Origin of the sequence: Streptomyces soli (assembly GCF_003999195.1) — a bacterium.
GTDB lineage: Bacteria > Actinomycetota > Actinomycetes > Streptomycetales > Streptomycetaceae > Actinacidiphila > Actinacidiphila soli.
Genome location: NZ_RJVR01000324.1, coordinates 1 through 50,133, shown reverse-complemented (window position 1 = coordinate 50,133; position 50,133 = coordinate 1). Strand labels below are relative to the sequence as shown.

The 50,133-nt window shown below is 70.7% G+C and carries 43 protein-coding genes, 1 tRNA gene, 1 other RNA gene and 2 pseudogenes; 34 read left to right on the top strand and 13 right to left on the bottom strand.

Annotation, left to right across the window (positions count from 1 at the left end; translation table 11 throughout):
• From EFK10_RS38125 to EFK10_RS38115, 3 genes are all read left to right on the top strand, one after another.
• Positions 1-1,099, top strand: a 1,099-nt coding sequence (locus EFK10_RS38125) for an FtsK/SpoIIIE domain-containing protein (protein ID WP_265737590.1), incomplete at its 5' end; no start/stop codon positions are given.
• Positions 1,100-1,167: 68 nt separating this feature from the next.
• Positions 1,168-2,286, top strand: a complete 1,119-nt coding sequence (prfB, locus tag EFK10_RS38120) for a peptide chain release factor 2 (protein WP_127360235.1) — start codon at positions 1,168-1,170, stop codon at positions 2,284-2,286.
• A 307-nt stretch (positions 2,287-2,593) separates the two neighbouring features.
• On the top strand, positions 2,594-3,526 hold the full coding sequence (locus EFK10_RS38115) for a hypothetical protein (RefSeq protein WP_127360234.1): 933 nt from the start codon (positions 2,594-2,596) through the stop codon (positions 3,524-3,526).
• Between the two features lie 100 nt (positions 3,527-3,626).
• Here EFK10_RS38115 and EFK10_RS38110 read toward each other — a convergent pair whose 3' ends face one another.
• Positions 3,627-3,821, bottom strand: coding sequence for a hypothetical protein (locus tag EFK10_RS38110; RefSeq protein WP_127360233.1), 195 nt, complete (start codon positions 3,819-3,821; stop codon positions 3,627-3,629).
• Between the two features lie 257 nt (positions 3,822-4,078).
• Here EFK10_RS38110 and ftsE point away from each other — a divergent pair, with 257 nt between their 5' ends.
• The 5 genes from ftsE (at position 4,079) to ssrA (ending at position 7,956) form a co-directional block, all read left to right on the top strand.
• Complete coding sequence (ftsE, locus tag EFK10_RS38105) at positions 4,079-4,768, top strand: cell division ATP-binding protein FtsE (RefSeq protein WP_127360232.1); 690 nt, start codon at positions 4,079-4,081, stop codon at positions 4,766-4,768.
• A gap of 45 nt (positions 4,769-4,813) precedes the next feature.
• Positions 4,814-5,731: a permease-like cell division protein FtsX gene (gene ftsX, locus EFK10_RS38100; protein ID WP_127360231.1), complete on the top strand. Its 918-nt coding sequence runs from the start codon at positions 4,814-4,816 to the stop codon at positions 5,729-5,731.
• A gap of 96 nt (positions 5,732-5,827) precedes the next feature.
• Complete coding sequence (locus EFK10_RS38095; RefSeq protein ID WP_127360238.1) at positions 5,828-6,973, top strand: S41 family peptidase; 1,146 nt, start codon at positions 5,828-5,830, stop codon at positions 6,971-6,973.
• 18 nt (positions 6,974-6,991) lie between these two features.
• A complete protein-coding gene (gene smpB, locus EFK10_RS38090) occupies positions 6,992-7,474 on the top strand; it encodes an SsrA-binding protein SmpB (RefSeq protein WP_127360230.1) in 483 nt (160 codons plus the stop codon).
• Positions 7,475-7,568: 94 nt separating this feature from the next.
• Positions 7,569-7,956: a transfer-messenger RNA gene (gene ssrA / locus EFK10_RS38085) on the top strand.
• Positions 7,957-8,030: 74 nt separating this feature from the next.
• Here the strand turns inward: ssrA and EFK10_RS38075 are convergent.
• Entirely contained in the window at positions 8,031-9,620 is a 1,590-nt protein-coding gene (locus tag EFK10_RS38075; RefSeq protein WP_206305747.1) for an MFS transporter, read from the bottom strand.
• An 83-nt stretch (positions 9,621-9,703) separates the two neighbouring features.
• On the opposite strand from EFK10_RS38075, the gene EFK10_RS38070 reads away from it, so the two are divergent.
• The 7 genes from EFK10_RS38070 to EFK10_RS38040 all read left to right on the top strand — a co-directional run bounded on the left by EFK10_RS38070 (position 9,704) and on the right by EFK10_RS38040 (position 19,601).
• Positions 9,704-10,753, top strand: a complete 1,050-nt coding sequence (locus EFK10_RS38070) for a LysR family transcriptional regulator (RefSeq protein ID WP_127360229.1) — start codon at positions 9,704-9,706, stop codon at positions 10,751-10,753.
• Positions 10,754-10,863: 110 nt separating this feature from the next.
• Entirely contained in the window at positions 10,864-12,246 is a 1,383-nt protein-coding gene (locus EFK10_RS38065) for a nitrate/nitrite transporter (RefSeq protein ID WP_127360228.1), read from the top strand.
• 172 nt (positions 12,247-12,418) lie between these two features.
• Positions 12,419-13,585, top strand: a complete 1,167-nt coding sequence (locus EFK10_RS38060; protein ID WP_127360227.1) for a uroporphyrinogen-III synthase — start codon at positions 12,419-12,421, stop codon at positions 13,583-13,585.
• A 471-nt stretch (positions 13,586-14,056) separates the two neighbouring features.
• A complete protein-coding gene (locus EFK10_RS38055) occupies positions 14,057-14,647 on the top strand; it encodes a CGNR zinc finger domain-containing protein (RefSeq protein WP_127360226.1) in 591 nt (196 codons plus the stop codon).
• 417 nt (positions 14,648-15,064) lie between these two features.
• Positions 15,065-17,365, top strand: coding sequence for a HelD family protein (locus EFK10_RS38050; RefSeq protein WP_127360225.1), 2,301 nt, complete (start codon positions 15,065-15,067; stop codon positions 17,363-17,365).
• A gap of 312 nt (positions 17,366-17,677) precedes the next feature.
• Positions 17,678-19,099: an NAD-dependent malic enzyme gene (locus EFK10_RS38045; protein WP_127360224.1), complete on the top strand. Its 1,422-nt coding sequence runs from the start codon at positions 17,678-17,680 to the stop codon at positions 19,097-19,099.
• A 220-nt stretch (positions 19,100-19,319) separates the two neighbouring features.
• Positions 19,320-19,601 carry an HU family DNA-binding protein gene (locus tag EFK10_RS38040; protein ID WP_127360223.1) on the top strand — a complete coding sequence of 94 codons (282 nt, stop codon included), beginning with the start codon at positions 19,320-19,322 and terminating at the stop codon, positions 19,599-19,601.
• Positions 19,602-19,821: 220 nt separating this feature from the next.
• On the opposite strand, the gene murA is transcribed toward EFK10_RS38040, so the two are convergent.
• The gene (murA, locus tag EFK10_RS38035) at positions 19,822-21,162 is read right to left on the bottom strand and encodes a UDP-N-acetylglucosamine 1-carboxyvinyltransferase (protein WP_127360222.1); all 1,341 of its coding nucleotides are present in this window, start codon (positions 21,160-21,162) and stop codon (positions 19,822-19,824) included.
• Between the two features lie 257 nt (positions 21,163-21,419).
• Here murA and EFK10_RS38030 point away from each other — a divergent pair, with 257 nt between their 5' ends.
• The 12 genes and pseudogenes from EFK10_RS38030 to EFK10_RS37975 all read left to right on the top strand — a co-directional run bounded on the left by EFK10_RS38030 (position 21,420) and on the right by EFK10_RS37975 (position 35,455).
• Positions 21,420-22,004, top strand: a complete 585-nt coding sequence (locus EFK10_RS38030) for a YqgE/AlgH family protein (RefSeq protein WP_127360221.1) — start codon at positions 21,420-21,422, stop codon at positions 22,002-22,004.
• Positions 22,005-22,015: 11 nt separating this feature from the next.
• On the top strand, positions 22,016-22,306 hold the full coding sequence (locus EFK10_RS38025; RefSeq protein WP_127360220.1) for a DUF3039 domain-containing protein: 291 nt from the start codon (positions 22,016-22,018) through the stop codon (positions 22,304-22,306).
• Between the two features lie 9 nt (positions 22,307-22,315).
• On the top strand, positions 22,316-23,386 hold the full coding sequence (locus EFK10_RS38020; protein ID WP_127360219.1) for a hypothetical protein: 1,071 nt from the start codon (positions 22,316-22,318) through the stop codon (positions 23,384-23,386).
• Between the two features lie 48 nt (positions 23,387-23,434).
• On the top strand, positions 23,435-25,042 hold the full coding sequence (locus EFK10_RS38015; protein WP_127360218.1) for a beta-N-acetylhexosaminidase: 1,608 nt from the start codon (positions 23,435-23,437) through the stop codon (positions 25,040-25,042).
• Between the two features lie 282 nt (positions 25,043-25,324).
• Entirely contained in the window at positions 25,325-26,224 is a 900-nt protein-coding gene (locus EFK10_RS38010; RefSeq protein WP_127360217.1) for an FAD binding domain-containing protein, read from the top strand.
• A 425-nt stretch (positions 26,225-26,649) separates the two neighbouring features.
• Positions 26,650-27,198, top strand: a pseudogene (locus EFK10_RS51330) ((2Fe-2S)-binding protein); the annotation flags it as partial.
• 94 nt (positions 27,199-27,292) lie between these two features.
• The gene (locus tag EFK10_RS38000) at positions 27,293-29,620 is read left to right on the top strand and encodes a xanthine dehydrogenase family protein molybdopterin-binding subunit (RefSeq protein WP_127360215.1); all 2,328 of its coding nucleotides are present in this window, start codon (positions 27,293-27,295) and stop codon (positions 29,618-29,620) included.
• A 608-nt stretch (positions 29,621-30,228) separates the two neighbouring features.
• The gene (locus tag EFK10_RS37995) at positions 30,229-30,780 is read left to right on the top strand and encodes a DoxX family protein (RefSeq protein WP_127360214.1); all 552 of its coding nucleotides are present in this window, start codon (positions 30,229-30,231) and stop codon (positions 30,778-30,780) included.
• Between the two features lie 681 nt (positions 30,781-31,461).
• Complete coding sequence (locus EFK10_RS37990) at positions 31,462-32,262, top strand: MOSC domain-containing protein (RefSeq protein ID WP_127360213.1); 801 nt, start codon at positions 31,462-31,464, stop codon at positions 32,260-32,262.
• A gap of 109 nt (positions 32,263-32,371) precedes the next feature.
• Entirely contained in the window at positions 32,372-33,214 is an 843-nt protein-coding gene (locus tag EFK10_RS37985) for an amidohydrolase family protein (protein ID WP_322973455.1), read from the top strand.
• A 675-nt stretch (positions 33,215-33,889) separates the two neighbouring features.
• Positions 33,890-34,678, top strand: coding sequence for a bestrophin-like domain (locus EFK10_RS37980; protein ID WP_206305746.1), 789 nt, complete (start codon positions 33,890-33,892; stop codon positions 34,676-34,678).
• 480 nt (positions 34,679-35,158) lie between these two features.
• On the top strand, positions 35,159-35,455 hold the full coding sequence (locus EFK10_RS37975; RefSeq protein ID WP_127360212.1) for a GYD domain-containing protein: 297 nt from the start codon (positions 35,159-35,161) through the stop codon (positions 35,453-35,455).
• Here EFK10_RS37975 and EFK10_RS53830 read toward each other — a convergent pair.
• The 4 genes from EFK10_RS53830 to EFK10_RS37960 all read right to left on the bottom strand — a co-directional run bounded on the left by EFK10_RS53830 (position 35,433) and on the right by EFK10_RS37960 (position 37,299).
• Positions 35,433-35,696 (bottom strand): DUF7660 family protein, encoded by a 264-nt coding sequence (locus EFK10_RS53830; RefSeq protein WP_456318739.1) that lies wholly within the window; start codon positions 35,694-35,696, stop codon positions 35,433-35,435. The two genes, EFK10_RS37975 and EFK10_RS53830, sit on opposite strands and share 23 nt — an antisense overlap.
• Positions 35,697-36,005: 309 nt before the next feature.
• Positions 36,006-36,080 (bottom strand) — tRNA-Cys (locus tag EFK10_RS37970).
• A 122-nt stretch (positions 36,081-36,202) separates the two neighbouring features.
• The gene (locus EFK10_RS37965; RefSeq protein ID WP_127360211.1) at positions 36,203-36,421 is read right to left on the bottom strand and encodes a DUF6296 family protein; all 219 of its coding nucleotides are present in this window, start codon (positions 36,419-36,421) and stop codon (positions 36,203-36,205) included.
• Positions 36,422-36,438: 17 nt separating this feature from the next.
• Positions 36,439-37,299, bottom strand: coding sequence for an alpha/beta fold hydrolase (locus tag EFK10_RS37960; RefSeq protein WP_127360210.1), 861 nt, complete (start codon positions 37,297-37,299; stop codon positions 36,439-36,441).
• A gap of 101 nt (positions 37,300-37,400) precedes the next feature.
• Here EFK10_RS37960 and EFK10_RS37955 point away from each other — a divergent pair, with 101 nt between their 5' ends.
• From EFK10_RS37955 to EFK10_RS37940, 4 genes are all read left to right on the top strand, one after another.
• On the top strand, positions 37,401-38,819 hold the full coding sequence (locus EFK10_RS37955) for an MFS transporter (protein ID WP_127360209.1): 1,419 nt from the start codon (positions 37,401-37,403) through the stop codon (positions 38,817-38,819).
• 464 nt (positions 38,820-39,283) lie between these two features.
• On the top strand, positions 39,284-41,092 hold the full coding sequence (locus EFK10_RS37950) for a DEAD/DEAH box helicase (protein WP_127360208.1): 1,809 nt from the start codon (positions 39,284-39,286) through the stop codon (positions 41,090-41,092).
• Between the two features lie 229 nt (positions 41,093-41,321).
• Entirely contained in the window at positions 41,322-41,990 is a 669-nt protein-coding gene (locus EFK10_RS37945; RefSeq protein ID WP_127360207.1) for an IclR family transcriptional regulator, read from the top strand.
• A 25-nt stretch (positions 41,991-42,015) separates the two neighbouring features.
• Positions 42,016-42,819 carry a S16 family serine protease gene (locus EFK10_RS37940; protein ID WP_127360206.1) on the top strand — a complete coding sequence of 268 codons (804 nt, stop codon included), beginning with the start codon at positions 42,016-42,018 and terminating at the stop codon, positions 42,817-42,819.
• Between the two features lie 37 nt (positions 42,820-42,856).
• Here the strand turns inward: EFK10_RS37940 and EFK10_RS37935 are convergent, their stop codons facing one another.
• From EFK10_RS37935 to EFK10_RS37915, 5 genes are read right to left on the bottom strand one after another with little or no spacing between them, the layout of a single operon-like run.
• Positions 42,857-43,849, bottom strand: a complete 993-nt coding sequence (locus EFK10_RS37935; protein ID WP_127360205.1) for a glycine betaine ABC transporter substrate-binding protein — start codon at positions 43,847-43,849, stop codon at positions 42,857-42,859.
• Positions 43,849-44,679 carry an ABC transporter permease gene (locus EFK10_RS37930; RefSeq protein ID WP_127360204.1) on the bottom strand — a complete coding sequence of 277 codons (831 nt, stop codon included), beginning with the start codon at positions 44,677-44,679 and terminating at the stop codon, positions 43,849-43,851. The genes EFK10_RS37935 and EFK10_RS37930 overlap by 1 nt, the downstream gene beginning before the upstream one ends.
• Positions 44,676-45,908, bottom strand: a complete 1,233-nt coding sequence (locus EFK10_RS37925; RefSeq protein WP_127360203.1) for a betaine/proline/choline family ABC transporter ATP-binding protein — start codon at positions 45,906-45,908, stop codon at positions 44,676-44,678. The genes EFK10_RS37930 and EFK10_RS37925 overlap by 4 nt, the downstream gene beginning before the upstream one ends.
• Positions 45,901-46,548 carry an ABC transporter permease gene (locus tag EFK10_RS37920; protein WP_127360202.1) on the bottom strand — a complete coding sequence of 216 codons (648 nt, stop codon included), beginning with the start codon at positions 46,546-46,548 and terminating at the stop codon, positions 45,901-45,903. Before EFK10_RS37920 ends, EFK10_RS37925 begins: the two co-directional genes overlap by 8 nt.
• A complete protein-coding gene (locus tag EFK10_RS37915; protein WP_127360201.1) occupies positions 46,545-47,018 on the bottom strand; it encodes an Lrp/AsnC family transcriptional regulator in 474 nt (157 codons plus the stop codon). Before EFK10_RS37915 ends, EFK10_RS37920 begins: the two co-directional genes overlap by 4 nt.
• Before the next feature lie 115 nt (positions 47,019-47,133).
• Here EFK10_RS37915 and EFK10_RS37910 point away from each other — a divergent pair.
• A pseudogene (locus EFK10_RS37910) lies at positions 47,134-47,278 on the top strand (4-hydroxyphenylpyruvate dioxygenase); the annotation flags it as partial.
• Positions 47,279-47,551: 273 nt separating this feature from the next.
• The gene (locus EFK10_RS37905; RefSeq protein WP_127360200.1) at positions 47,552-48,919 is read left to right on the top strand and encodes an FAD-binding oxidoreductase; all 1,368 of its coding nucleotides are present in this window, start codon (positions 47,552-47,554) and stop codon (positions 48,917-48,919) included.
• A gap of 29 nt (positions 48,920-48,948) precedes the next feature.
• On the opposite strand, the gene EFK10_RS37900 is transcribed toward EFK10_RS37905, so the two are convergent.
• Positions 48,949-49,428, bottom strand: coding sequence for an SsgA family sporulation/cell division regulator (locus EFK10_RS37900; protein WP_127360199.1), 480 nt, complete (start codon positions 49,426-49,428; stop codon positions 48,949-48,951).
• A 229-nt stretch (positions 49,429-49,657) separates the two neighbouring features.
• On the opposite strand from EFK10_RS37900, the gene EFK10_RS37895 reads away from it, so the two are divergent.
• Positions 49,658-50,133: DUF2510 domain-containing protein (locus EFK10_RS37895; RefSeq protein WP_407647231.1), on the top strand; the 476-nt coding region annotated here is incomplete at its 3' end.

Genomic DNA, 50,133 nt, shown 5'->3' with positions numbered 1-50,133 from the left:
GCTGCTGGACGAGCTGGACCTCGCCCTCGCCACCCCGGCCAAGGTCGCCGCCCGCTGGGGCGAGGCGGGGCTCGCCGGCGGCGCCGCGACGGCGGTCCTGGGGGCGGGGCCCGAGGGCCGCGTCGTCATCGATCTGGTCTCCGAGGGCCCACACCTCATGGCCGGCGGCGCGCCCGGCTCCGGCAAGACCGAGCTGCTCCGCTCCCTCGCCGCCGCCCTGGCCGCCGGCGAACGGCCGGACCGCCTCGCCCTGGTCCTGGTCGACGGCGCCGGCACCGAGCGCGGCGAAGGTCTGCGGGTCTGTACCGACCTGCCCCATGTCTCGACCTATCTGCCCGCCTCCGACCCGCTGCGCATGCGCGAGTTCGCCCAGGCGCTCGGCGCCGAGCTCAAGCGGCGCGACGTCCTCCTCGACGGCGCCGACTTCGCCCAGTGGCACGCCCAGCGCCGCGCCGTCGTCCCCCGCCAGAGCACCGCCGCCCGGGCGAGCGACGGCCGCAAGCCCTCCTCCCAGGGCGCGCTGAAGGTTCAGACCCGCATCGCCACCCCGCTGCCCCGCCTCGTGGTCCTCGTCGACGATTTCGACGCCCTCGTCGCCCCGGCCCTCGGCAGCACGGGACGGCCCGCCGCCGGCTCCGTGGTCCGCGCGCTGGAAGCCGTCGCCCGGGACGGCGAACGCCTCGGCGTCCACCTCGTCGCCGCCACCGGCCGCCCCGAGCGCACGACCGGTACGGACGCGGACGACGCGGCCCGGCTGCGTATCTCCCTCCGCACGGAGGAGGCGGAATCCGCGTCCCTCCTCGTCCACCTCGACGACCCCGCCGGCCTCGACGACTCCGTCCCCGGCCGCGGCTACCTGCTGCGACCCGGCGGCGCCGTCACCACCTTTCAGACGGGGCGGGTCAGCGCCCGCATCCCGCGTACGGCGACCCTGCGGCCGACGGTCGTCCCCCTGGAGTGGGAGCGCATGGGTGACCCGCCCACCCGCCGCCCCGTACGAGAGCTGGGCAACGGGCCGACCGACCTGGCGCTGCTGGCCAGCGCCCTGCAACGCGCGGCGGAATCCGCCGGCGCGGAGCCGGCGCCGCCCCTGCTGTGACCCCGGCCCCGGGCCCGGTGGGCGGCACGACAGGCTCGGGTCCGGCGGGCAGCCGGTAGGCTGGGGGCGTGGCAGTCGTGGATGTATCCGAAGAGCTGAAGTCCCTCTCATCGACCATGGGGTCGATCGAGGCCGTCCTGGACCTCGACAAGTTGAGGGCCGACATCGCCGTGCTCGAGGAGCAGGCCGCGGCGCCGTCGCTGTGGGACGACCCGGAGGCGGCGCAGAAGATCACCAGCAAGCTCTCGCACCTGCAGGCGGAGCTACGCAAGGTCGAGGTGCTGCGCTCCCGCCTGGACGACCTCGAGGTGATGTTCGAGCTCGCCGAGGACGAGGACGACCCGGAGGCCCAGGCCGAGGCGGAGACCGAGCTGGCCTCGGTCCGCAAGGCGCTGGACGAGATGGAGGTCCGTACCCTCCTGTCCGGCGAGTACGACGCGCGTGAGGCGCTGGTCAACATCCGCGCCGAGGCGGGCGGCGTCGACGCCGCCGACTTCGCCGAGCAGCTGCAGCGCATGTATCTGCGCTGGGCCGAGCGGCACAACTACGGCACCGAGGTCTACGAGACCTCGTTCGCGGAAGAAGCCGGCATCAAGTCGACCACCTTCGTCGTCAAGGCGCCGTACGCCTACGGCACGCTCTCCGTCGAGCAGGGCACGCACCGGCTCGTCCGGATCTCGCCCTTCGACAATCAGGGCCGCCGCCAGACCTCATTCGCGGGTGTCGAGGTGCTGCCGGTCGTCGAGACCAGCGACCACGTCGAGATCGACGAGACGGAGCTGCGCGTCGACGTCTACCGCGCCTCCGGCCCCGGCGGCCAGGGCGTCAACACCACCGACTCGGCGGTCCGGATCACGCACATCCCCACCGGGATCGTCGTCTCCTGCCAGAACGAGCGCTCGCAGATCCAGAACAAGGCCAGCGCCATGAACGTCCTGCAGGCCAAGCTCCTCGAGCGCCGCCGCCAGGAGGAGCAGGCCAAGATGGACGCCCTCAAGGGCGACGGCGGCAACTCGTGGGGTAACCAGATGCGTTCCTACGTCCTGCATCCGTACCAGATGGTCAAGGACCTGCGCACCGATTACGAAGTCGGCAATCCCCAGGGCGTCCTGGACGGCGACATCGACGGCTTCCTCGAAGCGGGCATTCGCTGGCGCAAGCAGCAGGAACAGGCCGCACGCGGCTGAACCGGCGTCTTCCGGCGCATATCGCACTCCGGCAACTGCCGCCCATCGGGCGGCAGTTGCCGCTTTAGGTCACAGCCCCATAAGTAAGTGGGCGGCATAGCACGCCAATTCAGGCATTACGTGTGCAATGGCCTTGACGCAACTGTGAAAAGTGGGAAGGCTGAGGCGCGGCACGCGTATGAACGGGGGCGTGAGCGAACGGGGGCGAGCGGACCGTCACATGGTCCGAATACTCGCGCGCCTCGTATGGAAGCTCCCCTGTGCACGCTGCTCCGTTGACTAATCAGCTACTGGGGGTAGTTGCCAGATGAGCAAGAAGAACACGCGACTGCGGATGGCTCGCATAGCCGCCGCCGTCGTGATCGCGGGAGGCGCCTCGCTGACGGCCGCCGGCGCCGCGCAGGCCGTCGGCATCAATGTCGGGATCGGCAGCGACGGCATCTCCGCCGCGGTCGACCTCGGCGGCGAAACCGACGGTACGACCTCCGGCGTGACCTCGGGCACGACCGACGGAACCACGGGTGACACCAGCACGACCGGTGACACCAGCACGACCGGTGACACCAGCACGACCGGTGACACCAGCACGACCGGTGACACCAGCACGACCGGTGACACCAGCACCACGGGTGACACGTCCTCGACGGGTGGCACGTCGACCACCGGTGACACCTCGAGCACGGGTAGCACCAGCACGACCGGTGACACCAGCACGACGGGCGACGCCTCGATCAGCGGTGGCATCAGCATTGGCGGTGACACCTCCACGACGGGCGACACGTCCTCGACGGGTGGCACGTCGACCACCGGTGACACCTCGAGCACGGGTAGCACCAGCACGACCGGTGATACCTCCACCACGGGTGACACCAGCTCCTCCGGCTCGTCGGGCAGCGGCTCCTCGAGTTCGGGCTCGTCCAGCTCCGGTTCTTCGAGCAGCGGTGGCTCCTCGTCCTCCGGCTCGACGGGCGGTTCGTCCTCCTCCGGTTCCACCACCGGCGGCGACACCAGCACCTGTACCCTCAGCGGTGACAGCGTGAGCTGCGCGAACAACACCGGCACCGACAACGCCAGCTCGTCCCAGGTCGTCACCCAGGGTGACACCAAGTCGCAGCTCGCCGAGACCGGCGCGGGTGAGACCGTCTTCCTACTGGTCGGCGCCGCGACGATGATCGCCGGTGGCATCGGCTTCCGCCTGATGCCGCGCCTGGTCGCCGGCCGTGGCAACATCGCCGCCTGACCGAACGCGTAAAGGCATAAAGTAAAGGCATAAAAGGGACCCGGAGCGCTCAGGCGCTCCGGGTCCTCCCTTTACGTGTGTACGGCTGTGGTCGGCGGGCTCAGACCGCCGCGGCCTCGTGGACGGCCCAGACGACCGCCAGCAGCGCCACCAGCAGTGCTATCAGGGTCGCGGGGGTCAGGGACGCGAAGGGATTGTCCTGGTGGAGGCGGGCGCGCTCGGCACGGCAGACCGCGCAGCGGCCTTCACTGACGGGGCCGGCGCAGTTGGCGCACACCAGATGATCGCAGGTCATGCGGCTCCTCCTTTGTCCGTCCAACGCGCCAGGAGCCCTGGGGGTTCCTCGGGAATCACCATCCACTGTGCCAGGTTCCGGGCCGTTCGGCGCGGCCCACAGGATTCCCCACGACTCCGCACAGTGACATATGAGGCCAATGCCTGATTCGTCCCCATACGCTCGGTGAATAAACCCACCAACCCCGGACGCGGACTGCGCTTGTCAACGCCATTCGCGTAAGGTCGCCTCCGTTCCCCTGTATCCGGAGTGCGAACGTGATCCGATTCGACAATGTCACCAAGACCTACCCCAAGCAGAACCGTCCTGCACTTCGGGACGTCTCGCTGGAGATCGAGAAGGGCGAGTTCGTCTTCCTGGTGGGCTCCTCGGGCTCCGGGAAGTCCACCTTCCTGCGCCTGATCCTGCGCGAGGAGCGTACGGACACCGGCGCGGTGCACGTGCTCGGCAAGGACCTGGCCCGGCTGTCCAACTGGAAGGTGCCGCAGATGCGCCGCCAACTGGGCACCGTCTTCCAGGACTTCCGGCTGCTCCCCAGCAAGACCGTCGCCGAGAACGTGGCCTTCGCGCTCGAAGTCATCGGCAAGCCGCGCGGCACCATCCGCAAGACGGTCCCCGAAGTCCTCGACCTCGTCGGCCTCGGCGGCAAGGAGGACCGGATGCCGGGCGAGCTGTCCGGCGGTGAGCAGCAGCGAGTGGCGATCGCCCGCGCGTTCGTCAACCGCCCGATGCTGCTGATCGCGGACGAGCCGACCGGAAACCTGGACCCGCAGACCTCGGTCGGCATCATGCGGCTCCTGGACCGGATCAACCGGACCGGAACCACCGTGGTGATGGCCACCCACGACGAGAACATCGTCGACCAGATGCGCAAGCGCGTCATCGAACTCGATAAGGGGCGGCTGGTGCGCGACCAGTCGCGCGGCGTCTACGGCTACCAGCACTAGCGGCAGCTGCAGCCGTACGACTCGTCAGCCTTCCGAAAGGACATCATGCGCGTCCAGTTCGTGCTCTCGGAGATCCGCGTCGGTCTCCGGCGCAACCTCACCATGACCTTCGCGGTGATCATCTCCGTGGCTCTCTCGCTCGCCCTGGCCGGCAGTGCGGTGCTCGCCAACAAGCAGGTGAGCTCGATGAAGGGCTACTGGTACGACAAGGTCCAGGTCTCGATCTTCCTCTGCAACAAGAACGACGCGAAGAGCGACCCCAACTGCACCAAGGGCGCCGTCACGGACGTGCAGAAGAAGCAGATCCTGGCGGACCTGAACAAGCTCCCCGTCGTCCAGCACGTCTACTACGAGTCGGCGGAAGAGGCGTACAAGCACTACAAGGAGCAGTTCAAGGACTCCCCGCTGGTCGACTCGCTCACCCCGGACCAGATGCAGGAGTCCTACCGGGTCAAGCTGAAGGACCCCACGAAGTTCGACGTCGTCGCCAGCGCCTTCAACGGCCGGGCCGGCGTCCAGGAGGTCCAGGACCAGCGCAAGCTGCTGAACAACCTCTTCAACCTCCTTAACGGCATGACATATGTCGCCTGGGCGGTCGTGGTGTTCATGCTCGCCATCGCGCTGCTGCTGATCGTCAACACGGTCCGCATCTCGGCCTTCAGCCGTCGCCGTGAGACCGGGATCATGCGGCTGGTCGGTGCGTCCAGCTTCTACATCCAGATGCCGTTCATCATGGAGGCGGCCTTCGCGGGCATCGTCGGCGCCGGTCTGGCCAGCGTCATGCTGCTGATCGGCCGCTACTTCCTGATCGACCACGGCCTCGCCCTCTCCCAGAAGATCACCCTGATCGACTTCCTGGGCTGGAGCGATGTCATCTCGGTGCTGCCGCTGGTCTTCCTGGCGGGCGTGCTGATCCCGGCCTTCGCCGCGTTCATCGCACTGCGCAAGTACCTCAAGGTCTGATTGTCGCCGCAGTCAAGGGTGCTTTACGGTCAACTTTCCAACTTGCCGTATAGCACCCGCTTCTGGCCTAGACTGCCCGTCGTGCTCAGACTGTCGATGTCCGGGAGGCCCCGCCGCATCCGCCGCGGGGCAGCCCTGACATTGGTGTTCGGGGCCGTGCTCGCGACCGGGGCCGCGACCGGCTCCTGGGGCGACGCGGCGCAGGGCGGTCAGCGGAAGCCGGCCCGGAGCACCCCCTTCGCGGCGGGCTCGGTGGCCGACACCGACGAGATCGCTGCCGCCATCGACGACGGCAAGGTCGGCTCGAAGGCCGCCGAAGCCCTGGTCAGCCGCAGCGGCGACCGCTGGTCGGCCTTCTACACGGCCCAGGAGTACGAAGGCTTCCAGCAGTCCCTCGACGGCCGGTACGTCGGCGTCGGCCTCTGGGTACGGCGCGAGGAGAACGGCCGGATAGACGTCGCCCGCGTGCAGAAGAACAGCCCCGCCGCCAAGGGCGGAATCCAGGCCGACGACCAACTGGCCGCCATCGACGGCGTCGACGTCACCGGCCGCCCGGTGACGGAGGTCGTGTCGAGGCTGCGCGGCAGCAATGCGGCGGGCACCCCCGTACGGCTCGGCCTGCTGCGCGGTGACCACGCGTGGGACGCGGACCTGCGCCGGGCCCTGCTGCCGACCGAGACCGTCATCGTGCAGCACCTCCCGCACCGCATCACGTACGTCAAGATCGACGCCTTCACCAAGGGCGTCGGCACGCGTGTCCGCCAGGCCCTCAAGGGCGCCACCGACGGCGTCCTGCTCGACCTGCGCGGCAATTCCGGCGGCCTGGTCGCGGAGGCCGTCTCGGTGGCCTCCGCCTTCCTGGACGGCGGCCTGGTGGCCACGTACGACGTCCACGGCACCCAGCGCGCCCTGTACGCGGACGACGGCGGCGACACCGAGACCCCCCTCGTCGTGCTGGTCGACGGCGGCACCATGAGCGCCGCCGAGCTGCTCAGCGGCGCCCTGCAGGACCGGGGGCGCGCGGTGGTCATCGGCAGCCCCACCTTCGGCAAGGGATCCGTCCAGATGCCCAGCCGGCTGGCCGACGGCTCGGTCGCCGAGCTGACCGTCGGCCACTACAAGCTCCCCGCCGGGCGCAGCGTCGACGGGGTGGGCGTCGAGCCCGATGTCGAGGTCGCGGCGGGCAAGGACGCGGAGGCGGAAGCCCGCGAAGTATTGAGTGGCCTCGGCACCCCTCCGTAGTGCGAGAATGGGCCCGCTATGGCTAAAGAGACGGGTCGCAAGCTGATCGCGCAGAACAAGAAGGCGCGGCATGACTACAACATCCTCGACACCTTCGAGGCCGGTCTGGTGCTGACCGGCACCGAGGTCAAGTCGCTGCGCCAGGGTCGCGCCTCCCTGGTGGACGGCTTCGGGCAGCTCGACGGCGGTGAGGCGTGGCTGCACAACGTCCACATCCCCGAGTACACCCAGGGGACCTGGACCAATCACTCGGCGCGGCGCAAGCGCAAGATGCTGCTGCACCGGGCGGAGATCGAGAAGCTGGTCCAGAAGACCCAGGAGAGCGGCCTCACCATCGTGCCGCTGGCCCTCTACTTCAAGGAGGGCCGGGCGAAGGTCGAGATCGCCCTCGCCCGGGGTAAGAAGGAGTACGACAAGCGGCAGACCCTGCGCGAGAAGCAGGACCGCCGTGAGACCGACCGCGCGATCTCCGCGGTGAAGCGGCGCGAGCGCGCCCGCTGACCCGGGGGAATACGTTGGCACCGGAGTACGTTCCCCACGTATGATGGGAACAGCAGCCGCCCGCGACGGTGGTCGCACCTTGAAAAAACAACATGGGGATGATCGGTTTCGACTGGGGATGTCGAGGCAGGGGAAGCGAGCCGAGGAAGCGGCAATGATCTCGTAAACCATATGTCGCAAAAAATAATCGCCAATTCCAACAGCGATAACTCCGCTTTCGCCCTCGCTGCCTAATTAGCAGCTAAGGCAAAGCTCTAAGGAGCGTCAGCCCGGGAGTGTTCCCGACCCGGTTCCTGGCGTCAACTAGGGAACTAAACCACTGAGCCCGGCCACGGGGCACAGTGGGAAACCAAACAGTGGCTGGGCCCGTCGGCGGCTTGTCCGCGTGACTGCCGGGGCCGAGAAAAGCACAGCGGACTGCGCTCGGAGAAGCCCTGTTTCTGCACCACAGGACGCGGGTTCGATTCCCGCCATCTCCACTCATCCCATGTACGACGAGGGCCCTGCCGATTCCGGCAGGGCCCTCTTCGTTTTTCAGCCCGGTTTTTTCGGCTGGTCAGCGCCAGCCGCCGTCGAAGTGGCGGTGCACGGCGACGTCGGGTGCGTAGTCGGCGCTGTCGACGGCGGTCTTGAGGATGGCCTTGACCTCGGCGACGGTCTCAATCCGCCCGAGGTGCGTGAGCCGCACGACCCCTCCGGTGCGAGGGGAATTGTGCTGTTCGTGCATGGTGGACCCACCACAGCCGTCGTCCGGGGCCGTACCGGCGAATCCGTTGTCCTGCTCTCCGGGGAACTGCCCGAAGTGCTCACCGACGACAGCATCGCCGGCCTTCTCGACCTTGCCGCCGCCGTGCTGGACGGCGAGGAGATGGAGCTCTTCCGGCGATGTCTGGCCGCCCTGTGCCGGTGTGAGTGACCCGCCCCCCGCCGGATCGAGGTGGACGGCGCCGTCCTCACCGTCTACGCCGACTGACCTGCGCGGCGAGGTCGTCAGCGCCGTGGCCAGCGCCAGCGCGCCGGCCACGAAGGGTATGCAGTACCCCCAACCCGCGCCGGGGCCGAGGCGTTGGGCGACCGTGCCACCGAGGGCCGCCCCGGCGGCGATGCCGGCCAGGATGCCGGTGACGGCGAGCGTCATGCCCTCATTGAGTCGCGCGGCCGGCACCCGTTCCTGGACCAGGGCCATGCCGTTGACCATGGTGGGCGCGGTCGCACTGCCCGCCACGAAGAGCGCCGCCGACAGGGCCACCACGCTTCCGGACGCCCCGGCAAGCAGTGGCAGTCCCATCAGTACGGCCATCGCCCCCACCCCGACGACGAAGCGCCCGGCCGCCGTCCCACCCGGCCGGGCCAGCCCGTAGACCAGGCCCGCCACGCAGGACCCGGCGGCCTGCAGGGCCAGGGCGACCCCCGCCGCCGACGCGTGGCCGTGCGTGTCGGTGAAGGCGACCGTGGTGACCTCCATCGAGCCGAAGATCATCCCTGTGCACAGGAAAGTGCCGACCACCCCGGCCAGCCCCGGCATACGGACCGATCGCCCTGGCTGCCGGGGCTGGACCGGCGGCTCGGTCCGGCGCTGCGCCACGAAGAGCAGCACCCCGGCGAGCAGCAGCACCTCCGTGACCAGGGTGCCGGCCTCCGGGAAGACGGCGGTGCCGAGGAAGGCGGCGAGCACCGGCCCGACCATGAAGCAGACCTCGTCGGCGACCTGCTCGAAAGAGTTCGCCACGTGGAGGCATTCAGGCCTGTCGCGGTAGAGGTGCGCCCAGCGGGCCCGTGCCATGCCGCCGGTGTTCGGGGACGCGGAGGAGCCGGCGTAGGCGGCGAAGAGCGTCCACGTCGGCGCGTCCTCACGGACCAGCAGCACCAGCAGCAGCCCGGCCGTCACCGATACGAGCGTGGCGGGCACGGCCACCCGCGCCTGTCCGTACCGGTCGACGAACCGGGCGATCAGCGGCGCCCCGACAGCGCCCGCCGCCAGGCCGGTTGCGGACACGGCGCCCGCGAGCGCGTACGACCCCCGGACCGTGGAGATCATCACGATCAGGCTCACTCCGGCCATCGCCATCGGCAGCCGCGCGAGCACGCTGCCCGCAGTGAAGGCCGCGCTGCCGGGGGCGTCGAAGAGGCGTCGGTACTGGATCATGGCTCTACGGTCGTGGCCCGGGCCGTCGCCGGTCCAACACCTAAGCAGAGGCGATTAACGCACCTGTGTTGTTGGATGGCCGGATGCCGCCGTCGTACGACATCGAACCCCGCCTGCTCCGCGCCTTCCTCGCCGTCGCCGAGGAACTGCACTTCACCCGGGCCGCCGCCCGGCTCTACGTCGCCCAGCAGGCCCTCAGTCGCGATGTCCGCCGCCTGGAGCGGGAGTTGGGCGCCGAACTGCTCCTCCGCAGCACCCGCAGGGTCGAACTCACCGCCGACGGCGAGCGGCTGGTGCCGTACGCCCGCCGCGTACTGGCCGCCCAGGACGAGCTGGCCTCCGCCTTCGCGGCCGCCGCGAGGCCGCTGCTCGTCGACATCGGTGCCCCGGTCGGCACGGCGCACCGCGTGCTGGCCGAGGCCCGCGAGGCGGCGCCCGACATCGAGATGACGGCACGCTTCCACAGCGGCCTCACCGGCGCCGCCGCCGACATCCTCGCCGGCCGCCTCGACGTCTCCTTCGGCCGCGTCGCCGGCCTCGCCCCCGCGGTCCTCGCCGCCCTCGACCACCGCCCAGTACGGTACGAGCGGATGGCCATCCTCCTCCCCGACGACCACCGCCTCGCCGCCCTGCCGCAGGTCCCGGTGGACGCCCTGGCCGGCGAAGCCCTCTACGCCGCCGCCGGCAACCCCGCCACCGCCGAATGGACCGACCTCGCCGAACGGCTCTTCGCCGGCCGCGACATCGCCGTCGCTGCCCCCTTCCCCGAGATCGAAGGCCCCGACGAATTCATCCGCCTCGTCCGCAAACACCGCTGGACCGTCCTCGCCAGCACCGACTTCATCCAAACCCCCGGCTTCACCCTCCGCCCCCTCACCGACCCCGTCCCGCTGTCCCCGGTCTCCATCGTCTGGCGCCGCGGCCTGCGGCATGTGGGTCTGGATGCGCTGCACGCCGCCATAGCGAACCTCTCCACCGCCCACGACTGGCTGGGCCGTCCGCCGAACGCATGGCTTCCCGAGTCCGACGCACGGCTGATGGCTCAGCCTGGCCAGTCGCCCGGCCGACGTGAGCCGGTTGCTCAGGTGCAGGGCCCCCCGCGCCGCCTCACAGCGCCCCCGCCCGTGGGGTGAGAGCAAGGTTGCGTACCGGTCACCTCACGGCATCGGGCGGAAACGCAGCGTGCCTACCGTCGGTGGACGTCACCCCGACATCTGTCTGTAGGGCCTGGAGGCGAGGCGTCATGAGTGCCGCTAGCAGCACCACCGCACGCAAGGGGGGCCGCTGGATCGAGCAGTGGGACCCGGAGGACGAGGGGTTCTGGGAGGAGGGCGGTGGGAAGAGGACCGCGGCGCGGAATCTGGTGTTCTCGATCCTGTCCGAGCACATCGGCTTCTCGATCTGGACGCTCTGGTCCGTCCTCGTCCTGTTCATGGGCCCGGAGTACGGCATCGACCCGGCCGGCAAGTTCTTCCTCGTGGCCACCGCGACCGCGGTCGGCTCGCTCGTACGGGTCCCGTACACCTTCGCGGTGGCGCGCTTCGGCGGCCGCAACTGGACGGTCTTCAGCGCGCTGCTGCTGCTGCCGACGGTCGCGGTCGCCGTGGTGATGAAGCCGGGCACGTCGTACGGGACCTTCATGCTGGTCGCGGCGCTGACCGGGGTCGGCGGCGGCAACTTCGCGTCGTCCATGACGAACATCAACTCCTTCTTCCCGCTGAGGAAGAAGGGCTGGGCGCTCGGCCTGAACGCGGGTGGCGGCAACATCGGCGTGCCGGTCATCCAGCTGGTCGGTCTGCTGATCATCGGGACGGCGGGAGCCACCCACCCCCGGATCCTGCTGACGGTCTACATTCCGCTGATCGTGGTGGCGGCCACCCTCGCCGCGCTGTTCATGGACAACCTCGCACCCGTGAAGAACGACACCGGCGCCGCCAAGGAGGCCGTGAAGGACGCGCACACCTGGATCATGTCCTTCCTCTACATCGGCACCTTCGGGTCGTTCATCGGCTACAGCTTCGCCTTCGGGCTGGTCCTGCAGAACCAGTTCGCCCGCACCCCGCTCCAGGCGGCGTCGATCACCTTCATCGGCCCGCTGCTGGGCTCCCTGATCCGCCCGGTCGGGGGCAGGCTGGCCGACCGCTTCGGCGGCGGCCGGATCACGCTGTGGAATTTCCTGGCCATGGCGGTCGCGACCGGCGTCATCGTCATCGCCTCGACCCAGAAGTCGCTGCCCCTGTTCACGACCGCGTTCATCGCGCTCTTCGTGCTCACCGGGCTCGGCAACGGCTCCACGTACAAGATGATCCCGGCCATCTACGCCGCCAAGGCGCTCGCGAAGGGCCTGACGGGCGAGGAGGCCGCCTCGTACGGGCGGCGGCTGTCCGGCGCGTCGATGGGGCTGATCGGGGCGGTCGGGGCGCTCGGCGGGGTCGGGATCAACTTCGCCTTCCGGCAGTCCTTCCTGACGCAGGGCACCGGCACCCCGGCGTTCGTGTCCTTCCTGGTCTTCTACACGGTGTGCTTCGCGCTGACCTGGGCCGTATACCTGCGGGGCAAGGCCACGGCGCCCGCCACGACCGGCCGGGCCGAGCCGACGGCACAACTGAGCTACGCGGAGGTGTAGGCGCCGTAGCGGCGTAACGCCGGCGAAATCCGGGCGAACCGCGTCCGTCATGCCGCGTTGGCAGCATGCGGCGGAACGTCGGCGGTGCGGCGCCCGGTGACGGGAGGCGGGGAGCCCGGGACGGCTTCCCGCCGCCAATGCACGAGGACCTCCAGCGGAGTGGGGCAGAGCCATGCAGGCGCAAGCGCAGAACCCGGACCAGCCGCAGGCGGTGCTGCCCCTGGCCGGATTCACGGTCGGGGTAACCGCTGCCCGGCGGGCCGACGAGCTCGCGGCGCTGCTGGAGCGCCGGGGCGCGACCGTGCTGCGCGCCCCGGCCCTGCGGATCGTGCCGCTGCCGGACGACGCGGAGCTGCTGGCCGCGACCAAGCGGCTGCTCGACCAGAGCCCGGACGTGGTGATCGCGACCACCGCCATCGGCTTCCGGGGCTGGATCGAGGCCGCCGACGGTTGGGGCCTGGGAGAAGCGCTGCTGGAGCGGCTGCGGGGCGTCGAACTGCTCGCCCGGGGGCCGAAGGTGCGCGGCTCGATCCGCGCGGCCGGGCTCAAGGAGGCCTGGTCACCAGCGTCAGAATCGATGGCCGAGGTCCTGGACCGGCTCCTGGAGGAGGGCGTGGACGGCCGGCGGATCGCGGTCCAGCTGCACGGCGAGCCGCTGCCGGGCTTCATCGAGGCCCTGCGGGAGGCGGGCGCTGAGGTCGTCGGCGTGCCGGTCTACCGCTGGATGCCGCCGGAGGACATCGCGCCTGTCGATCGCATGCTGGACGCAATCGTCGCCCGGGGGCTCGACGCCGTGAGCTTCACCAGTGCTCCGGCCGCGGCCTCGCTGCTCGACCGCGCCCAGCGGCGCGGCATGCTCGGAGAGGTCCTCGACGCCTTCCGGCACCACGTCCTGCCCGCCTGCGTCGGCCCGGTCACCGCGCTTCCGCTGGAGGCCCACGACGTGCCGACCTTCCAGCCCGAACGCTTCCGCCTCGGGCCCCTCGTCCAGCTGCTGTCCTCCGAACTGCCCGGCCGCGTACGCCCGTTGCCCATCGCCGGGCACCGCGTCGAGATCCGCGGCCACGCTGTCCTGGTCGACGGCGACCTCCGCGCCGTCCCGCCCGCCGGCATGGCCCTCCTCCGCGCCCTCGCCCGCCGCCCCGGCTGGGTCGTCCCCCGCGCCGACCTCCTCCGCGTCCTCCCCGGCGCCGGCCGCGACGAACACGCCGTCGAAACCGCCATGACCCGCCTCCGCACCGCCCTCGGCGCCCCCAAGCTCATCCACACCGTCGTCAAGCGCGGCTACCGCCTGGCCCTCGACCCCTCCGCCGACGCCAAGTACGCATCCTCCGCCTGATCGCCTGACGGCGTGCCTGCGCCGCCGCCGACGCAGGCGGAATTAGCGTCAACCACGTGGGGCCCCTCTTTTCTGCGCCTCTCACGCCGCTTCGCGGGCTTCGTGTCGCTGCGTCGGACTCCGTCCGCCGGGCCGGGCCGGGCCGGGTCCGTCTGGGGGTGCCCCCACCTCGCTTCGCTCGCCTTGCGGAACGTTCTCCCACAACCTGGTGGCGGCCCAGTGGGCGTATTCAGCCCGTCAGTCGTTTGAGGACTGGGGGTCCCCCCAGTCCTCGGCCGGGGGGACCCCCACCCAAACGAAGGTTTGGGGGAAAGCCCCAGCGGGTCCGGGCGGAGCCGGCGTCCAGGAATCGGGCAGGGGCAGGGTGGGGGAGGGAACCGGACCGGTGCAGGAGTGTTGAGGCGGAGCGGGGCGCAGGGCAACCTGGTGGGGCGGACCGCTAGGTCCCCGCGGCGGAGAGGTGACAGCGGCATGGCCGACCTCCGATACGACACCGGGCGGATCAGCCTGGACCTCGTGGCGACGGCGTCCGGGCGCCCGCCGGACGGCCCCGTCGACCGGATCACCAGCCCCGCCCGGCTCACGGAGTGGCTGTACGGCACCGGACTCGTACCGCCCGGCACGCACCTCCCGGCGGACGCCGCCTGGCTCACCGGATTCCGCGAGCTGCGCGCCCTCCTGGGCAGGCTGGTGGACGCCGAGCTGGAGTCCCGCCCGGCCGACCCCGCCGACCTCGACCGCCTCAACGCCGCAGCCCTCGCACCCCCGCCCGCGCCCCGCGTCACCCGCACCGCCGACGGCCTCCTCGCCCTCGCCCTCGCCGCCGAACCGCTCTCCGAGAGCCTGCTGGCAGCCGTGGCCCGCGACGCCGTCGACCTCCTCACCGACCTCAACGCCCGCGCCCAGCTGCGCCGTTGCGAGGGCGAAAGCTGCTCCGTGGTCTACCTCGACACTTCCCGCGGGCGCCGCCGCCGTTGGTGCAGCAGCGAAGTCTGCGGCAACCGTGAACGCGTCGCCCGCCACCGCCGCCGATCCGTCGCCGGGACCATGGTGCAGGCCTGAGGTCCGGCCGGGCGGAACGGCGGAGGGGAGCACTCTCCCCCGGACTCCGTCCGGGGGGACCCCCACCCAGCCGCCAGGCTGGGGGAGGACCCCCACCCAGACGGAGTCCGGGGGAGAGCCCGGCGCAGCCGTCCCGAAGCCTGGAGGCCCCCTGGGGCCGAGCAGTGCGAGGGCGGCGTACAGGATCGGGCACGCGTCGCCCGCCACCGCCGCCGATCCGTCGCGGGGTCCGGCATGGTGCAGGCCTGAGGCCGAAGCCTGGGAGGCCCCCTGGGGCCGGGCAGTGCGGGCGCGGCGTTGAGGATGGGGGAGGCCTGAACTTCGGGCTGGGCGGAATAGCCGGGATTCGCGTACGGTTGCAGGCTGCCCCGCGCCGTGCGCGGAGCGTACGAGGCACAGGAAGAAGGGGGTCTCGCGTTGGCAGCGCAGACCGCAGCACCGGGTGGGGTCGGGGTTGGCGTCCGGGACCAGGAGATCGCGGTCGAGCAGACGCATCTGGACCGGGTCTACGACCGGCTGGAGGAGAAGATCCACGAGGCGGAGTTCCTCGTGAACGACGCCTCCAAACGGGGCCAGGTCGGCACGCCCGGCGCGCTCGCCGAGCGGGACGCCCAGGTGTTCCAGGCGGGGATGCATCTGAACCGGCTCAACGCCGAGTTCGAGGACTTCCTCTTCGGCCGGATCGACCTCCTGCGCGGCAAGGACGGCAAGAAGGGCCCGGACGGGGCGTACATCTCCGTCGAGCCCGCCGAGGACGCCGTCGTGGACGGGGAGCGGGCCGAGATCGCGGAGACCCTGCACATCGGGCGGATCGGCGTCCTGGACGCCGACTACTCGCCGCTGGTCATCGACTGGCGCGCGCCGGCCGCCGCACCGTTCTACCGGTCGACGCCGGTCGCGCCGGGGCGGGTCGTACGGCGCCGGGTCATCCGCTCGCGGGGCCGCAAGGTGCTGGGCGTCGAGGACGACCTGCTGCGCCCGGAGCTGGTGACCGACCTGCCGGTGGTGGGGGACGGCGCGCTGATGGCGGCCCTGGGCCAGGCCCGCAGCCACACCATGCGGGACATCGTATCCAGTATCCAGGCGGAGCAGGACGTGGTCATCCGCGCCCCCGCAGCCTCCGTCACCGAGGTCACCGGCGGCCCCGGCACCGGCAAGACCGCCGTGGCCCTGCATCGCGCCGCGTATCTGCTCTACCAGGACCGCCGCCGCTACGCGGGCGGCATCCTCGTCGTCAGCCCCACGCCGCTGCTCGTCGCCTATACGGAGGGCGTGCTGCCCTCCCTCGGCGAGGAGGGCCAGGTCGCCATCCGCGCCGTCGGCTCCCTCGTGGACAGCGCCGAGGCCGATACGTACGACGATCCGGCCGTCGCCCGCATCAAGGGCTCCCTGCGCATGCTCAAGGTGCTGCACAAGGCCGCACGCGGCGTCCTGGACGGCCCCCGCTGCCCCGACCGGCTGCGCGTGGTGGCGTACGGGCGGCGCCTGGAGCTGGACGAGCAGGAGCTGTCGGCCATCCGGCACGCCGTGCTCGGCGGCACCGCGCCGGTGAACCTGCTGCGGCCGCGCGCTCGCCGGCTGCTGCTCGACGCGCTGTGGCGCAAGGCCGGGCGGCAACTGCCCGACGACCCCGAGCTGGCCGCCGAGGAGCGGCAGGGCTTCGACGAGGACGTGGCCACGGAGGAGGTCTTCACGGACTTCCTGGAGGCCTGGTGGCCCGTGCTCACCCCGCGTGGCGTGCTTGCGGCGCTCGCCGAGGAGAAGCGGCTCGGACGGTGGGCCCGGCGGGTTCTCACCCCGCCCGAGGTACGGCGCGTCGCGCGCTCGCTGCGCCGCCTCGACGTGGTGACCGGCACCGGGCCGCTGTCCGTGCACGACGTCGCGCTGCTGGACGAGCTGGAGGCCCTGCTCGGCCCGCCGCCCAAGGTCAAGACGCGGGAGGCGGATCCCCTCGACCAGCTCACCGGCCTGGACGAGGTCACGACCTTCGCCGACCGGATGGCCGGCGGCCGCCGCTCCCGCCAGGAGCGGCTGGACGCGGAGCGCACCGAGTACGCGCACGTCATCGTCGACGAGGCGCAGGACCTCACGCCCATGCAGTGGCGCATGGTCGGCCGCCGTGGCCGTACCGCCACCTGGACCATCGTCGGCGACCCCGCGCAGTCCTCCTGGACCGACCCCGACGAGGCCGCAGCCGCCCGCGACGAGGCCCTGGGCGCCCGCTCCCGCCGCCGCTTCACCCTCACCGTCAACTACCGCAACCCCGCCGAGATCGCCGACCTCGCGGCGAAGGTCCTGGCCCTCGCCATGCCCGGCATGGAGTCGCCGCGCGCGGTCCGCTCGACCGGCGTGGTCCCGCACTTCGCCGTAGCCGAGGGCAGCGACCTGGGCACGGCGGTCCGGGCCGAGGCCGAACGGCTGTTGGGCGAGGTCGACGGCACCGTCGGCGTCGTCGTCGCCATGGGCCGCCGGGCCCAGGCCCGGCAGTGGCTGGCCGGGCTGGGCGAGCGGGTCGTCGCCCTCGGCAGCCTCGAGGCCAAGGGCCTCGAGTACGACGCCACCGTGGTCGTCTCCCCGGCCGAGATCGCCGACGAGTCCCCGGCGGGCCTGCGGGTCCTCTACGTGGCCCTCACCCGGGCGACGCAGCGCCTCACCGTCCTGTCCGGGCCCCGCGACCAGCCCGGTGAGGACGGTGTCCCGGACCTGCTCCAGGACTGATCAGGGCCGGACGAAGGATTGGTTGCCGCGTCCGGAATGACAATCGGGGATCGTTTGTTAGCCTGGGTGAGGCACCGGCTCGATCCAAGCCCCCGGGCCCAACCTTAGGCGCTTCGAGCGCCCACTTGCCGCGAGGCGAGCATGGCGGGTCGGTGTCACAGCGTCCGATGGGGCGCCCTTTCACGAGGGTGCCCCACCGTCGTTTCCGGGTCCGTGCGAACGTTAAGTACGCAAAGAAGCCCGGGTTACGTGTACCCGCCGGTAGGTGGGAGCATCAGGGCGCGACACCAGCTACAGCGGAGGAAGACCGGCATGGCAACGGCGCCCAGCGTCTCGTACTCGATCACGGTGCGGCTGGAGGTGCCCGCGAGCGGATCCGCGGTCAGCCAGCTCACCCACGCCGTGGAATCCTCCGGCGGGGCCGTACACGGCCTCGACGTGACCGCGTCGGGCCACGAGAAGCTCCGAATCGACGTGACGATCGCGGCCAGCTCCACGGAGCACGCCGCCGAGATCGTGCAGAAGCTGCGCGGCATTGACGGGGTCGAGGTCGACAAGGTCTCGGACCGTACGTTCCTGATGCACATCGGCGGCAAGATCGAGATGCAGTCCAAGCATCCGATCCGGAACCGCGACGACCTCTCCATGGTCTACACGCCGGGTGTGGCCCGCGTCTGCATGGCGATCGCCGCGAACCCCGAGGACGCCCGCCGGCTCACCATCAAGCGCAACAGCGTCGCCGTGGTGACCGACGGCTCGGCCGTCCTGGGCCTGGGCAACATCGGCCCGAAGGCCGCCCTCCCGGTCATGGAGGGCAAGGCGGCGCTCTTCAAACGCTTCGCCGGCATCGACGCGTGGCCGCTCTGCCTGGACACCCAGGACATCGACGAGATCGTGGCGATCGTCAAGGCGATCGCCCCCGGCTTCGCGGGCATCAACCTCGAGGACATCTCGGCCCCCCGCTGCTTCGAGATCGAGGCGCGGCTGCGCGAGGCCCTCGACATCCCGGTCTTCCACGACGACCAGCACGGCACCGCCATCGTCGTGCTCGCCGCGCTCACCAACGCGCTGCGCGTCGTGGAGAAGCAGATCAGCGACGTACGGGTCGTCATGTCCGGCGCGGGCGCCGCCGGTACGGCCATCCTGAAGCTGCTGCTCGCCGCGGGCGTCAAGCACGCCGTGGTCGCCGACATCCACGGTGTCGTCGCCGCCGACCGCAAGGACCTGGTCGACGCCGCCCCGGAGTCGCCGCTGCGCTGGATCGCGGACAACACCAACCCCGAGGGCATCACGGGCACCCTCAAGGAGGCCGTGCGCGGCGCCGACGTCTTCATCGGCGTCTCCGCCCCCAACGTCCTGAACGGCGACGACGTCGCCGCGATGGCCGACGGCGCGATCGTCTTCGCGCTCGCCAACCCCGACCCCGAGGTCGAGCCGGTCGTCGCCCGCGAGACCGCCGCCGTGGTCGCCACGGGCCGCTCGGACTTCCCGAACCAGATCAACAACGTGCTGGTCTTCCCCGGCGTCTTCCGTGGCTTGCTGGACGCGCAGAGCCGTACGGTCAACACTGAGATGATGCTGGCCGCCGCGCGGGCTCTCGCGGGTGTCGTGGGCGACGACGAGCTGAATCCGAACTACATCATTCCCAGCGTCTTCAACGACAAGGTCCACGGTGCCGTCGCCGGAGCCGTGCGGGACGCCGCCAAGGCCCAGGGCGCCTCCATTACCGTGTGACTGTCCGTAGAGAAGCGATGACCCCCGGAATGTCGCTGTGCCGGGCGTCACTCGCATTTTCTGTGACTCTCCCGGGTGCCGGATTGGCTTTTCCCCCAGAAATGGGGGCAGGATGCGTACCCGGGCGGTGAGGGCCGCACCGCAAGAAGCGCGAGAGCGTCTTCAATGCGTCTTCCCCGGCGGTGAACGCACCCCGGGGTTTCCATGCAAGGAGATTCAGATGAACCGCAGTGAGCTGGTTGCTGCTCTGTCCGAGCGCGCCGAGGTGACCCGCAAGGACGCCGACGCCGTTCTTGGCGCTTTCGCCGAGATCGTCGGTGAGATCGTCTCCAAGGGCGACGAGAAGGTCACCATCCCCGGCTTCCTGACCTTCGAGCGCACCCACCGTGCCGCTCGCACCGCCCGGAACCCGCAGACCGGTGACCCGATCCAGATCCCGGCCGGCTACAGCGTCAAGGTCTCCGCGGGCTCGAAGCTCAAGGAAGCCGCCAAGGGCAAGTAAGAGGCAGCACGTAAAGGGCGGCCACCCCGGTCCGGGGTGGCCGCCCTTTGGTGCCCCAAGCCGAACTGGAGGGCAGTTCGACCTTCGCGTCGAGATCCGACGGTTTCCGCATGCTGCTGTCTTCCGGGGATAACCCCCGTACCCCCGGCAGGGGGGCGGCCGGGCGGGCCCTGTGCAGCAGAGGACAAGCCCGGCCCCTGTCCCGCGGGGGTCGGCCGGGTCAGCCCTGCGCGGCGGAGGGGAGCTCGACCTTCGCGCCGAGATCCGACAGTTTCCGCAGGAAGTTCTCGTAGCCTCGGTTGATGAGGTCGATGCCGTGGACGCGGGAGGTGCCCTGGGCGGCGAGGGCGGCGATGAGGTAGGAGAAGCCGCCGCGGAGGTCGGGGATGACGAGGTCGGCGCCCTGGAGCTTGGTGGGGCCGGAGACGACCGCCGAATGGAGGAAGTTGCGCTGGCCGAAGCGGCAGGGGGTGCCGCCGAGGCATTCGCGGTAGAGCTGGATGTGGGCGCCCATCTGGTTGAGGGCGGAGGTGAAGCCCAGCCGGGATTCGTAGACCGTCTCGTGGATGATGGAGAGCCCGGAGGCCTGCGTCAGGGCGACGACCAGCGGCTGCTGCCAGTCGGTCTGGAAGCCGGGGTGGACGTCGGTCTCCAGCGCGATGGCGTTGAGCGGGCCGCCGGGGTGCCAGAAGCGGATGCCCTGGTCGTCGACCTCGAAGGCGCCGCCGACCTTGCGGAAGACGTTGAGGAAGGTCATCATCTCGCGCTGGCTGGCGCCGCGTACGTAGACGTTGCCCTCGGTGGCGAGCGCCGCGCAGGCCCAGGAGGCGGCTTCCAGCCGGTCGGGGAGGGCGCGGTGGTTGTAGCCGCCGAGCTTGTCGACGCCGGTGATCAGGATCGTACGGTCCAGGCCCATGGTGATGATCGCTCCCATCTTCTGCAGTACGCAGATGAGGTCCTCGATCTCGGGCTCGACGGCGGCGTTGCGCAGCTCGGTGACGCCTTCGGCCAGTACGGCCGTCAGCAGCACCTGCTCGGTCGCGCCGACCGACGGGTAGGGCAGCTCGATCTTGCAGCCACGCAGCCGCTGCGGGGCCTCGAGGTACTGGCCCTCGGGGCGCTTCTCGATGACGGCGCCGAACTTGCGCAGCACGTCGAAGTGGAAGTCGATCGGCCGGCCGCCGATGTCGCAGCCGCCCAGGCCCGGGATGAAGGCGTGGCCGAGGCGGTGCAGCAGCGGGCCGCAGAACAGGATCGGGATGCGGGACGAGCCCGCGTGCGCGTCGATGTCAGCGACGTTGGCGCTCTCCACCTTGGACGGGTCGAGCACCAGCTCGCCGGACTCCTCGCCCGCCTGCACGGTGACCCCGTGCAGCTGCAGCAGCCCCCGTACGACGCGTACGTCGCGGATGTCGGGGACATTGCGCAGGCGGCTCGGCTCACTGCCGAGCAGGGCGGCCACCATGGCCTTGGGCACGAGGTTCTTCGCACCGCGGACACGGATCTCGCCCTCCAGCGGGGTGCCGCCGTGGACAAGCAGTACGTCGTCTGAGCCGGTCATTGCTCTCGTTCCTGGGAGACGGGCAGATCAAGAAGCGCGGGTAAGGCAGCGCAGATTAAAGCAGCGGGTTCCCCGCAGGCACCAAGCAGCAAGGGTAGTGGGCGCGGAAGGGGCCGAGAGAGGGCTGTGAGGCACCGCTCATGTCGCAGCTTCGCTACAGCACCCTGCGCGCACGCGCGGCGGCGGAGGGTGGCGGCTTGTATCACCCCTGAGCATTGCCCCTCCCTAAAGCCGCCGGATGCGGGATCATGTTGACCATGACCGAGGTGTCCTCGCTCACCGGACGGCTGCTCGTGGCGTCGCCCGCGCTCGCGGACCCGAATTTCGACCGGGCTGTGGTGCTCCTTCTCGACCACGACGAGGAGGGGACGCTCGGTGTTGTCCTCAATCGGCCTACCCCCGTTGGCGTCGGTGATGTCCTGGAGCCATGGGCGACGCTGGCCGGCGCGCCGCCCGTGGTCTTCCAGGGCGGGCCGGTCTCCCTCGACTCCGCGCTCGCCCTGGCCGTCGTACCTGGCGAGGCCCGCTCCCGGGACGGCGAGGACGGCGAACCCCTGGGCTGGCGGCGCGTGCACGGCGCGATCGGCCTGGTCGACCTCGAAGCGCCGCCGGAACTGCTCGCCGCCGAGCTCGGCTCCCTGCGGATTTTCGCCGGTTACGCGGGCTGGGGCCCGGGTCAGCTGGAAGACGAGCTCGTGGAGGGCGCCTGGTACGTCGTCGAGTCCGAACCCGGCGATGTCTCGGCCCCGGACCCGGAGCAGCTGTGGCGCTCCGTATTGCGTCGGCAACGCAGCGAACTGGCGATGGTGGCTACGTATCCCGACGATCCGTCTCTCAATTAGGCTTGTCCGTCATGAGCACTCTTGAGCCCGAGCGCGGGGCGGGCACCGGCACCCTCGTCGAGCCGACCCCGCAGGTGTCGAACGGCGATGGCGACCACGAGCGCTTCGCGCACTATGTCCAGAAGGACAAGATCATGGAGAGCGCGCTCTCCGGATCCCCGGTCGTCGCGCTGTGCGGCAAGGTCTGGGTACCGGGTCGCGACCCGAAGAAGTACCCGGTGTGTCCGATGTGCAAGGAGATCTTCGAGTCGATGCCGCTCGGTGGCGGCGGAGGCGACAAGGACAAGAGCGGCAAGAAGTAACTCCGCGCCTTGCCACAGGACAGCTACGCGTACCTCGTACGGGCGAAGGCCCTGGCCGACGAGCGGCGTGCCGCCGAGGCCCGCGAGGCCGTCGACTGGGCGCTGGCCCATGCCGAGCCCGGCGAGGTCGACGTGCTGGTCCTGGCCGGCGTCATCCTGCTGATGGTCGGCGACGCCCATGCTGCCCTGTCCGTGGCGCTGCGCGCCGCGGACGCGGAGCCGGACAGCTGGGAGGCGCAGGTCCTGCGGGCCGACGCCTGCCGCATCCTCGACCGCATACCCGACGCCGTGGCCGCCGCGCGGCGCGCCGTCGCGCTGGCGCCGGACGAGGCGGAGGCGTACGTCGGGCTGTGGCGGGCGCTCGCCCGGACCCGGAAGGGCCGGGGCGAGCTGGCCGGCACCGCGCGACGGGCGGTGGAACTCGGCGCGGACCCGGCGCAGTTCGGGTCGTCCGGCTGGTGGCTGCACTACATCCCGCTGGTGGTGGCGGCCATCCTGATCAGGTACGTCCACGGCTGGGTCCTTGTCGCCGTGCTGGCCGGGGGAGCCCTGCTCGGGGGCGCGCTGTGGATCGTCCAGGCCCGTAAATCCGGCTCGACCGCCTCCGGGCGTTTGCTGTCCATGCGGGCTCTGGCCCGAGCCGAACTCGCCGCCGACCCGGCGAAGGTCCGTACGGCGGCCTTGCAGGCCACTTCCCCCCTGCCCTTTCTCGCCTTCTCCACCACTGGCCTCGCCTGCGCCGCCGGTGGCGACGGTGACCCCTGGTCCACCTGGGCCGTCGGCTCGGTGGCCGGCGCTGCCCTCGTCGCGCTGCTGGTCGGCGCGCGTGCGCTGCGCTGGTGGTACGGCTCCGCCTTCCTGCGCCACGACATCCCGGCGAGCGGCTTCGCCGCCCTGCAGCTGGGAGCCGCGGGCGCGCTGGTGGGGGGCTCATTGGCTCTGTCGCTGCTGGGGACGACGTCGACGGGGTGGTGGACGGCCATGACCGCCGCGCACTTCCTGTGGGTCATCATCGGGTTCGCTCTCACGGTGGTCGCGCTCCAGCGGGAGCGGCGCCGCCGCGCCGCACCGCAGATGTAGCCGTAGTGGTCTGGACCAATTGCCCTCTGGCGCGGCACGATAGGACCCATGGACCTGATCCCCGCGCCCAGCCGCTCGCATGACGCGTCCCCGGACCTGCCGCCCTACGTCCTGACCGACACGACCGCGCTTCTGGCCGCCCCCGGGACCGAGGGCGTCGCCCGGGTGCTGCGGACGACGGTCGGTGCCGCCACCGGGTTCGAACTGCCGCCGGGGGAGGGCGGCATCGTGCTGGCCCTCGACAGCGCGCTGGCCACGGAGGCGTACCGGCTCACCGTGGACGCCCACGGGATCGGAATCACCGGCGGAAGCGCGGCGGGGGTCTTCTGGGGCGCCCAGACGCTGCGTCAGCTGCTCGGCCCGGCGGCGTATCGGAAGGCGCCCGTGGCGGGGGCGGCTTGGGCCGTAGCGCAGACCACGATCGAGGACGAGCCGCGCTTCGGCTGGCGCGGCGTCATGCTCGACGTGGCCCGTCACTTCATGCCGAAAGACGGGGTGTTGCGCTACCTCGACCTCCTGGCCGCCCACAAGCTCAATGTGCTGCACCTGCACCTGACCGACGATCAGGGCTGGCGGGTGGAGATCAAGCGCTACCCCCGGCTCACCGAGGTCGGCGCCTGGCGCGCCCGCACCAAGGTCGGCCTGCGCGAGTCACCGCTGTGGGACGAGCGGCCGCACGGCGGCTACTACACCCAGGACGACATCCGCGAGATCGTCGCCTACGCCGCCGACCGGCATATCACCGTCGTCCCTGAGATCGACATTCCCGGGCACTCGCAGGCCGCCATCGCCGCATACCCGGAGCTGGGCAACACCGACGTCATCGACACCACCACCCTCCCCGTGCTGTCCAGTTGGGGCGTCAATCCCAACGTACTGGCCCCCACTGACGGCACCCTCCGCTTCTACGAGGACGTCCTCGACGAGCTGCTGGAGCTCTTCCCCTCCCCGTTCTTCCACATCGGAGGCGACGAGTGCCCCAAGGAGCAGTGGAAGGCATCGGCCACTGCTCAGACCCGCATCAAGGAGCTCGACCTGGCCGACGAGGACGAGCTGCAGAGCTCGATCATCCGGCACTTCGACCGCTGGCTGGCCGGGCGCGGCCGTCGCCTCATCGGGTGGGACGAGATCCTGGAGGGCGGGCTCGCGCCGGGCGCCGCTGTCTCCTCCTGGCGCGGCTACGCGGGCGGGATCGCCGCCGCCCAGGCCGGCCACGACGTGGTCATGTGCCCCGAGACGCACGTCTATCTCGACTGGCGGCAGTCGGACCGCGATGACGAACCGATCCCGATCGCCCACGTACGCACCCTGGAGGACGTCTACCGTTTCGAACCGGTGCCGGACGAGCTGACGCCCGATGAGGCCGCTCATGTGATTGGCGCACAGGCCAACATCTGGACGGAGACGGCGGACTCGGCCCGCGCGGTGGACTACCTGGCGTTCCCGCGGCTCGTCGCCTTCGCGGAAGTGGCCTGGTCACAGCTGCCGGCGCCCGCCGACCGGGACTACGACGGCTTCGACGCGCGAATGGCGGCGCACTACGCCCGGCTTGACGCGCTCGGCGTTGAATACCGCCGGCCGGGTGGCCCGCTGCCCTGGCAGCAGCGCCCCGGGGTGATCGGACGCCCGATCGACGGACCGCCCCCGATCGTGTGAGGTACCGCGCAGGCTCTGCCCAGAGCAAGGTCGGGACTGGGAGGGTGGGTTGGCCTAAACATCACAACAGTCGCGAAGAGGGTAAAAAAGCCTAACCGGGCAGGAAGAGATGGAAAGGTAATCCTTCCCATCGGGAACGCCCCGTAAGCCCAAGAAGCCGACCCTTCCTTTGCGACCCTCGCGTTGATCGGCCGCGAAGATGTGCCAGAGTTGCCACGTCCGGGCTGTCAGCACGTACCGTACGGCTACCGCATCGCGGACAGCCGGGGAAGGGGCAGCTGCGTGAGCACGTACGCACGGCAGACGGCGCAGGCGCGCAATGTCGCGCTGCCGTCCTCGCTCGAAGAGGCCGTGGCGGCACTCGCCGCCATGCCCACCGCCGTGCCCGTCGCCGGAGGCACCGACCTCATGGCGTCAGTGAACGCCGGGCTGCTGCGCCCCGCGGGGCTCGTCGGCCTGGGCCGCATCAACGAGACCCGCGGCTGGCAGTACGCCGACGGCGCCGCCCTCCTCGGCGCCGGACTCACCCACGCCCGCATGGGCCGCCCCGACTTCGCCGCGCTGATCCCCGCCCTGGCCGCCGCCGCCCGCGCCGCCGGGCCCCCGCAGATCCGCAACGCGGGCACGCTCGGCGGCAACATCGTCACGGCGGCGCCCACCGGGGACGCCCTCCCCGTGCTGGCCGCCCTGGAGGCGTCCGTGCTGCTGGCCGGGCCGCAGGGCAACCGCGAACTGCCGGTCAGCCACCTGCTCACCGGCATGGACCCGCTGCGCCCCGGCGAGCTGCTGGCGTACGTACGGGTCCCGTTGCTGCACGCCCCGCAGACCTTCCTCAAGGCCACCGGCCGCACCGGCCCGGGCCGCGCCACGGCGTCCGTCGCTCTCGTGCTCGACCCCGCGCGCAGGGGCGTACGCTGCGCGGTTGGCGCGGTCGCGCCGGTGCCGTTGCGGCCGCTGGAGGCCGAGCGGTGGGTCGCCTCCCTGATCGACTGGGACGGCCAGCGCACCCTCGCCCCCGAGGCCTGCACAGCCTTCGGCGAGTACGTCGCCGGGGCCTGCATCCCCGACCCCCTCCCGGGCGAGGACGGTACCCCGGCACCCGAACTGCCCCCCGCCGCGATCCAGCTGCGGCGTACGGTGGCGGCACTGGCCCGCCGCGCACTGGGGAGGGCGCTGGCATGAGCGACGAAGTGACAGGCGAGGGAATGACCGACGGAGTGTGGCAGCCGCTCCCGCAAGGCGCCGAATACGACGCCGACCAGACCATGCACGTCTCCTTCGCCGCCCAGCTCCCGACGTCCGAGCCGGGCGCCGACCCCCTTGACCCGGCCGCGACCTCCTGGACCATCCCGACGGTCGCCGACTCCGCCGACGAGTCCGGCGAGTACTCGGTGGGTTCGTTCGTTCCGGCGCCGCGGACCAGCCCCGCCGAAGCCGTGGCCATGGCGGAGCCCGCCGACATCCCGGCCGCGCGGTCCGCCGAGCAGAGCGGCCAGTGGAAGCTGCCCTTCGCGGCCGAGGACGGCGGCTCCGAGGAGACCGGCGAATACCCCGTCGGGCAGCCCGAGGTCCCCGATGAGCCGGAGCCCGCCCCCGAAGAGGCCCACAGCGACCACCCCCTCGCCTCGTACGTCCTCCGCGTCAACGGCGCCGACCGACCCGTCACCGACGCCTGGCTCGGCGAGTCCCTGCTCTACGTCCTCCGCGAGCGCCTCGGCCTCGCCGGCGCCAAGGACGGCTGCGAAGAGGGCGAATGCGGCGCCTGCTCCGTCCAGGTGGACGGTCGCCTCGTCGCCTCCTGCCTCGTCCCCGCCGCGACCGCCGCCGGCTCCGAGGTCCGTACGGTCGAAGGCCTCGGCGAGGACGGCCGCCCCTCCGACGTCCAGCGCGCCTTGGCCGAATGCGGCGCCGTCCAGTGCGGCTTCTGCATCCCCGGGCTCGCCATGACCGTCCACGACCTCCTCGAGGGCAACCACAACCCCACCGACCTCGAAACCCGCCAAGCCATCTGCGGCAACCTCTGCCGCTGCTCCGGCTACCGTGGCGTCCTCAGCGCCGTCCGCGACATCGTCGCCTCCCGCGAAGCGGACGCCGACGGCGCGGATGGCTCCGCGGGCCGCATCCCCCACCAGGCCGTTCCCGGCGGTGACCAGTGATGCGCACCGCCGGGTTGGGGGTGGGCCGTCCGCCTGAGGCGCAGCGGGCTGGCGCATCCCGAGGTTCGAGAGAGCGCACCGAGAGGCAAACCGCATGACCGGCCCCGACGCGGCAACCGCGACTCCCGCCGTGGGCACCCCGGTCGCCACCGAGAAGACGGACGCGGCGACGCATGGCCTGGGTGTCTCCCTGCCGCCCACCGACGCGCTGGCGAAAGCCCAGGGCACGTACCCGTACGCCGCCGACCTGTGGGCCGAAGGCCTGCTGTGGGCGGCCGTGCTGCGCTCACCGCACCCGCACGCCCGGATCGTGTCCGTCGACACGACCGAGGCCGCCGCCATGCCGGGCGTACGGGCCGTGGTGACCCACGACGACGTGCCCGGGGACGCGACGCACGGCCGAAGGGTCGCCGACCGGCCGGTCTTCGCCGGGGACACCGTCCGGCACCATGGCGAGGCGATCGCCGCCATCGCCGCCGACCACCCGGACACGGCCCGTCTGGCAGCCGCCGCCATCCAGGTCGAGTACGAGGTGCTGGAGCCCGTCACCGACCCGGAGCGGGCCTTCTCGGCGGAGCCGCTGCACCCCGACGGCAACCTGATCCGGCACATCCCGCTGCGCTTCGGTGACCCGGACGCGGTCGGCGAGGTCGTCGTGGAGGGCCTGTACCGGGTGGGCCGCCAGGACCCGGCCCCGATCGGCGCCGAGGCAGGGCTGGCCGTGCCGCGCCCCGACGGCGGGGTGGAGCTGTACGTGGCGTCCACCGACCCGCACACCGACCGCGATCTGGCCGCCGCCTGCTTCGGCCTGGAGCCGGACCGGGTCAAGGTCGTCGTCACGGGCGTGCCGGGGGCCATGGGCGACCGGGAGGACTCGGGCGTACAGATCCCGCTGGGGCTGCTTGCCCTCAAGACGGGCTGCCCGGTGAAGTTCGTCGCGACCCGCGAGGAGTCGTTCCTCAGCCACTCCCACCGGCACCCGACGCTCCTGCGCTACCGCCACCACGCCGACGCCGAGGGCCGCCTGGTCAAGGTCGAGGCCCAGGTGCTGCTGGACGCGGGCGCGTACGCCGACACCTCCTCCGACGCGCTCGCCGCCGCCGTGGCCTTCGCCGCCGGTCCGTACGTCGTGCCGCACGTCTTCGTCGAGGGCTGGGCCGTACGCACCAACAACCCGCCCTCCGGGCACGTCCGCGGCGAGGGCGCGATGCAGGTCTGCGCGGCCTACGAGGGCCAGATGGACAAGCTCGCCGCCAAGCTCGGCCTGGACCCGGCCGAGATCCGCATGCGCAATGTCATGGCGACCGGCGATCTGCTGCCCACCGGCCAGAGCGTCACCTGCCCGGCACCGGTCGGCGAGCTACTCAAGGCCGTACGGGACGCCGACCTGCCGCCTCTCCCCGTGGACGACGACGAGTCGCAGTGGCTGCTCCCGGGCGGCCCCGAGGGCGCGGGCGAGCCCGGCGCGGTCCGCCGGGGCGTTGGCTACGCGCTCGGCATGGTGCACATGCTCGGCGCCGAGGGCACCGACGAGGTCTCCACGGCGACTGTGCGCATCCACGACGGCCAGGCCACCGTCATCTGCGCCGCCGTCGAGACCGGGCAGGGCTTCACCACCCTCGCCCGCCAGATCGTCCAGGAGGTGCTGGGCGTCGAGGAGGTCCGCGTCCTGCCCTCCGACACCGACCAGCCCCCCGCCGGGGCCTCGGCGCGTGGCCGCCACACCTGGGTGTCGGGCGGCGCGGTCGAACGCGCCGCCAAGATGGTCCGTACGCAGCTGCTCCAGCCCCTGGCCGCCAAGTTCGGCATGTCCGTCGAGCTGCTCACCATCGCCGACGGCAAGATCACCTCGTACGACGGCGTGCTTTCCACCACCGTCGAGGAGGAGCTGGCCGGCAAGGAGCTCTGGGCCACTGCCCAGTGCCGCCCGCACCCCACCGACGAGCTCGACGACACCGGTCAGGGCGACGCCTTTGTCGGCCTGGCCTTCTGCGCCGTACGGGCCGTGGTCGACGTCGACATCGAACTCGGCTCCGTCCGCGTCGTCGAGATGGCCGTCGCCCAGGACGTCGGCCGGGTCCTCAACCCCCGCCAGCTCGCCGTCCGCATCGAGGCCGGCGTCACCCAGGGCGTCGGCATGGCCCTCATGGAGGACCTCCGCGCCCCCCGCGGCATCGTCAAGCGGCCCACCCTGACCGGCTATTCACTTCCCACCGCCCTCGACGCCCCCGACGTCCGCATCGTCAAGCTCGTCGAAGAGCGCGACGTCGTCGCCCCCTTCGGCGCCAAGGCCGTCAGCGCCGTCCCCGTCGTCGTCTCCCCGGCCGCCGTCGCCGCCGCCGTCCGCGCCGCCACCGGCCGCCCCGTCAGCCGCCTGCCGATCCGGCCCCAGCACGCCGTGGCCAAGCCCCAGCAGGTGTAAGCAGGCACACGTGTAAGCACCCGGCACCAAGTGCCGGGTCCTTACGCAATTCCCTGGAGGCGGTGACCGGAATCGAACCTGCGTAACTCGCTGTGCAGGTTTGTTCGTGCAGGTCACGGCTCTGTTCGCGGTCGTTCACCTCAGTTCGCCACGGGGCGCCTGATCACCGCACGGAGTGTCTGCGGGCTCCCCTGAACGCCGCCGGACTGAGACCAACGAGACGGAAACCGAGACGGCCACAGCCGAGCTCCCCAAACTCCGGGATCCGGCGGCAGCCGACCGCTGGACCTGGCTTAAAGCGGACACCGCAAAACCACCGGGAAAAGGCAGGCAGCATAAACGGCAAGCTGAGTAACGATGGAAAGAGACAAGTCGACGTCCCGAACCCCAAGACGTGAACGGGGGCCCGGCCGGGCTGGGGCGAGAGCGGTGGCGGCAGGCAGGCAGGCAGGCAGGCCATCGCCTCGGACTCCGGCTGTGCGTCGCCGCTCCGCGGTCCGCAGCTGGGCTGCGCTTGAACGCCGTGGTGACAGTTACAACCCGCTCTGCCCCTTCCCTGAGCGCTGGTCGGCATCGCCCAGGGCTCTCGGTGCGGAAGAGAGGTCCCTATGAAGATCATCGCTGAACAACTGCGTGCGTCACCCGAACCCCCGGCCGACGCGCGGACACGGCCGGCGGCGTCCGCCGGCGACTGGGGTCTGCTCCTGGTCAGGCTCGTCTTCGGCCTGGTGATGGCGGGACACGGCGGGCAGATACTTTTCGGGCTGTTCGGCGCCCCCGGCCTGACCGCCACAGGCCAAGGGTTCACCGCGTTGGGATACCAGCCCGGAAAGCTGTACGCCCTCATCGCGGGCCTGTCTGAGCTCCTCGGAGGTCTCGGCCTGGCGCTGGGGCTGCTCACGCCGCTGGCGGCGGCCGCCGTGATCGGCGTGATGATCAACGCCATGGTCACGGTCCACGCGCAGCACGGGCTGTGGGCCACCCAGGGCGGCCTGGAATACCCCATGGGCATCGCGGCCGTCGCCCTGGCCATCGCCGCCCTCGGCCCTGGAAAACTCGCCCTCGACCGGCCCTTCCGCTGGGGGAAGGGCGGCTGGGCCGAAGCCGCCGTCGCACTGGGCCTCGGCGGTGTCGCTGCCGCGATCGTGCTGACCCTGTAGGCGCCCCTACGACACGAAGGCCGCGGGGCCCTTCCCGCCACGGCGGGAAGGGCCCCGCGGCCTTCGTGTCGTCAATCGTGCGGCGATCTCACCACCTGTGACTGACTCAGTGGCCGAAGAGCGACATGCCGGGTCTAGCCGGTCGCCTTGGTCTGGAAGCCCAAGGCGACCGGCCGGATGACGATGACGGTCCCGCCGGCGCGCTCGTACCGGCCAACTGAGACGGAAACTGAGGCATCTGGTGCGGGTCTCGCGCGACGGCGCCGGAAGGCGCTGGGCCCACCGGCCGTTGGTTGCCCATGAGTGACCTCGGGGGCCCAGAGACGGCCCAACATGCCCTGCGAGCGGACCGGATCTCGCTGTGGACCATCATGTCCGGCAGCTGGTCCCTGCGCTCCGATCACGACATCCCCTTGAGGTGGTCGCCCGCGACGTTGGGCGCAGCAGCACGGCAACGACCGAATCGGTCTAAGCAAGCAACTCCGGCCCGTCATCACCGAGGGCGCCGGAGCCATGAATGACATCTTTGCTGCGGATGACTGGGAGGAGGAGCCAGAGAACGCAGCTTGATCGTCCCCCCGGTGGCTCCCCATGCGGGACTGGAACCTTCGAGATATCCCGACATATGGTGAAGTAAGCGCCGGGTGGTGGCCCGGCTGGTTTGTGAACTCGGAGGTGTGGATGCGGGTCGAGACGTTGCATCGCTACCCGGTGAAGTCGATGCTCGGCGAGAGCGTGGAGAGCATGGTCGTGGATGAGCGTGGCGCCGAGGGGGACCGGTGGCTGGCGCTGGTCGACGCGGTGACTGGGAAGGTGGCCACCGCCAAGCACCCGCGGCTGTGGCGGGCGCTGCTGCGGTTCGCCGCCGGCGGGGACCCGGGGCGGGTGTGCATAGAGCTGCCTGACGGGGGCAGAGTGGCGGCCGAAGACCAGGGGGTCGACGAACTGCTCTCCGGGCTGCTGGGGCGGCCGGTCCGGCTGGTCAGTGAGCGGGCGCTGGGCGCCGAGGTGGAGCGCCCGGCGCCGGAGGATGTGCTGGACCGGGGTGTGGAGGCCGAGGTCGACTACGCCACTCTGGAAATCGGGCAGGCCACCCCGGGCAGTTCCTTTCACGACTACGGCCCGCTGCATCTGATCACCACGGCCACCCTGGAGCGGATCGGTGCGGAGGCGGTGCGCTACCGGCCGAACCTGGTGGTCCGCACGCCGCCCGGGTACCCCGCCTACGCGGAGAACGAGTGGGTGGGCACGGAGCTGATCGTGGGCGGGGCGCGGCTGCGCGGCCTGATTCCCACGCCGCGCTGCGCGGTGCCCACGCTGGAGCACGGCCCGCTGCCGCGGGCCCCACATGCGGTCCGCACCCCGATGGCGGAGAACCGGGTGGAGGCGCCCGGGTTCGGCGTGCAGCCCTGCGCCGGGCTGTACCTAGAGGTGCTGGCCGAGGGCACCATCCGCACCGGCGACCTGGTCACCCTGCAATAACCGCCGGTCCCCCTCCGGACCACGCACTCGGGTTCGCCCGTACCCCAAGCACGGGGCCGATCCCGGGTACGTCCTCCCGGACGGCATGCCGGGCTAGCCGGAGTGGGACGTGCAGAGCCATCTGCAGCTCATGGGCCAGGGAGGTATCGCCACCGCGATGCTGTCGGTGTCTTCCCCCGGTGCCCACTTCGGCGATGACCAGGCGGGACGAGCCCTGGCCCGCGAGGTCAACGAATTCGGCGCCGGCCTCAAGCGCGATCAGCCAGACCGCTTCGGGCACTTCGCCTCATTGCCACTTCCCGATGTCGAAGGCTCCCTCGCCGAACTCGCCTACGCACTCGACACCCTGGGCAGCGACGGCGTGGCCCTGGAATCCAACTGCGAGGGGCTCTACCTCGGCAACGACCGGTACGAGCCGCTGTGGGCCGCGATGAACCGACGCCGCGCCGTCGTGTTCGTGCACCCCACCTCCCCGCCCTGCTACGAAGCCGTCTCTCTGGACCGGCCGCGACCGATGCTGGAGTTCATCTTCGATTCCACTCGGACCGTCAGCGACCTGGTGTTCACCGGCGTCCTGACCCGCTGCCCCGACATCCAGTGGATCTTCACGCACGGCGGTGGGACGCTGCCGCTGCTCGCCGACCGTATGGAGCTGTTCCGCACCGTCTTCCTCGGTGGCAGCCCCGATGACCCGACCGTCCAGGAGCAAGTCCGCACCCTGTGGTTCGACATGGCTGGCTCTCCCTTCCCCAACCAGGTCCCCGCCCTGGCCAAAGCCTTCGGCAGCGAGATCGTCCTGTACGGCAGCGACTACTGCTGGACCCCCGCAGCAGGCACCGCTGCTCAGATCGCCACCGTCGACAACGCAACGCAGCCCGACGGCGATACCTGGGGGGCTCTGACCACCCGCAACGCACACCGCCTGTTCCCGCACCTGGCCGACCGCGCCTAAAGGTTCAGATCCATGTCTTATGCGGGTTCGAACTCGCGCACACGGCTCCGGAGAGCATGCTCACGACAGCGGCCATTGAGCTGCTGACCTGCGTAAACATCGATTCAAGATCGAGTAAGGGTCACACTCACTCGCCACTCACTCGCCGGGGTCCTGAACCGCGGCATGTCGGCGCCCGTGTATGCGTGATCAGGAGCCAGAAGGAAGCCGCCTGCGGCGGCTGCGACCATGGTCCGGCTACGCCGGAGATGCCCAACCCGCTCGCGGGCTAACGACGATAGGCGTCCACAGCAGACCGGATCGGCTTCGCCGATGGGCTGCAACACCCCGGGGTGTTGCAGCCCATCTGTACCGAGTCGGACAGGTGGGACAGCCCCAATTCCTGCTGTCCCACCCCTTTACGCAGGTCAGGCAGGGTGGTGGGACAGTCGGACAGGTGGGACATTCGTTGACGTGCCGGTTCAGTGACCACGAGAAGCCCGTCGGCTTCCCGACGGCTGTTTGGCCAACGAAACGAGATGCCGTGCCGGGCGTCGCGAGCGTCAAAGGTCTTCGACCTGTGATCATGGAGCGTTCATTAAAAGTGATCGACGAGGAGCTCCAGGTCGCGGGGGCCGATGTGCCGCCGCCGTGTGGCGCTCGCGGTAACGCGCTGTAGGTGATGTGGTGAACTGGTTGACCTCGCTGCCGGCGGTGGTGCTGGTTGTGGGCGGGCTCTTACTTGCCTTACTGGTCGCGGCCGTGGCGCGGGTCGGCGTCCGGGCGCTCGTACCGGGCGAGGAACGGGATCGGGTGCCACAGATCGCCACGCCCCTGATGCCGACACTCGGCGCTGCCTTCGCGATCTTTGCGGCACTCACACTGGCCAGCGAGGCCGGCTACCTGCGCGCAGCCGAGGGGTTGGTGAGCGACGAGGCGGCCGCGGCCTCCCGCCTGGCATGGGCGGCGACAAGTCCGCGAGTCCAGTCGGAGCCGATTCATGCGGCACTGCTGGACTACTTGCAGACCACGCGTGCCAGGGAGTGGGAGGCTGCAGCAGCGGCGTCCGGTGACGACCCGGCCACCGCTCGCGCGATCGCACGGCTGGAGCGGAGTGTGCGCGCCGAGGCGGCCCGGCCCGAGGTGGGAACCCCGACAGGCACGGAGCTGGTGGTTTCCATGGACGGTGTCACCAGTAGTCGTCGCGCCCGCGTTGCGGCCGCCTCGCGCGACGTTCCCGCGCTCTACGTCGTCACGCTTGTGGTCAGCGGACTGGCCTTGATCGTGAACTCCGGCGCACTGGTCTTCCGCAGCAGCCTGCGAACGTCACTGCTGATCGTAGGTGTTGCGAGTGTGGTCGGGCTGAGCCTGGCGTTGCTCTTCGCACTCAGCGCGCCCTGGAGCGGACCGTTCATCGTCAGTGGGCATCCACTCGACGCCGTCATCGGGGACCTGAAGTCCGGCTTCTTCGACGGCGGGCCGTAGGCGACGGGCGCGATCAGTACGCCGACAACTGCTCACCGGCGGCCGTGACCTGCGGCCGCCTAATCGATCAACGCCCTGACCTGCTGTCGACGTTGGTCGCCATTGAGCGCCCTTTCACGGCCCCAGAACGGCCCGGGAGGGCGCACATGCGTGAGCACCGCATTGGGAGTTCGAGCGCGGCTCTGCTCCGCCTGCCGGAGCGTGCAGTCGTAGGCGGCATCGGATCCTTCGACATCTGCCCGGATCCGCGGTCGTCTGGCAGCGTTGATGTCAGGTGGTGATGTCAGCCGCCGCGGGAGGGGTGGCTTCGCCATATGGGGCGAGTGAGATCCCGTCGCATCACAGCCCAGGGTCTATGAGTCGGCGTACTCGCCGTAGCGGATTGGCCGACCACGCCGCGTATTCTGGCGCCGAATGCGGTCTGCCATATCTGAAATTAAGCTGGGTTGGGGACGCCGCTCTTCATGGAGGTGAGAGGCCGTGCCGACCTACGTCACGCTGCTGAGCTGGACCGACCAGGGGATTCGCGCCTACAAGGACACCGCGGAGCGGGCTGACGCTCTCGCCGCAGCGCTACAGAAGCTCGGGGCGAAGCTCGTGAACATTTATTGGACTGTCGGTCCGTATGACATCGTGGGCATTGTCGAGGCGCCCGACGACGAAACCGCCGCCGCAGCGCTCCTGCAGCTCAGTGGGATGGGCAACGTCCGCACCACGACCCTGCGGGCCTTCGGTCGAGAAGAGGTTGAAGGCATCATCGCCAAGGCCACCGCATGAGGACCTGCGCGCACGTGCCACCAGAGGCGACGCCGCCCCAATCGGCAGGTTCCGGCGTAGCTCCCTTGCGAGCCTGCGGTCCGCCGTTGTGATCCTTGATGCAGGCAGCCAAGGCTCTGAGGAAGTCTTCGAGCGTACGGTTCTCCCACTTCGAACCCCGGCTGTAGAACTCACCCTGCAGCGCTCGAACATACGCAGCCAGGTCTTCCCGGCTATTCACTTGCTCACGGGGCAACGTCATGGCGTGCACCCTAATGGCTTTGGTCGTGCGGGATCAGTCGCGCGTGATCGTTGATGTCGGCTGTGGCTAGCCTGCCCAGGTACACGCGGGCGGTGTGGAGAGAGTTTGAGGTCTGGCCCTTGGGGTGAGAGACCGGGGTCCGTACGCTGGTTGCGGATCGGGCTGGCTCCTCGCCTCGACCGGCCGGACGACGGTGACGGCGCGGCCGGCGCGCTCGTACCGGACAACTGAGACGGAAACTGAGACGAACGGCAGTAGGGCGGCCTTCCTGGGGAAGACCGCCCTACTCGTATCCCCTGGTGAGGGGCATGGAGGCGGTGACCGGAATCGAACCGGCGTAACTCGCTTTGCAGGCGAGTCCCTCAACCACTCGGGCACACCGCCATGGTGACCACGTACGAAGACCATAGGCGGGGTGGCCCGGGGGCGGTCAATGACCGGGGCTGGGCTGCAACGTGAAGTTCACGAACGGCCCGGATGGTGGCCGGAAGCGCTTCGGGAGCGGCTCAGGAGCGCGCGACGGCGCGGGAGGGGAAGTCGTGGCTCTGGTGGCCGCCGCTGGCGAGCATGCGGACTTCGCCGCGGTCGCTTATTTCGGCCTGGACGATGCCGGTGTCGTCGGCGTAGACGGGGTAGCCACCGGCACCCTTGCGCTCGGTCTCGATGACGACGACCGTGTCACCCGACGCCGGGAACGTCAGTTCAAAGCTCTTCGCATGCCCCATATCAGACTTTATGCCCACTAATCGGCAGACGACTCATCCAAAAATTCCTCGGCTACCGGACGGAACAGCTCCGGCTCGTCGACCCACGGGTAGTGCCCCACCCCGTGCAGCGGCTGCCAGCGCCCGTGGGGAAAGGACTCGGCCACCACCTTTCCCGCGTGCATCCCGCTCACCGCGTCCCGGTCGCCCGTGATTACCAGCACCGGGCAGGTCACCGCCCGCAGCCGCCGCAGGAGGCCCAGTCGGGTCTGCTCATCCATCCCTTGCCAGAAGCCCGCTCGCGGCACCGGGTTCAGCTGGTCCGCCTCGGCGGCGGCGTGCGCCTGCTGGGGCTCGTCCCAGCGGCCGTACGCCATGGGCGCGATCTTCAGCAGCAGCGCCTTGACCTCGTCGAAGTCGGTGGCCTCCTCCAGGTCGTGCAGGGCCACCATCGCCTCCGGCCACCACGGCTCAGCGGCCCGCTCCTGGAAGATCTCCCGGGCGTCCTCCGGCAGTTCGCCCTGCAGCCGCGAGCCGGGCGTGACCAGGACGAGGTGGGTGAGCCGGTCGCCGTGCGCCGCCGCGTACGCCTGGGCGGTCGCGGCCGCCGCGTCGTGCGCCAGCAGGGCGATGCGTTCCCGGCCGAGGTGCTGGCGCAGGGCCTCCACGTCCTCCGCGAGCCGCGTGAAGGCGTACGACCCGGGGTCCTCCGCCGGGGGCGTGTCGCCGGTGCCCCTGCTGTCGGGGATCACCAGGGTGCGGGTCGCGTCCAGGCTGCCCAGGTTCCCCAGGTAGGCGGCGTCCCTGGCCGGGCCTCCGGCCAGGCAGACGAGGGCGGGGCCCTCGCCGGTGGTGCGGTACGCGATCTCGGCTCCGTCGTACGAGGTGAAGGTCGGCATGCGGTAGGTCTTCCCTGCCGGGCGACCCTAAGTCCAAGGACCGACAGGGCATCAGCCGAACGGCAGGGGTGAAACGGGGATACGCCCCTTACTCTGTCGGGGTGACAACCGCAGAGCCGCAGTCGAACACCGAGCAGACCCGCACGCCCATACCTGCGCCGGACGACGCGACCGTGTGGGGGCGCCCCTATCGGGCCCTCACCCTCGGCATCGTGACCGTCGTCCTGCTGATCGCCTTCGAGGCGACCGCGATCGGGACGGCCATGCCGATCGCGGCCCGGGAGCTGGACGGGCTGGCGCTGTACGCCTTCGCGTTCTCGGCGTTCTTCACGACCTCGCTGTTCGCCATGGTCGTCAGCGGCCAGTGGTGCGACCGCAACGGCCCGCTGCCCCCGCTGGCGGCCGGCATCGGCGGCTTCGCGGCGGGCCTGGTCATCTCCGGCACCGCGCAGTCCATGTGGCCCTTCGTGCTGGGCCGGGCCGTGCAAGGGATCGGCGGCGGCCTCCTCATCGTCGCCCTGTACGTGGTCGTGGGCCGCGCCTACCCCGAGCGGCTGCGGCCGACGATCATGGCGGCCTTCTCCGGGGCGTGGGTCGTCCCGTCGATCGTGGGCCCGCTGGTGTCGGGGACGGTCACCGAACAGCTCGGCTGGCGCTGGGTGTTCCTGGCGATCCCGGCGCTCGTCGTCGTACCGCTGCTCACCGCGCTGCCGGCGCTGCGGCGCCTTGACGCGGCGGGCACGGACGGGGGCGTGGCGGGGGCCGGGGCTCCGATGGACCGGCGCCGGTTGCGGCTGGCGGGCGGCATCGCGCTGGGCGCGGCGCTGCTTCAGTACGCGGGCCAGGATCTGCGCTGGGTGTCGCTGGTCCCGGCCGCCGCCGGGGCCGCGCTGCTTGTGCCGTCGGCCTTGCGGCTGCTGCCGCGCGGTACGTTCCGGGCGGGGCGGGGGCTGCCGGCGGTGGTGCTGCTGCGCGGGGTCGCGGCCGGTACGTTCATCGGGGCCGAGAGTTTCATCCCGCTGATGCTGGTCACCCAGCGCGGCCTCTCCCCGACCCTCGCCGGGCTTTCGCTGGCCGGGGGCGGCGTCACGTGGGGCCTCGGCTCGTATCTGCAGAGCCGCCCCCGTCTTGAGCCGCACCGCGACCGCCTCGTCCGGGCCGGCATGATCCTCTCCGCCCTCGCCATCGCCGGCGCCGGGCTCACCCTCCTCCCCGGCGCCCCCGTCTGGACCGCCGCCCTCGCCTGGGTCGTCGGCGGCCTCGGCCTCGGCCTCGTCATCGCCTCCCTCAGCGTCCTCCTCCTCCGTCTGTCGCCCCCCGCCGAGGCCGGTGCCAACTCCGCCGCGCTCCAAGTCAGCGACGCCCTCTCCAACGTCATCCTCGTCAGCGCCACGGGCACGGCCTTCGCCGCGCTCGGCGGCGCCGCGCACGCTGCGGCGTTCGCCGCGGTCTTCCTCCCCCTCGCCACGATCGCTCTCACGGGCACCTGGGTCGCTGCCCGCCTCCGCCCCGCGGCCTGACGCTGCGGCGCCGTTGCGCCTGCGGCAGGCCCTTCCCACCCGACCACCCGTGCGGCTGAGTGGGCAGATGCGGGTCCACCTGTGGGTGGTTGCCCGCCGTCGGCGTCTACCTGGTTGTGGCCACCCGTTCCGCAGTGGCGAGCGAAGCGAGATGGGGGCACCTCCCAGACGGAGTCTGGGGGGAGGGTGGGCACAACCGACCACGGACCTGCAGCCGAACACTCCACCCGGGGGTCCAGGGGGCTTGCCCCCGGTTTCGGGACGGGGCGGGGTGGGGGAGAGCAACCGTGCCGGGCACCGCCCGGCGATTGTGACCCGTGTCGCACATGCGACGGACGCGGCGGCGTTCTGCCGGAGTGGCGGCCGGGGCGCCGGTAGGCTGGCCGGGTTTTCGTACGTAAGCCCCGAACGTAAGCCCCGCGCGGAAGCCCTGAACGCGGGCCCCGACCGACATACCGGAGACCGTGACTACCACCGCAGCCACATCCAGCGGCGCCCATTCGCACAGCTTGTCCCCGGCCTTTCCTGGCCGTGCCCCGTGGGGTACGGCGGGGAAGCTGAGAGCGTGGCAGCAGGGCGCGATCGACCGCTATGTCGCGACGCAGCCGCGCGACTTCCTGGCCGTGGCGACGCCGGGGGCCGGGAAGACGACGTTCGCGCTGACGTTGGCGTCGTATCTGCTGCACAACCACCTCGTGCAGCAGATCACGGTGGTCGCGCCGACCGAACACCTGAAGAAGCAGTGGGCGGAGGCGGCGGCGCGGATAGGGATCAAGCTGGATCCGGAGTACAGCGCGGGGCCGGTGAGCCGGGAGTACCACGGGGTGGCGGTGACGTACGCGGGTGTGGGCGTTCGGCCGATGCTGCACCGGAACCGGTGTGAGAGCCGGAAGACGCTCGTGATTCTGGACGAGATCCATCACGCGGGCGACAGCAAGTCGTGGGGCGAGGCGTGCCTGGAGGCGTTCGAGCCGGCGACCCGCCGACTGGCCCTCACGGGTACGCCGTTCCGGTCGGACACGAACCCGATCCCCTTCGTGACGTACGAAGAGGGGAACGACGGCATCCGCCGGTCCTCCGCCGACTACACGTACGGCTACGGCAACGCGCTCGCGGACGGCGTCGTGCGCCCGGTCATCTTCCTCTCCTACAGCGGCAACATGCGCTGGCGCACCAAGGCGGGCGACGAGATCGCCGCCCGCCTCGGCGAGCCGATGACGAAGGACGCGATCGGCCAGGCCTGGCGCACCGCGCTCGCGCCCACCGGCGACTGGATCCCGAACGTGCTGCGGGCCGCCGACCAGCGGCTGACGGAGGTCAGGAAGGGGATCCCGGACGCGGGGGCGCTGGTGATCGCGACGGACCAGGACTCGGCGCGGGCGTACGCGAAGCTGATCAAGGAGATCACCGGGCACAAGGCGACCGTGGTGCTGTCGGACGACCCGGGTTCGTCGAAGCGGATCGAGGACTTCGGGGCGAGCGACGACCGGTGGATGGTCGCGGTCCGGATGGTGTCGGAGGGCGTCGACGTCCCCCGCCTCGCGGTCGGGGTGTACGCGACGACCATCTCCACCCCCCTGTTCTTCGCACAGGCCGTGGGCCGTTTCGTACGGTCGCGTCGCCGGGGCGAGACGGCGTCGGTGTTCGTGCCGACGATCCCGATGCTGCTGGAATTCGCCAACGAGATGGAGGTCGAGCGTGACCACGTGCTCGACAAGCCGAAGAAGGACGGCGGCGACGAGGACATCTACGCCGAGGAGGACAAGCTCCTCGCGGAGGCGGAGCGCGAGCAGGACGAGGACACCGGCGACCAGGAGCAGTTGCCCTTCGAGGCGCTCGAGTCCGACGCGGTTTTCGACCGGGTGCTGTACGACGGCGCCGAGTTCGGCATGCAGGCGCACCCGGGCAGCGAGGAGGAGCAGGACTACCTCGGCATCCCCGGGCTGTTGGAGCCGGACCAGGTGCAGATGCTGCTGCAGAAGCGGCAGGCCCGGCAGATCGCACACAGCCGCAAGAAGCCGGACGCGGAGGCCGACCTGATCGAACTCCCCGCCGAGCGGCGCCCGATCGTCACCCACAAGCAGCTCCTCGAACTGCGCAAGCAGCTCAACACCCTGGTCGCCGCCTACAACCACCAGAGCGGCAAGCCGCACGGTGTGATCCACAACGAGCTACGCCGGGTGTGCGGCGGCCCGCCGAGCGCGGAGGCCACGGCGGGGCAGCTGGGCGAGCGCATCAAAAAGGTCCAGGAGTGGGCGACGAGGATGCGGTGACCGGCGTCACATGCCGGAAGTATGCGTTCATTCGTATAAAACCTGACCGGATTGTGGACGGTGTCTTCCGCTGAGCGGTACCGAGTGGATAGCGTGCCGCTCACGCAACGCGCTCCGTGTCATCGCAGTCTCGGAGCGCAGCCGGTACCCACCGCCAAACCGGCGGCATCTCCGCGCTCTGCCGCGGGACCGGCGGAGGAGACGCCGCCACTCACGAGAAGGGGGCGTCGTGACCGCGGAGACCTCTCAGACGCTCGACCGGGGCCTCAGAGTCCTCAAGCTGCTCGCCGACACCGACCACGGGCTCACCGTCACCGAACTGGCGGCCAAGCTCGGGGTCAACCGGACGGTCGTCTACCGGCTGCTCGCCACGCTGGAGCAGCACGCCCTCGTACGACGTGATCTCGGCGGCCGCGCCCGCGTGGGCCTCGGCGTGCTCCGGCTCGCCCACCAGGTGCACCCGCTGCTGCGCGAGGCGGCCCTCCCGGCGCTGCGCTCGCTCGCCGAGGACATCGGCGCCACTGCCCACCTCACCCTTGTCGACGGCACCGAAGCGCTCGCCGTCGCCGTCGTCGAGCCCAGCTGGACCGATTACCACGTGGCCTACCGCACCGGCTTCCGCCACACCCTGGAGCGCGGCGCCGCGGGCCGAGCGATCCTGGCGGGGCGGGGTGTCCACCCGTACGTACCGGAGCAGCGGTGTGTCGAAGGGCAGCCCGGCTTCGTGCTGAGTCAGGGCGACCTGGAGGCGGGGGCGAGCAGTGCGGCCGCGCCGCTGCTCGGGGTGACCGGTATCGAGGGCAGCGTGGGCGTCGTCATGCTCGCGGACGCGATACCCGAGCGGGTCGGGCCGCGTGTGGTCGAGGCGGCCCTTGAGGTGGCCGATGCACTGCGCTAGTGGCCGCGTGAACTAGATTCTCCCCATGTCTTTCGCCGCCGCCGCTGCCTCACCCCGGAACCGGGTCCTCGCCGTCTGCGCCGCCCTGGTGATCGCCCTGCTCGCGGTGGCGGCCCTGGCGCCGCTGCCGGTGTCGATCGTCGTGCCCGGGCTGACGGCGGACGTCCTGGGCACGAACAAGGGCCAGCAGGTGATCACCATCACCGGCACCACGACCCGTAGGACCACCGGACAGCTGCGGATGACGACGATCGCGGCGACCCAGCCGGACGCGAGCGTGCACTTCAGCGACATCGTCAAGGCGTGGTTCGCCAAGGACGAGGCGGCGATGCCGCGCGACGCCGTCTATCCGACCGGCGGGACCGTCCAGGAGATCGAGAAGCACAACCAGGCCGAGATGACCCAGTCCCAGGACGCCGCGACCGCCGCCGCCCTCGGCCACCTCGGCCTGTCCCCCTCCAAGGTCAAGGTCAGCCTGCACCTCGCCGACGTCGGCGGACCCAGCGCCGGGCTCATGTTCACGCTCGGCATCATCGACAAGATCAACGGAAACGGCTCCGGCGGCGACCTCACCGGCGGCAAGAAGATCGCCGGCACCGGCACCATCACCACGAGCGGCACGGTCGGCGCCGTCGGCGGCGTCCCCCTCAAGACCCAGGCCGCGCGGCGGGACGGCGCCACCGTCTTCATCGTGCCCCAGGGCGAGTGCTCGGACGCCCAGGCCGAACTGCCCTCCGGGCTCCGCCTGGTCCCCGTCACCACCCTGGACAGCGCGATCAGCGCCCTCAAGGCCCTCAACGGCGGCGGGGGCAAGGTCCCCAGCTGCTGAGGAGCCCCGGCCGGGCGCGCGGAGGTCCGCGCGGCAGTCAGCCGCCCTCCTTGATGAAGCCCTCCTTGACCAGCCAGCGCTTGGCGACCTGGTGCGGGTCGTCGCCGTCCACATCCACCTGGCCGTTGAGCTCCTGGGCGACCGAGGTCGTGAGCTTCTTCGTGATCGGGTCCAGCAGCCCCCGGATCGCGGGCCACTTGTTCAGGGCCTTCGTGTTGACCACCGGGGCCGCGTTGTAGTTCGGGAAGAACCTCTTGTCGTCCTCCAGGACGTCCAGGTTCAGTGACTTGATCCGGCCGTCGGTGGTGAAGACCTCACCCAGCAGGCACGAATTGCTCTTGGCGACTTGCGTGTAGATGATCCCGGTGTCCATCTTCTGCGTCTGGGAGGCCGGGATGCTCATGCCGTACGCCTTCTCCATGCCCGGCAGGCCGTCCTCGCGGGCGGCGAACTCGTTCTCGACGCAGAGAGTCACCGCCTTGGGGCCCTTCTTCGCCAGGGCGGCGACATCGGACAGCGTCTTCAGCTTGTACTTCTTGTTGTTGGCCTTGCTGATCGCCAGCGCGTAGGTGTTGTTGAGCGAGGACTGCGGCAGCCAGGTCAGGCCGTTCTTGAGGTCCTCGTCGTGGACGGCCTGCCACTGCTTCTGCGGGTCGGCGATGGGCTTGGTGTGGCCGAGATACGTGATCCAGGCGGTGCCGGTGTACTCGTACATGGCGTCGGCCTGGCCCTTACGGACCGCCTCCCGGGCGCCGATGGAGCCCTGGATGCTGGTGCGGTCCAGGACCTCGGCGCCGGCGGCCTTGAAGGCGAGGCCGATCATCTGGCCTAGGATGATGTTCTCGCTGAAGCTCTTCGAGGTGACGGTGAGGGAGGCGCCCTTGAGGGGCAGGCCCGTGCTGATGGAGCCGGGGGTGACGTTGTCCGTCATGGGGCTGCCGCTCTTGAGGCCGCAGGCGGCCAGGGCGGTGGCCAGCGTCAGGGCGCACGCCGCATACCGTACGGCCGCAGACCGCCCTACGCGGCGCATCAGCCCAACTCCAGGCCGCGCGGGCGCATGACGGCCTCCACGAGGGAGGCGAGCCAGTCCACGAACAGGGCCAGCACCACGGTGAGTACGGAGCCGAGGATGAGCACCGGCATGCGCTGGGTGACGATGCCCGAGGTGATGATGTCGCCGAGGCCTCCGCCGCCGCCGAAGGTGGCGAGCGTGGCGGTGCCGACGTTGAGGACCAGCGCCGTCCGAACGCCCGCGAGGATCAGCGGTACGGCCAGGGGGAGTTCGACCCGTGTCAGGGTCCCCAGCGCCGACATGCCGATGCCGCGAGAGGCGTCCACCAGGGTGGGGTCGATGGCCTTGAGCCCGGCGACGGTGTTGGACAGCACGGGCAGGACCGCGTAGATGACCATGCCGATGATGGCCGTACGGGCGCCGATGCCGAGCCAGATGACCAGGAGCGCCAGCAGGCCGATGGCCGGGGTGGCCTGGCCGATGTTGGCAAGGGCGGTGACGCCGGGGGCGGCGCGGCGCAGGCGTCGCCGGGTGAGGCCGATGCCGAGCGGGATGGCGATGACGAGCACCCAGAAGGTGGAGATGGCGGTGAGCTTGATGTGCTGCCACACCCGCAGCCGGACGGTGTCGCCGACAACGGAGTTCTCGGCGATCGCGTCCAGAGGGATGTTGGTGAACCACAGATATGTCGCCAGCAGTGCCAGCGCCAGCACCACCGGCGTGATCACGGCCTTCCGCCAGGTCAGCCGGCGTGGCGGGCGCTCGGCCACGAAGCCGCGCTCCGCCTCGAGCCCCGGCTCGGGCTCCTCCTGGGTCTTCCGGGGCTGCGGGGTGCCGGGTGAGCTCACGCCCGCTCCCCGGGTTCGCCGCCGGCGTCCTCCTGCTCGGACCTGGTCTGCGGGGCCCGGGTCTCCTCCAGGTCGTGGTGGTGCTCGATCGCGTTGAGGCGGTCGGCCTCCAGCATCTCGTGCACGGAGTTCATCAGTGTCTCCATGTCCACGACGCCGATGAAGTCCCCGCGCCGCCCGGTCACCGCGACCCGCCCGCTGCTGTCGAGGAGCACCGCCTCCAGGGCGTCGCGCAGCGTCGCGTCCATGGTCACCGTGTCCTGCACCATCGTGCCGGCCCGCGCCAGCGAGCCCTTGGCCCGCATCAGGTCGCCGCGCCGCAGCCATTTGTAGGGCCGCCCCCGCCGGTCGAGCAGCAGCAGCTCGTTGGTGTTCGTCCCCCGCAGCCGGTCGAAGACGGACTGCAGCGTGTCGTCCACGCTCGCGGTCGGGAAGTCGGCGATGCCCACGTCCCGCACCCGGGTGAGATTGAGTCGCTTGAGCGCGGCACCCGCCCCCACGAAGCCCGAGACGAAGTCGTCGACCGGGTTGGTGAGGATCGCCTCCGGGGTGTCGAACTGCGCGATGTGCGAACGCTCCCGCAGCACCGCGATCCGGTCGCCGAGCTTGATGGCCTCGTCGAAGTCGTGCGTCACGAAGACGATGGTCTTGTGCAGCTCGTGCTGCAGCCGGATCAGCTCGTCCTGCAGATGATCGCGTGTGATGGGGTCCACCGCGCCGAACGGCTCGTCCATCAGCAGCACCGGCGGGTCCGCCGCGAGCGCCCGCGCCACGCCCACCCGCTGCTGCTGACCACCCGACAGCTGCCGCGGATACCGCCCGTGGAACTCCCTCGGGTCCAGCCCCACCAGGTCCAGCATCTCCTCGACCCGGTCCTTCACCCGCGCCTTCGACCACCCGACCATCTTCGGTACGAGGGCGATGTTCTCGGCCACCGTCATGTGCGGGAACAGCCCCGAGGACTGGATCGCGTAACCGATCTTCCGGCGCAGCTTCACCGGGTCGATGTCGGTGACGTCCTCGTCGTTGATCCGGATCCGCCCGGAGGTCGGCTCGATCAGCCGGTTGATCATCTTCAGGGTGGTGGACTTCCCGCAGCCCGACGGCCCGACGAGGATCACCGTCTCGCCCGCCTTGATCTCCATGCTGACGCTGTCCACCGCCGACTCCGGGTGGCCCGGATAGCGTTTGGTCAGGTTCTCCAGCACGATGGCGGCGCCCTCAGGCACGGATACCCCCGGGGATGGTCAGGCGGCCGACCAGTACGTACGCGGCGTCGAAGAGCAGCGCGAGGATGACGATGCCGAGTGTCCCGGCGAGCACCTGGTTGAGCGCGTTCGCGCTGCCCAGCGAGGCGATCCCCCGGAAGATCTCATTGCCGAGCCCGGGCCCGGAGGCGTACGCCGCGATGGCCGCGATGCCCATCAGCATCTGTGTCGACACCCTGATCCCGGTCAGGATCGGCGGCCACGCCAGCGGCAGCTCCACCCGCAGCAGCCGCGCGAGCCGCGACATGCCGATGCCCCTCGCCGCGTCCACCAGGGTCGGGTCGACCCCGCGCAGCCCCACGATGGCGTTACGGACGATCGGCAGCAGCCCGTACAGCACCAGTGCCGTCACGGTCGGCGGCACGCCCAGCCCCAGCGGCGGTACCAGCAGACCGATCAGGGCGAGGGAGGGGATGGTCAGGATGGTCGCGGTCGAGGTGATGGCCATGTTCCCGGCCCAGTCGCTGCGGTAGGTGAGGACGCCGAGGACCACGCCGACGACGGTGGCGATCACCATGCACTGGAAGACGGCACTGGCATGCTGATACGCATCGATCAGCAACTGCTGATGCCGGTTGCCGAGGTACTCCCAGAAATTCACGTCTCCTCCGCCGCTGCCTGCTCCACCAGCGGGATGATCCGCAACGGAACCGGATTTTCCATAACAATCGCCGTGGACGCCCGTACAATGCCATCAAAGCCCACAACCCGGTCGATCACGCGTTGAAGATCCGCGTTCGACCGCGCCACCAGCCGGCACAGCATGTCCCCGTGCCCGGTCGTCGTGTGCAGCTCCAGCACCTCCGGTACGCCCACCAAATACGCCCGTACGTCCGTGCCTTGCCCCTGCTTGATCTCCAGCGTCGCGAACGCCGTCACCGGATACCCCAGCGCCGCCGGATCCACCTGCGGCCCGAACCCCCGGATCACCCCATTGGCCCGCAGCCGGTCCAGCCGCGCCTGCACTGTCCCGCGCGCGACGCCGAGCCGCCGCGACGCCTCCAGCACGCCGATCCGCGGCTCGTCGGCGAGAAGCTTGATGATCCGGCCGTCCAGCTCATCGATCCCCATGTACATGACTCCGTTGCTCATGTGCCCGGTTGATTTCATATTTCGCTGTACATAGTGTCCAGCGATTGGGTGAACCATTGCGCACCATGAACTTCGTGGCCATGCCCGGCAACCGGAGATCTTCACCAAGCCTGTTCAGGATCGCCCGGAGGTCTTCTTCGAAATGATCCAGCGACACGGTTCGATGGTCGTTGGCAAGGGCTTACCTGACGGCCCTCTTCGAGGTGATCAACGATCGCCTCAACCGCCGCAAAAGCGCCGGGTCGTGCCTCCACGGGGGAGGGGCATGGTCCGGCGCTCTGCGTGTGCGCAGTAGGCGTGCCCGAACCGCAGCCGCCGGTCGGCGACAGCGGCGGTGAGGTAGCGGTCGACCTCGGGGAGCGTGCAGCAGGGGTCAAGTTTGACGTGGTCGTCTGACCTTGCCGGGTGAACAGCCTGACCGCTTCGTCCCCTGCGCCGCCGTGGCGCGTGTGCGGCACGCCTTACCCGTCGAGGATCTTCCGCGCGCAGCACGCGGGTGCGAGGCTGGACGTATGGGCGACCTTATTGATCAGCTGCGCGCGGGACTGCCGGACGACGCGATCCTCACCGACCCCGACGTCACGACGTCGTACGCCAACGACATGGCGAGCTTCTGCCCTTCGGGCGCTCCGGCGGTCGTGGTGCTGCCACGGACCACCGAGCAGGTGCAGCACGTGATGCGTACCGCCACCGTTCTGCGGGTCCCGGTGGTGCCGCAGGGGGCGCGGACGGGGCTGTCCGGGGCGGCGAACGCGTCGGAGGGGTGCATCGTGCTGTCGCTCACCAAGATGGACCGAATCCTGGAGATCAATCCGGTCGACCGGGTGGCGGTCGTGGAGCCCGGGGTGGTCAATGCCGTGCTGTCCCGGGCGGTGGCGGAACAGGGGCTGTACTACCCGCCGGACCCGTCGAGCTGGGAGCAGTGCACGATCGGCGGGAACATCGGCACGGGCTCGGGGGGCCTGTGCTGCGTGAAGTACGGGGTGACCGCCGAATACGTACTGGGCCTGGAGGTGGTCCTGGCCGACGGCCGGCTGCTGAAGACGGGCCGCCGGACGGCGAAGGGGGTCGCCGGGTACGACATGACGCGGCTCTTCGTGGGGTCGGAGGGCAGCCTGGGAATCGTGGTCGAGGCGACCCTCGCCCTGAAGCCCGTGCCACCGTTGCAGCTGGCGCTCGCCGCCGAGTTCCCGTCCGTGGCGGCGGCCTGTGATGCGGTGTGCGCGATCATGGCCGGAGGCCACGTACCGTCGCTGCTGGAGCTGATGGACTCCACGACGATCAGGGCCGTGAACGACCTGGCCAACATGGGGCTGCCGGATAGCACCGAGGCACTGCTGCTCGCCGCTTTCGACACGCATGACCCGGGAGCGGATCTGGCGGCGCTGGGGGAGCTGTGCACAGCAGCCGGAGCGACCCAGGTGGTCCCGGCTGAGGACGCGGCGGAGTCGGAAATGCTGCTCCAGGCGCGCCGGATGTCGTTTCCGGCGCTGGAGCGGATCTCGTCGGCGACGATGATCGACGATGTCTGCGTTCCGCGCAGCGCGCTGGGCGCGATGCTCGACGGGGTGGCCGGGATCGCGGAGAAGTTCGGCCTGACCATCGGGGTGTGCGCGCACGCCGGGGACGGCAACACGCACCCCGTGGTCTGTTTCGACGCCGCCGACCCCGATGAGTCCCGGCGGGCGCGGGAGTCGTTCGACGAGATCATGGCGCTCGGCCTGGAGCTGGGCGGCACGATCACCGGCGAGCATGGCGTCGGCGTACTGAAGAAGGAGTGGCTGGCCCGCGAACTGGGCCCGGTGGGGGTGGAGATGCAGCGCGGGATCAAGGAGGTCTTCGACCCGCTCGGCATTCTCAACCCGGGCAAGCTCTTCTGACGCGCGGTCGGCTGTCACCACGCCGGCTGTCACGCCTCCGGCGTCGTTTCGTCCTCCCTGCGCCAGGGATCGCGCAGCCACAGCTCGTCGCGCGGGGTCGTGGGCATCAGCAGCTCGCTCAGCCAGTCGTCCAGGGCGATCTGGTCCTGCTCCGTGCCCGGCGGAACGAGACGCAGCGTGCGCTCCAGCCAGGCCGCGACGGGCGACGAGGACGCCTCCAGCAGGGCGTTGCCGTCCGGGGAGCTGAGCGCCACGCAGATGACGCTGCGGCCGTCGGCCTTTGTGGGCCAGACGCGTACGTCGCCGTGGCCGCAGGGCCGGAAGACGCCCTCGACCAGCAACTCGCGGGCAAAGGTCCAGTTGACGTGGGAGTCGGAGCCGACGTGGAAGGTGATGTGCACGGCGAAGGGATCGTCCGAGCGGTAGGCCAGCTTGGCCGGTACGGGGATGCTGCGCTCGGGCGACAGCACCAGATGCATTTCGAGTTCGCGTTCCACCACGGTGTGCATGAAGCGTCGTCCTTTCCTCGGCGCGGCGGCCCTTTGCGGTCTTGCCGCGCAGCGGGTGCTGCCATGGGGCCCGCACCGGGAGAGAGCGCATACAGCTCTCACCATTACGCGGCTTCGCGGGATCGGGAGGATTTTTCTTGAAGGAGGCGCGGCGGCGGTATCCATGGGGTAAGCACGTGGGGGTGGTTCCGGCGAAGGGCGGGGCCCGGACGGCCCCCGTGTCTGATAAATGTGGACCTCGCACCCCTCACCCACCCCCACGCCCACCAATACGGCCGAGCAGATACGGGACGTACGGACGATGACCTCCCCCACTCCGGGCTACTATCCGGACCCGTCCATTCCTGGCTACATCCGGTACTGGAACGGCTCTTCCTGGGTTCCCGGTACGAGCCGGCCGGCGCCGCAGCCCGGGGAGGACGTGGTGCCGCCGCGCTCCGCGCGTACGCCCGCCATGGAGGAGTCGGGGCCGATGTTCCTCGACGAGGATCCGGAGGCGCCGGCCGCCGAATTCCCGGCCGCCGGGAGTCCTGCCGCCGAGGCCCCCGCCGCCGAGGCCGGGCCGTCCACCGCATGGCCCGAGGCAGGCGCGCCCGCTTCCGCCCCCGCACGGACCCCGGAATCCTCCCCCGCACGGTCACCCGCTCCGGCCCCGGCCCCAGCCCCCGCCCCGGCCGCCGTGGCGCCCCGCCCCGCCGTGCCGGC

Excerpts from the sequence above, each read along its gene's own strand:
- EFK10_RS38115 (WP_127360234.1), top strand. The coding sequence starts at position 2,594 with ATGAGCAAGAAGAACACGCGACTGCGGATGGCTCGCATAGCCGCCGCC.
- EFK10_RS38110 (WP_127360233.1), bottom strand. The coding sequence starts at position 3,821 with ATGACCTGCGATCATCTGGTGTGCGCCAACTGCGCCGGCCCCGTCAGT.
- ftsX (WP_127360231.1), top strand. The coding sequence starts at position 4,814 with ATGCGCGTCCAGTTCGTGCTCTCGGAGATCCGCGTCGGTCTCCGGCGC.
- EFK10_RS38095 (WP_127360238.1), top strand. The coding sequence starts at position 5,828 with ATGTCCGGGAGGCCCCGCCGCATCCGCCGCGGGGCAGCCCTGACATTG.
- smpB (WP_127360230.1), top strand. The coding sequence starts at position 6,992 with ATGGCTAAAGAGACGGGTCGCAAGCTGATCGCGCAGAACAAGAAGGCG.
- EFK10_RS38075 (WP_206305747.1), bottom strand. The coding sequence starts at position 9,620 with ATGATCCAGTACCGACGCCTCTTCGACGCCCCCGGCAGCGCGGCCTTC.
- EFK10_RS38070 (WP_127360229.1), top strand. The coding sequence starts at position 9,704 with ATGCCGCCGTCGTACGACATCGAACCCCGCCTGCTCCGCGCCTTCCTC.
- EFK10_RS38065 (WP_127360228.1), top strand. The coding sequence starts at position 10,864 with ATGAGTGCCGCTAGCAGCACCACCGCACGCAAGGGGGGCCGCTGGATC.
- EFK10_RS38060 (WP_127360227.1), top strand. The coding sequence starts at position 12,419 with ATGCAGGCGCAAGCGCAGAACCCGGACCAGCCGCAGGCGGTGCTGCCC.
- EFK10_RS38055 (WP_127360226.1), top strand. The coding sequence starts at position 14,057 with ATGGCCGACCTCCGATACGACACCGGGCGGATCAGCCTGGACCTCGTG.
- EFK10_RS38045 (WP_127360224.1), top strand. The coding sequence starts at position 17,678 with ATGGCAACGGCGCCCAGCGTCTCGTACTCGATCACGGTGCGGCTGGAG.
- EFK10_RS38040 (WP_127360223.1), top strand. The coding sequence starts at position 19,320 with ATGAACCGCAGTGAGCTGGTTGCTGCTCTGTCCGAGCGCGCCGAGGTG.
- murA (WP_127360222.1), bottom strand. The coding sequence starts at position 21,162 with ATGACCGGCTCAGACGACGTACTGCTTGTCCACGGCGGCACCCCGCTG.
- EFK10_RS38030 (WP_127360221.1), top strand. The coding sequence starts at position 21,420 with ATGACCGAGGTGTCCTCGCTCACCGGACGGCTGCTCGTGGCGTCGCCC.
- EFK10_RS38025 (WP_127360220.1), top strand. The coding sequence starts at position 22,016 with ATGAGCACTCTTGAGCCCGAGCGCGGGGCGGGCACCGGCACCCTCGTC.
- EFK10_RS38015 (WP_127360218.1), top strand. The coding sequence starts at position 23,435 with ATGGACCTGATCCCCGCGCCCAGCCGCTCGCATGACGCGTCCCCGGAC.
- EFK10_RS38000 (WP_127360215.1), top strand. The coding sequence starts at position 27,293 with ATGACCGGCCCCGACGCGGCAACCGCGACTCCCGCCGTGGGCACCCCG.
- EFK10_RS37995 (WP_127360214.1), top strand. The coding sequence starts at position 30,229 with ATGAAGATCATCGCTGAACAACTGCGTGCGTCACCCGAACCCCCGGCC.
- EFK10_RS37990 (WP_127360213.1), top strand. The coding sequence starts at position 31,462 with ATGCGGGTCGAGACGTTGCATCGCTACCCGGTGAAGTCGATGCTCGGC.
- EFK10_RS53830 (WP_456318739.1), bottom strand. The coding sequence starts at position 35,696 with ATGACGTTGCCCCGTGAGCAAGTGAATAGCCGGGAAGACCTGGCTGCG.
- EFK10_RS37965 (WP_127360211.1), bottom strand. The coding sequence starts at position 36,421 with ATGGGGCATGCGAAGAGCTTTGAACTGACGTTCCCGGCGTCGGGTGAC.
- EFK10_RS37960 (WP_127360210.1), bottom strand. The coding sequence starts at position 37,299 with ATGCCGACCTTCACCTCGTACGACGGAGCCGAGATCGCGTACCGCACC.
- EFK10_RS37940 (WP_127360206.1), top strand. The coding sequence starts at position 42,016 with ATGTCTTTCGCCGCCGCCGCTGCCTCACCCCGGAACCGGGTCCTCGCC.
- EFK10_RS37935 (WP_127360205.1), bottom strand. The coding sequence starts at position 43,849 with ATGCGCCGCGTAGGGCGGTCTGCGGCCGTACGGTATGCGGCGTGCGCC.
- EFK10_RS37915 (WP_127360201.1), bottom strand. The coding sequence starts at position 47,018 with ATGGGGATCGATGAGCTGGACGGCCGGATCATCAAGCTTCTCGCCGAC.
- EFK10_RS37905 (WP_127360200.1), top strand. The coding sequence starts at position 47,552 with ATGGGCGACCTTATTGATCAGCTGCGCGCGGGACTGCCGGACGACGCG.
- EFK10_RS37900 (WP_127360199.1), bottom strand. The coding sequence starts at position 49,428 with ATGCACACCGTGGTGGAACGCGAACTCGAAATGCATCTGGTGCTGTCG.